We start from the raw sequence: 40,656 nt of genomic DNA on the forward strand, positions 1-40,656 counted from the left end.
TTCTTTTTCAGGTGTTATAACTTTTAAAAAAAATGTTGAGTCAAGAAAAGTGATAGAAATGATTCCTTTAGAAAGAATTTTTACAGAAACAGATGCTCCTTATTTAACTCCAGAACCTTTTCGTTCTGAAACTAATCATTCTCACTATGTAAAATATACACTCGAAACAATAAGTTTAATAAAAGGTATTTCAAAAGAAAAAATGAAACAAATTATTTTAAATAATGTTAAAAGAGTCTTTGGGGTATAAAATAATGAATAAAGAAATTAGAGCTAAAAAACAATTGGGACAAAATTTTTTAATTGACAAAAATATTATCAATAAAATTATAGAAATAGCAAATGTAGAAAATAAAGAAATCATAGAAATAGGACCAGGACAAGGTGCTTTAACTGAAATCCTTGTTTCAAAAGCAAAAAATTTAACTGCTTTTGAAATTGATAATGATATGATAGAAATTTTAAAAAACAAGATAACAAGCAAAAATTTTAATTTAATTCATAATGATTTTTTAAAAGAAGAAATTTCTTTTGATTCAAAAAAAGAAGTTGTTGCAAATTTACCTTACTATATCACAAGCAAAATTTTGTTTAAAATATTCGAAAATATAAATAGTTTTTCAAAATTAACAATAATGGTTCAAGATGAAGTTGCACAAAGAATCGTTTCAAAAAATAATAAAAGTGAATATGGAAAATTGTCAGTTAGTTGTCAATTTCTAGCAGATGTTACAAAAGAATTTATTGTTCCTCCTACTTGTTTTTTTCCAAAACCAAAAGTAAATTCTGCTATTATAACAATAAAAATTAAAGAAAATTTAGATCAAAATTATGTTAATGAATTTTTAGAATTTGTAAAACTTTGTTTTTCTATGAAAAGAAAAACCCTTTACAATAATTTAAAAAATAAATTTCCAAGTCAAGACATTTTAAATGTTTTTAAAGAAAATAATATTCTTGAAAACACAAGACCACAAGAATTAAATTGACAAACTTTTGAAAAGATTTTCAAAAGTTTTTACAGAAAGGGATAAATGCTATATTTAGATTTAGGAAATTCGCTTTTAAAAATTGGATTTTTAAACACAAACAAAGAATTAGAAATAGAAAAGATTCCAGTTGATAAAATGGATGAAAATACTTTAAATTCAAAACTAAAAGAAATCAAAAATAAAGGTTTTTCCTTTATAAATGCTTATTTTTCTTCAGTAAAGCCTGAAAAAAATATAATAATAGAAAATGTTTTAAAAGAAAATAATATTAAAATTCACCAAATAAAAAACCACGTATTTAAGTTAACAGATTTAATTATTAGTAATCAAATTAATCTTTCTGAGATTGGAACAGATATTTTACTAAATGCTTTTTATACAGCAAAACAATTTAAATCAGCAATAATTGTGTCTCTTGGAACAGCAACTGTTATTTCAAAAATATATAAAAAAGAAATTAAAGGAGTTGTGATTTTGCCAGGAATAGAAAAAGGACTAAATTCTCTTTTTAATTCAACTTCACAAATAAATAAAATCAACTTAAATGATAAAATTGATAAATCAATTGGGACAAACACAGTTGATGCTTTATCAATAGGTATAATAAACGGAAATTATTTTGCAATAAAAGGATTAATAGAGCAAATGAATAAAGAAAATCTTCCAGTATTTTTTACGGGTGGTAATATAAAATATCTAAAAAATAAAATCAAAGAAAAACAAAATATAATTGAAGAAATGGTTATTAAATCATTAAAACTACTTGCAGAAAGTTGTATAATTGAATAATGTTTAAATATTTGAATAAAGAAAAAATGCTTACTTTTTTTATTGCAATTATTGAAATGCTAATAGCTACAAAAATAACTTTTTCTTTATACATTCCTGGATTAATTAATCAGTACATCCAAGAAAATAACAGTAAAGAATTTTATTTTTGAATTACAATAGAAGGGTGTTTGTTGTTTTTTGCAACAATTCTAGCATTTGTACGATTATTTTTAAAAAATAAAATTTTTAATAAAATTCAGTTTCATCTTAGAGAAGATATTTTAAGATCAACTGTTAATGAAAATCCAATGAATTTTGAAATAAAAACAAAAGGTAAATTTATTTCACAAATTCAAGATCAAATTCCAATAATTATTGAAAGGTTGTATTCTGCTTTTTTTAACTTATTTTTCAATATCGGAAGTATTATTTGTGCCATTATTTTAGCAGTAATTTCAAGTTGAAAACTAAGTATATTTATCCTTCTTTTTTCTTTTATTACAACAGTTATTCCTTTAATTATTTCTTCATTTAATTCAAAAAAATGAAAATTATTAATGAAAACTTTTGAAGAAGGAAATGTAAAACTATCTGCTTTTTTATCCACTTATAAAATGTTTTATTTTCTAGATGTTAGACACATTTTTCAAGAACAATTAAATAATTTAAACACAAAATTTAGAATGAAATTATTGAAAATATTTTCTATATTATTTTTGGTTGATGTTGTAACTTGATATGTAATAACAATAACTGATATTGCTCTATTAATAGTAACAGCTTATTTTATTCTTTTTGAAAATGAAATGGTTGCAAACATTATAATAATTCCTGCACTTAGCTTTAAAATTAGTTTATCCTTCAGAATCTCTTCATGATTCTTTGTGCATTATAAAAGTTTAAAAGAAAAATTAGAAGAATTCAAAAGTACACCAAAAAATGAAAAATTATTTTTCAAAGGAGATAATCCTAAATTTGAAGAATTAATAATAGAAAATTTAAGCTATTCTTATAATGAAAAAAATGTAATTTTTAAAGATTTTAACTTAAAAATAGAAAAAGGAAAAAAGTATTTAATCAAAGGACCATCTGGTTCAGGGAAGTCTACTTTTTTAAATATAATTACTAAACAAATTAACGAATATAAAGGAAAAATCCTTTTAAATGGTTATGATTTAAAAGAAATTTCTCAACCTGAAGTTAATAACTTCTTTACTTATTTAGACTCAAAAGAATTTGTTTTCTTTGATACTGTTTATAATAATTTAACTCTTTGAGAACAAGGTATGAATAACGAAGCAAAAGAGGCATTGGAAAAAGTTAACTTAACAGAAATTTCTTTAGATTATGACATCAATTTAAACAATAGTTTATCAACAGGACAAAAGCAAAGAATTAATTTTGCAAGAACTTTTTTAAGAAACAAAAATCTTTTAATTTTAGATGAAGCACTTGCTAATATAGATAAAGAAAATATTGAATTAATTGAAAATTTCTTATTTCAAAATAAAGAATTAACAATTTTAAATATCAGTCACCATGCTGAAAATTATGAAATGTATGATTATATTATAGATATGGAGAAAATTAAAGATGAAATGATCGCTAAGAGCATCTAAAAAATATACAATTTTGTATATTATTGCTGAAATTATTAATGTTGTTTCAACACTTCTTTTTGGAATTTTAATGTCTTATGCTTCTTCTTTAATTTATGATGCAATTGTTCCTACAAATGATAAATATGCTTTTTTTAAAAGTTTTTTAATTGTTATTATATTTATTTTAGCAACTGATTTTTTTACTAAATTTTCCATTTGATGAAGAGTGCGACTTGAAGTTTATTTTAGAATGAAATTAATTAATAAATTAATAGAAAACGTGTTTAATAAATTTATAAATTCAACTGCTAAAAACAACTATGAATTTGATAGTGCTAAAATTTTTAGTATTATTTTCAATGATAGCAATCTTGTTTTTGATCAAGTTATTTTAACAATGGTTAGAACAATCGGTTCCACAATTGGACTAATAGCTAGTTTAATTTCAGCAGGATTGATTAGTTTTTATTTAATTCCCATTATTTTAATTATTGTGTTTTTTTCAGTTCTGCTTTCTTTATTTTTCAATAAAAAACAAACAAAAAAACAAAAAGATTATTCCAATGCAAGAACTGAATTTTTACAAGTTATTGATAATTATTTAAATGGATTTAAAATTCTATTTTATAACAACAAAACTCATTTAATTTATCAAAACTCAAGAGAAAAAAATTGACAACTTTATAAAGCATCTTTAAAAGTTAACAACGCTCAAGCTTTAAATGAAATGATTCCTGAAAGAATTTTAAGAATACTACAATTTGTTTCAATAATCACTATGGCTATTTTATTATTTTTAAAAGTTCCACATATTACTATTTTTACTCTTACTTTTATTAATTTTCTATTTCCTAAACTAATTACCACTGTTCCTTCATATATTTCAGGAATCAAAAAAATAAAAACATCTAAAAAAATAATAGAAAAAATTGAATTTAATATTGAAAAAGATTTAGGAAATACTTTAGAAAAAGAAATAGAGAAAATTGAACTAAAAAATATTAATTTTAGTTACAAAAATGGAAAAAATTTAATTTTCAATAACTTTAATTTTAGTTTTGAACAAGGAAAAAAATACTTCATCAAAGGCGCTTCAGGAACAGGAAAATCTACATTATTAAAACTAATTCTTGGTATTGAGCAAGATTATGAAGGGCAAATCTTAGTTAACAAAGCAGATTTAAAAACTATTTCAGATAGTTCCTATAAAAATAAAATAACTTATTTAAATAGTGAAAATATCATTTTTGATGAAGAGATTTACAAAAATGTTTCTTTATGAGAACAAAACAATGATGAAAAAGTAATAGAAGCACTTAAAAAAGCTAATTTATGAAATGAAGTTCAGCAAAAAATTGAACACAAAGAGTCTGCCATTGCTTTATCTGAAGGACAAAAACAAAGATTATCACTTGCTAGAGTATTTTATTTAAATAGAAAATTCCTAGTTTTTGATGAAGTTTTTTCAAATTTAGATAAAAAAAATATTGAAATAATTTTAGATAGATTAATTGAAGATAAAGAAATAACCCTTATTTTAGTTAATCACAATTTAGATCTTAAGCATTATGATAAATTTGAAAAAATAATAGATTTAAACAATTTATAAGGTTACAATGAAAAGAATAGAAAAAATAATTTCGGATAATTGCAATCTCTCTAGAACAGAAATTAAAAAGTTAATTTTAAAAGGTCAAATTCTTGTAAATAATTCTAAAATTAAAGTAGGTCAATTATTTCAAGAAAGCGATTTACAAATCACAATTAATGGGAATTATCTTTATTTAAGAGAAAAATTTATTTATATTTTATTAAATAAACCTGCCGGATATGTTTGTGCAAATAAAGATAATTTACATAAAACAGTTTTCAATTTACTTCCTGAATCTATTACTAATATAAAAAATCTACATACAATCGGAAGATTAGATTTAGATACAGAAGGACTACTGATAATTACAAATGACGGCGAAAGCACTCATAATCTTTTAGCACCTAAAAAACACATAATTAAAAAATATTATGTAGAGTTAGATAAAGAAATCAATTTTGATTTTTTAAAAGAAAAATTTGCACAAGGTTTTTACATTTCCCAAACCGAAAAAGTTAAACCTTCCTTTTTAGAATTAATAGAAAAAAATAAATGTTTTTTAAGCATTAGTGAGGGGAAATTTCATCAAGTAAAAAGAATGTTTCTTTCTTTTGATTATAAAGTTGCATATTTAAAAAGAGTTAAATTTAACAATTTAAATCTTCCTGATGATTTGGAGTTAGGTCAATATAAAATTATTAAAAAAGAAGATTTATTTTAATTATGATATATATATATATATATATATACTCTTTGTTATTCTAAAACAATAACAAATTTTAAATATTATTATTTCTTTTATAAAAAATTCTATATTTTAAAAAATATTAAAAAAAGATATTTTAATCAAAATTTACGCATAATTTCTTTTGAAATCCCTATTTGTAAGACAATTTATAAGTATTTTTATATAATTAAAATATAAGGATTAATTATGCAAAAAAAGAAATTTAAAAAATATGTAATTCCTGCTTTTTTAGGTATTGCACCTGTTTTAGCAGTTGCTTGTAATGAAAAAGTAGAAGTAGAAAAATTCGATAATAATGATAAAGAAATAGAAATTAAAAAAATAGAAAATAAAACTACAGAAAATTCAGCTACTATTAAAGTTTTTTTAGAAAAACCCATTTCTCAAAATGGTAGTTTTTCTTTAACCTATGATAATCAAAATATTAATGGATACTTATCAAGCGATAAAAAAACTATAACATTTTTCATAAATAATTTATCATCAAATAAAATATATACTTTTGACATTAAATATAATGGAAAATCACTAAAAACTAAACAACAAGAAAAACAATTCTTCTTTAAAACTAAACAACAAGAAAAACAAGAAAATCCTAACTCCGGTATAAATAAACCACCTACAAAACCTAAGCCAGTAGAAAAACCAAAACTTCCAGAAACCCCAATTACGCCAACAAATCCAAAAAATAAAGATAATGAACCGAGTCAAGAGAAAAAAGATAATTTTACAATATCAAGCGTTTTTTGAAAAGATATCAATACAAACAACGTTACTTTAACTTTAAACTTTTCTAACTACACACTTTCTGTTGCAAACAAAAATAATCTTTTAGTAACTATTTCAGATGGACAAAATCATAATCAAAATCTTTCAATAACTGAATCACCTACATTTTCTATAACTTTTAATTCTCTTCAAGCAAATACAACTTATACTTTAACTTCTGTGTTGTTAAATGGAAATTCTTTATCTTTACCAAATGATAATTTAAGCATTACAACAGCAATGAAACAAAAAGAAATAGAACCTGAAACACCACCAAAAAAAGAGAAAAAAACTTATAATTTACAAAATACCACTATTTCTAATATTCAAACTAATAAAGCACAACTTACTATTTCTTTAGATACACCATTAGATTCATCTGATGCTGCTACTTTATCTCTTCAAGACACAAGTGGACAAACTTTTGATTTTAGTAGTCCAAAATCAAACAATACAAATTTAACTTTTGATTTATATAATCTTAAAGCTAATACAACTTATTATCTTACTAATCTAGAAATAGGAACTCAAAATATTTCTTTAAATAATAAGTCTTTTACAACAACTAATAACAATGTAGAATTTAATGAAATAGACTATTCTCTTTTAGATTCATTTATAAAATATGATGAACAAGTAAGTAAATTTAATGAAAAAGATAATTTACACATTAAAGATATTTCTTTAATTGATAATAAAACTTTATGATTTGCTTTTGATCATTTACCTACTTTAAAAAATAACGATTTTACCTTTACATTTAACGGACACACTTATACAACCAAATATAATGGGACTTCCCAAAATATTTTAGTTAATGTAAATAATGCTAATTCAAATAATAGCATTTCTAATATAACTTATGGCGGAAATTCCATAGAATTTAGTAAAAATATCGTAAATATAAGCAAAACCGGAACAAGTGCTACATACTCTGTTGATTCTTTTAACATCAGCAATAATAAAGTTAATATCAATTTAAATTATTTACCTAATGTTACAAATAATAAATATCTCATTACAATAAAACCTGATGTAAATGCCTATGATGGAGACATAACAGTTGTAGGAACTTATAAAAATGGACATATCGAATCTGAAAATATTATTAAATTTAATCAAGGATACAATAAATATATTCTAAGTGATGTGGTATCTCTAAATAATAATTATTCATTTAATGTTCCTGAAGAACTTTCATGACAATCTAATCAAACATTCAATCCAACCATTTCCAAAATACAGTTTGCTGTTGCAAATACTACAAGCAATACCTTTGTAGGAGCAATTAACATCAATGCAACTGATTCAGAAATGGAACAATTTAGAACTAAATATTTAAAACTCACTTTTGTAGATTTAGTGCAAAAAAATATTCCAACCGATAGTGAAAGTGACAAAAGAAGTTATGGATATACAGGTGATGGTGGTGATTGATTTGAAAGACAATTTCGTCAAGAAAATACCAAATCAATATTTTTAAATTTTGATGAACTTAAAAAATTCTCTTTTACTGGTTTAACTGAAGGAATTACTTGAAAACTAAATCAAGTACAAATTGTTAATAAATATGACTTATCATCAGTTATAGACTATGATGACAAAGGACAAGAAGGAAAACTAAAACATCGCAAATTAAGTCTAATTCAACAAAGTGGAATAACTGAATTAAAACCAACTTTAGATGTTTCACAAAATACATACAATGATGCACTTGGAGTTAATTTTATAGCAAATAATTTAAATACAATCAATAGTTATCAATACCAAGAATCACAGTTAACTAACAACATTAATGGAGATGTTCCAGAATCAATACCATTTAATTGACATAACTATACAACTTTAAACAATGCTTATTTAAAAAATACCTTATTTTTAACACATTATAGTGGTGATGTTAATTCATATCTAGCTGGTTCATATTCACAATATAACAATCCTTTACCTGTTGTACTATTTGATAATAATCAAGAATATAACTATGGAGCAATCAAAGAACATGCTCTTGATAAAGAAATGCACGAAAACTCCGATAGAACCGAATTTTATGTAGAAAAAGATCTTAGAAACTTTAAAAATTTAGACACTAGTAAAGAAGCAATTCTTAACTTTAGTTTTGTAGCAAGTCCAAAACAAGTTAACTTTAGACAATTTTCTTTTGGTAGTTTTGATTGAGCTGTTTCTTTTAGTTGAAATAAACTTAATGCAAGTAATAACAAAACTCTTTCAAACATAAAGATTAAACTTTTAGGAAAAACTGAAGATTTATTAAAAAAAATTGGAAGAAAAATCGATTCAAATAGTAACTATCATTTAACATTAAATGACCAACAACTTGAAGACTTAATGAATAAACATCTTAAAGCACAAGTTTCAATAAATGGAGATAAATTAAAAATCTCATTAATTGCTCGGGAAGGGCACATTAATAAAGATATGTACATTCACAATCTTTCTTCAAGTTATTCAACTTTTGTTGATAAAACTTGAAATTATCTATCTATTATGTATTTAAAAAATGGAGAACCTTTTTCATATAAAAATGAGCACACTAAAGCAAAAAATCAATTAAAAATAGATGGATTTGAGTTTGATAAAGATACTAAGTTTAAAAGTGTTGGGTATAATGATGCTGATAATCCTATAAATATTGAAGTTACAACCTGATATACAAAATCTTCAGTTCAAAATACAATTCAAGAAGAAGTAATAGCTAGATCATTTGGAACTTTGTATGGAACTGCTTGAATGATAGGTAAAGTTGATCCTAGCAATCCAAATGATAATAGATATTATTTTGGAACTAATATTCACGTTCCAGTACAAACTACAGATTTTATTTCAGCACCAAAGCAACATACTTCAAAAGAAGATGTAAGTCTATTTTTAGGAGATTACTGAAATACAAATAATTCTGTTTTTTGAACTTCTCAAAATAATAACAATAAAAGTTTAGATGGAAGTTTATCAAATGTTAAAGGTAAAAATAGAACAGATTTTAAAATTCATATAATAGACATAAGCGAACTAATTAACTACTATAACCAGCATAAAAATGATGTAAATAAAGAAAATAATCCAAGATTTAAAGTTGCTGAACATATTGCTAATTGAAAAAATATAAGACACAATAAAGTATCTAAAATGGGTCGTTATATTCACCCTTATATGTACTATACAATGTATATGTCTTCCTTTCCTGGTTCAACAAAAAAACATACTAAAAAGAATATTCAAGTTCGTCAAAACTTTGTTGGTGATATCTTATTTTATCCAGGAAATTTAGTGCAAGATGCTACAACTGAAAAATCAAGTTTTATCAAAAAATTCCAAAATTCAAATGGTGAAATTATAAGAGGTAATGCAGAATACCAACTTGCCGGCGGTTCTTCAGGAACTGGTCTATATGATCATGAAGGAAACTTTTTAGGAATCCATGCTAACGAAGAAAATGGTGAAGCTTCTTCCTATTTATTATCTTCACAAAGAATTAATTTCTTTGGTGAATTAAATGATTATAATAATGGTTCATTTGCTTATAAAATACAGAGATTAAGTCGTTTATATCCTAAAAAATATAAAATGCTTGATATTTTCAATGAGTTTGAAAATCCAATTAAAAAATAAGGAGTGAGAATGAAAAAAATAAAAAAATTACTAATTCCGAGTGTTTCTATTACTATTGCTGCTTCTTTACTAACAATAGCATGTGGCAATAACGAAATAACAAAAGAACAAACTTTTGATGCTAAAGTAGAATCTATTCATGTTGACAATAATTCTGCAATTATTAAAATAAAATTAACTAAAACTTACAAAACTTCTGAAATTTCTTTATATTTAAGTAAACCTACACAATATGATAAACCACATATTAGCATTTCTTCTAATATTTTAACTATTACTTTTAAAAATATGAAAGAAAATACTGAATATCAAGTTGATAGTATTTTTGCTAATAAAACTGAATTAAAATTTTCTCAATTTGATAAAGAAAAATTGAGATTCAAAACATTAAAAAATCAAGAAGTTAAAACAGATGCAGAGATTTTGAGTGTTAATTCAGATTCAAATAGTGCTACATTTACTTTAAAATTGACTAATAAAAATTTAGATGTAAGCAAATTATCAGCAACTTTAAACCCAAACTCAAATGCTTCAATTACTTCTAAAAACGATGTAGTTACTATTAGTTTTAAAAACCTTACTCCAGATACAGATTATCATTTATCACAACTCAAAGTTGGAAACACTATTTTAAAATTATCAAATAGTGACAACAATAAATTATTCTTTCATACAGCAAATATAAGCAAAAAACCACAAATTACTCAATTATCTCTTTCTGAAGATAATAGCAAATTATATGTAAAACTTGCTAATGCAAATAAAACAATGTTTGCAAATACAGCAAAAATAAAATTTGAAAATATTGATTCCGTTTTTACTTCTTCTTTATATGATGCAAATACACAAATATTAACCTTTGATATTTCAAACATAACAAAACCAGATAATAATAAATTGGCAATTTCATATTTAGAAATTGCAAATAATCAATATCACAGTAATTTAACAATTACTTTTAACAAAACAAATAATCCTGAAATTGATTCTCCAGAACCTGAGACACCACCTAAAACTAATCCAGGAACAGGTGATAATCTTGGCGGAACAGATAATTCACAGAATCCACCTGAACAAAATAATCCAAAAGGCGAAAATCCTTCACCAACTACTCCCGATAACAGTAGTAACCCCATTAAAAAACCAAGACCAGAAAATGATCAATTTACTATCGATTCTATTTCTTTAACAGAAGTTTCTAAAACAAGTGCATCATTAAGAATTTCATTTTCTTCTAATAGCAAATTACACGATCCAAATGAACATACCTTTGATGCTATATTATCAGATTCTGTTAATTTAAAATTTACAAATTTTAGAGAAGGAAGTAATTTATATTTAAATTTTAATAATTTAACTGCTAATACAACTTATAAATTAACATCTTTAAAATTAAATAATGTAACTTTAAATTTGCCAACTAATAATCCAACTTTCACAACATTAAATACAAATTCAGAAGCTTTTGTTAGTGAAAACTTTAAAAAAGTATTTAATGAAAGTCACGTTTTCGGAACATATAGTCAAGATTTATTAAATGTAAATCAATATACAGATTCAACTGATGCAACAATTAAAGCAGATAATTCCTTAAATCAATACTTTACTTTTATAGAAAGTAGTGATTACAATCAAGTTTCAAACGAAGTTTTAAATCCACCAAAAAATACACAAATTATCAACTCAACAATAGCTGATAATACTATCAAAATTCAAATTAAAACAGTTGATTTAAGTGATAATACTTCACTTACTTTAAAATACAAAAAAGCCACTAAAGAACAACTTAATACAGTTTCTGAAACAGGTGTTAATGCTGTTGTAACTAATAATTTAGTAACTTTTACAATTAATAGTTTAGCTGCAAATGAGTTTGTAAAAATAACAGGTTTATATAATAATTCAAATAAAATAAATCATTTTAGTGGATTAAATAGTATTTTTGAAAATAAAAACTATACAACTGAATCAAATGCTTTTGAATTTAGTAGTGAAAATAATTTTAAAGCTATAAGATATCAAAATGGTCTCATTTCCCTGGAATTTATTGCAACAAAAAAATCAAATCAAAATTCAAATGTAAACTTTCCACAATATTTTATAAAATATAAACAAAACGGTTCTTTTCAATACAAAGAATTTAGTCGTAGTGCTTTAGAGGGTTCAACAAATGCTCGTAAATATAATGTATTTTTACAGAAAAATGAATCATTTATATGAGATAATTATGTAGATTTAGTTTTACAAAAAAATGGTGACAGTGGTTCTAATTACTATGATATAGAAGGCTTTCCAGGATTTAATAGTGCTTCAGGAACTCTTACTAATAATTACCAAAATCCTGTTTTAGACGTTTTATCAACAAAAGTAGAAAATAACAAAGTTATTGTTAAATATTCACAAAGTCTTAATGAAAATATTAATTCAATTAAACTTTTAGTTAAAAACTTAAATCCTTTTGATCCTTATTCAAAACTTATTGAAGCAACAGTTGATAAAACTAATAAAAACGCTTCATTCAATGTATCGCTTTTACCTAAAAACCTCTCTAAATACATTATTACAGCAGCTCAAGTAGGTGATGAACAAACAGGTTTTTCTTTTTTAGATAAATATAAATTTCAGACAAATGTATCAGCAAAAACCTTTAATTTAACTAATTTTTCTACTTATATCGATGAAAATAACAAAAAATTATATGGATCAGCAAAATTTGATTTTACTAATGAAGATTTAAAATTATTCAAAAACAAATGAATTATTTTTGAACTAAAACCTGAAGTGCAAGCTGATAAACTCGAAGCATATCAATTTGTTTTACCAACTACTTTAAAACTAATTGTGCCATTTGAAAAACTCTGAAAATTCCAAATTTCTGGTTATTTTGAAAACACTAAATATACTATTTCTAAAATATATGCAACAGAAAAACAAAGAATGGATATGTATTATGATAAATTTAATTTTTCTGCTAATGCACAAAAATCATTTAGATATCACTTTAATTATTCAACAAAAGGAAGTAGTCCTTATTTATTAACTAACAATAATCAAACTAACGCTATTACAACTTATAACAATAGCGATTTAATTACTCAAAGTAAAAACTTAACTGTTGATGATTTAACTGGATATTGATTAAACCATGAAAGCAAAAGCAAAATTCCTTACTCACTTCAAAACCATTATGCTTTAGTTGAATATGAAAGAATGTGAAAATATCGTGCACTTGAAGATGATAGCACCTTAGCTAAAAAAGATTTTATACTTGTCGATGATACGGGAAAAGAACTTGATTATTACTTTTTTACACCACGTGAAATTCTTGCTAAAACTATTTTTAACTTTGGTGAAAATCACCATTCAATTTGAATAGAAAAAGATTTAGATGAATATAAAAACTGAGAAAATTTTCAAAATAAAACATATTTTACTTTTAGATTTGAATTAGAAAACACTAAAATTATTACAACTAAAACTAATCGAAATTCTTCAGTTCCAGTTCCCCGTGGGTTGTTATCCTTTGTAAATGTTTCAGTTTCTTTTAAAGAACTTTTAGAAAGACACACAATTGAAGATGCAAGTTTTACAATTACCGCAAGAAATGAAGATGCTTTATTTAATCAAACTCTAGCTGCAATGATGAAAGATAGATATTCCTTTAAAGTTACTTATGATCAAAATAATAAAAAGTTAAAATTAGAAGTAATTCCAAAAAATTCTGATATTTATTTCACAGATATTTTATCTGAGCATATTTTAGCAAATAAATCAACAGCTTTTGTTGGAAATGTCTTTCTAACTATGAACTATGTTGATAATAAAGTTAATCCAACTAAAAATCCTTCATATCTAGCAAAAGCACTAAAAGATTCGATGTCAATTTCACTCACTGAAACTATCCAATCACGTCAGCAAGCTGAAGAAGGAAAAAGAAACAATTCTTCCTATGATAAATTTCAACAAACATCAAAATTAAAAACTGAAGAAGGAATTGTTAAACGCCTTTATTTAGAAGATAAATTTGATGTATTAAACGATGTAAGAAAAAGAACTTTCGCTTTTGATTACCATGGAAGAGGAACATGAGGTTTATTCAACAAAGTAAAACCAGATGATCCAAACGATCATCGTTACTACATTGTCTCTAACTCCCATAATATCGATTTGCTAGATGATGGTTCTAGTCCTTCATGAGTAAGAGCAGGTCAATCACTAGATGGATTAAACATTGAAAAAAGAACAAGAAGTAATATCCTATCTCCTATTTTCTTAAATAGACCTACTGCTAATACACCTAATAAAGAACCCATTTTAGAAAATCATGGTTTAGGGCACAATATGATTAATAATTTAAGTATTGAAATGGTTTCACACTTTTTTGCAAATGGTAAATCTGATGAAGATTCCTATAAAGATCCTTACTTTCAAGATTTTCGCGATAACTATGGAAATCCACTTAGCAGAGGTGAAAAATATTCAGATATCACTGTTGCAATTATAGACATCTCTTGATTTGAAAATAATTTTGCAAACAAAAATATAGATAGCACTGATTTTACCTTTGAAGGTAAAAAACTCAGTGATGATCAAAAACGAATTATTAAATTCTTTTTAAACTGAAAAACTGCTAAAGAAATTAAAATTTCTAATGAATTATTACATCAAAATGCTTACAACAATTTAAATTGACTTGTTGGTTCTATGCCAGGACAAAATTCTAAAAACCCTGATTCTCCAGTAGGCAAAAACGGACAAACTCGTTTCCGTGAATATTTATTAGGAAACTTCAGATTCCAAGGAAATATTAATAGTCTTGGTTCTTTAAATCATAAAAATGAAACCATTGTATATGGTTGAAATAGTGTTGATTTTGCAGCTGGTTCATCAGGTTCTAATGTTTTTGATAGTCAAGGTAATTTAGTTGGACTTGTAACACAAGATCAAGATGGACAAACTGCAGAACAAGGAACTGCTTCAATTATGTTACTGGATGGACAAAGAATTGGTTACATTGGTAACGGACACAATCCTCAAAATCCTTATTCATTTTATGAAAAAATTCGTTTACTTTCATACTTATTCCCAGAACGATATGGAGCAAAACATTTTTCTGAAAAACCTGCAGATTTATTATAATTTCAAAAACACCACAAAAGTATGTGGTGTTTTTAAATTCAAGGTTTGCAAAGTTGTTTAATATCATCTTTATTAATAGGTTAAATTTTACAAATTTATATCTTTTTTATTATTTTAATATTTACTAATTTAACAAGTAAAGTATAAAGAGAAAAAGGCTAAAATGCCTTAAAATAAAGTAAAATCGGTAATATAAACTTTCAACTGGGAAAGAAAATAGTATAATTTAAAATTTTTATTTTTCTTTATTTTGAAAGTCCAATAATTTAGCTGCTTGTTCATCTAAAATAATAGTTACATCTTTATGTAATCTTAAAAAACTTGCAGGTAAATTACCAGAAATTTCTTCTGTTATCATTCTTTTAATTGCTTCTGCTTTGGAATTTCCAGTCGCAATTAAAAGAATTTTTTTTGCTTCTAATATAGTTCCAATCCCCATGGAAATAGCTGTTTTAGGAACTTCATTTTCATTATTGAAATATATTTTATTAGATTGAATTGTGCTTTCTGTTAATGTTACTTCTCTTGTCCTATCATAAATTTGAGAACCCGGTTCATTGAATGCAATATGTCCATTTGTTCCTATTCCTAAAATCATTAAATCAATTCCACCACTATTTTTTATTTTTTCTTCATAGATAAGTGAATTTTTTTTAATATCACCAATTCCATTAGGTAAATTAATATTTTTTTTAACAATATCAATATGATTAAATAAATTTTGATACATAAAATAATGATAAGAACAAGGATTTTCATTAGAAACTCCAACATATTCATCTAAATTAAAAGATGTGACTTTTGCAAAGGAAATTTCTTTATTTTTATACATTTTAATAAGATTTTTGTATGTTAAAATAGGTGAATTTCCTGTAGCAAAACAAATTTTTAAATCCTCTTTTTTAAAAATTTGTTCTTTTATTAAATTAGCAGTAAATTCTGCTACTTTTTCTTCATTATTTTTAATAAATATTTTCATTATTTCACCACTTCTCCATTTATATAAACTTTTTTTATTGAATAATTTTTTGAATCTAAAATTAAAAAATCTGCTAAATAATTTTCTTCAATTTTACCTAAATTTTGAATTCCAAGATATCTAAAAGCATTATATGAAGTCATTTTTACAGCTTCATTTAAAGAATAACCTAATTTTAAAATATTTTTAAATGCATCATGTATTACTATTCCTGAACCTGCTATTGTATTTGTTGCAAGTAATTTGATAACTTTTGCCTTTTTATAAACAACAAGATCACCAGAAACACTCTCTCCATCTTTATAATAAGCAGGTTTAATAGCATCAGAAATTGCAATAATTTTATCCACTCCTTTTATATCAATTGTGAATTTTACAGTTTCTTTTTTAATATGAATAAAATCAATAATCATTTCACTATAAACATTTTTATTTGATAAAGCTGCTTGCACTATTCCGGGATTTCTTGAATCCACTCCAGACATTGCATTTCACAAATGACAAACTGAATCACACCCATTTTCAAAATATTTAGAAGCTAAAGTAAATGATGCAGATGAATGACCTATAGAAGGAAAAATTTCTTTCTTTTTCATAAATTTTAAAATATCTAAATTTGCCATTGTAGGATCAAAGGAAATTCTTTTCAATTTATTATTGGAAGCAAATAATAGTTTTTGAATTTTAAATTTAGTTGCTTTTTTTAAAAATTCAGCACTATGAGCTCCTTTTTTATCAAAATTAATAAAAGGACCTTCTAAATGAATTCCTAAATTTCTAGAAACTGTTTTTTCTACTAGGGACATTGAATTTAAGGAATCCAAAATTTTAGTTCATTGTTTAGACATTGCAGTAGGCATAAATGAAGTTGTTCCTAGTTTAGCTAATTTTTTAGAAACTTTATATAAAGATTCTTTATTATCCATAACATCATAATTTGCTATTCCATGAATATGTAAATCCACAAAACCAGGAACTATTAAATTACTTCCTTGTCCTTCTATTGGTTCTATTTTTAATATTTTATTTTTTTCTAAATAAATATTTGCATTGTCAATAGTATATTCTGGATTAATTATTTTACAGTTTTTTATTATTGTCATATTTCACCTTATTTTATTTTACAATTTATCAACAAAATAAAAAAAAGTTGCATAAATTATGCATAAGAATTTATAAATATTCATTAAATTTCAAAAAAAATGCATAAAATATTTATTTTATTTCATTAAAGTTCAAAATGTATAATAATTTAATTGTTAAAGACTTATTTAACACTAAGGAGGAAAAGTAAATGTCACTTTTCAAAAAAATTGACTTTAAAAAGATTGAAAAAATTCAATGAATATACATTTCACTATGAATTTTGTTTTCAATTTTACTAATAACTGTTGTTTTATTGCTAACTCTTTACACAAAACCAAATTTAAACAATGCTGAACTTCAAGCAGCAGCATTAAAAGTTAGAGCAGATGTAATTGCTTCTTTTGTTTTGGTTTTTGTAATTGTTTTCTTTGGATCAATTCTTTCAACTGTTATTATACATGGATTCTTTATTAAAAAAGTGAAAGGAGTAAAACAAAAAAATGAGTAGTTTAAAAACAATGAATGCTGGAAAAGCAAGTTCAGGTTTTTTCAAAAAAATGTTAGAAAGACTTGGAAAAATTGGTACTGCTTTATTATTCCCTATAGCTATTTTACCAATAGCTGCTATTTTATTAAGAATCGGAGCTGATGTTCCGCAAGATACTACATTTTCTAAACTTATTCAAAATATTGTAACTCAGTCTGGAGATCTTGTTTTTTCAAATCTTTACTTGCTATTTGCTATTGGTTTAGCATTTGGATTTACTAAATCAAGAAGGGGAGAAGCTGCTTTTTCAGGAGCTGTTGCAATGTTTATAGTTGCAAAACTCGTTCCTATTTTAACTACAGCTTTATATTCTCAAATTAATTTAGGAGAATCTTGAGCAAAAGATTCAAAAACTATAGTGCTTGGATTTGAAGCGTTATTTAGAGGTAAATACGAAGCAATTCTTGGAAACAATGTTTTAAGTGGAATTATAGTTGGTTCTTTTGTTGCTTGAATTTATAATAAAACTAATATGGTTGAATTACCAAAAGTGCTTGGATTTTTCTCAGGAAAAAGACTAATACCTTCATTAGCTGTTGTTTTTGCAGTAATTTTCTCAGTTGTTTATTCACTAATTTTCCCTTGAGTAGCATTTGTAATATTCAAACTATCTAAATTGCTTTCTGATGCAACAAGTCCAGGAGAAGCAAATACACTTTCAGTCAGATTCACAAGAGCTTCTATTGAAGGGGTTTATGGTTTCTTAAATAGACTATTAATCCCTTTTGGATTACATCATATCCCAAATAATTTATTCTGATTCCAATTAGGAAGTTTTGCTAAAGAAGGTGGAAAAGCAGATGAAGTTGTAAACGGAGATATCTTTATTTTCTTACAAGGAGTTGCTAAAAACAACCCAGGTGGATTATTCCAATCAGGATTCTTCCCAATGATGATGTTTGGATTACCTGCATTAGTTGGAGCTTTTGTATATACAGCAGAAAATAAAGAACAAAAAATCAGAGTTATAGCACTTCTTGGTTCTGCTGCACTTGTAAGTTTCCTTTCAGGAATAACAGAACCACTGGAATTTGCATTCCTTTATGCATCACCACTATTATTTGTTGTACATGCTGTTTTAACTGGTATTTTTGCCTTTATAACAGGTGCATTTGGAATTCAATTAGGATTTGGTTTTTCAGCTGGATTGATGGATTATATTTTAAGTATTCCCAAATCACTTGCTATAATTAAAGAATCAGGATTTACTGGTGCAAATAAAGTATTTGCAAACCCAGGTTGAATAATTCCTATCGGTGCTTTAACAGCAACTACATATTTCTTTGTTGGAACACTATTAATTAAAAAATTAAATCTAAATACCCCAGGTAGAGGTACAGGAAAAATTGCTGATGAAGAAATAGAAAACCAAAAATCAAGCAAAATAGAACAAACAGATTCTAAATCTAAAAGTACTTTATCTAAAAAAGCAGTAACCATCATAAAAGCATTTGGTGGTTGAGAAAATATTGTAGAATACAATAACTGTTCAACAAGATTAAGATATATTGTTAAAGATGGTTCTAAAATCGATGAAAAACTGATGAAAAGCGCTGGAACTTTTGGATTAATTAAAATTTCTGAAAATTCATTCCAAGTAATTATTGGTGTTGAAGCAGAACTTTTAAATAACCAAATAACCGCAAACATCGGTGCTCCTTTAGAATAATTAAAAAGTTCAAGTTATAAAAAGACTTGAATTTTTTAATCAAATTCTTAAGTTATGAATATAATTAAAGCAATATGAATAAAAACATTTTAATTTTTGACAAGGATTTAATTGAAGAAATTGATAAAAAGAACTTTTCTATTTCTTCTTTTAAAAAAATTTGAAATTTTATCGAGAAAGAACCTTTTAACTTTATTAAAACAAATTCAACAGATTTATCTAAAAAATTAGATATTTCTCAATCTACTGTTTCGCGTTTTGCAACAAAAATAGGGTTTGCTAGTTTTAAAGATTTACAAATTTATGTATCTCAAAGAATTCAATATAAAAAAGATTTAGAAATAGATATTAAAGATGAAAATAATTTAACTTTAACTCAAGTAATGAATAATATAAAATCACATTATCTTTTTTCTTTAGAAAGCACTTTAACTAATTTAAATCTAGAAAAAAACATTACAGATTATATTAATACCCTTTTAAAATACAGGAAAATGACAATTTTCTTTGGTGTTGGAGAATCTGCTCTTGTAGCAAAATACCTTGCAACCAATTTAAGAAAAATAGGTTTTAATACTATTTTTATCAATGATATCCATGAATTTTTTTCTTTTAGTAACTTATTAAAAGACCATATGCATATTACTTTAATTTCTAAAAGTTGCAAAACATTAGAAATTAAACAAATAAAGGAGTATTTAGACAAATTTTCCATTGCTACAAGCATATGAACTAAAAATAGCAAAATAACTGTTACTAAAAATGTGCAAAACGTAATATTTTTAGATAGTATTGAACAAAATTACAGAATTGGTTCAATTGGTTCAAAAATTTCTGCCTTTATCATTGCAGACATAATTTTTACTTATTTAAGTTCCAAAATAGATCATAAACAAACTATTTTTGCCAAAATTGAAAACAACATTGACCAGTGAAATAATTTAAATATTAAAGATAAAAAATAACTATAATAATAAAAAAGTTTTATAATATTATTAATAAAAATAAAAAATAGGAGAATAAATGAAATCAACAGTTAAAAAAACAATTGATGATCTACAATTAAAAGGTAAAAAAGTTTTAATAAGAGTAGATTTTAACGTTCCAATTAAAGATGGTAAAATTACTTCTACAAAAAGAATTGTAGCTTCTCTTCCAACAATTAAAAAAGTTATTAGTGAAGGGGGAAAAGCAATTGTCTTTTCTCACCTTGGAAGAATTAAAGAAGAAGCAGATAAAGCAAAAAAATCTCTTCAACCAGTTGCTATTGAACTTTCTAAACAATTAAATCAAGAAGTTCTTTTTATTAGCGAAACTAAAGGAAAAAAACTTGAAGATGCAATTAAAAAATTAAAAGATGGGCAAATTTTATTATTTGAAAATACAAGATTTGAAGATTTAAATGATAAAGCTGAATCAAAAAATAATCCAGAATTAGGAAAATACTGAGCTTCTTTAGGTGATGTATTTATTAATGATGCTTTTGGAACTGCTCATAGATCACACGCTTCAAACGTGGGTATTGCTTCTAACATCAAAGAATCTGCAATGGGTTACTTATTAGAAAAAGAAGTAAAAGCACTTTCTAAAATTGTTACAAATCCAGAAAAACCTTTTGTTGCAATTATAGGAGGAGCTAAAATTTCAGACAAAATTGGCGTTGTATCATCGCTTTTAGAAAAAGCTGATAAAGTTATTATTGGTGGTGGTATGGCTTATACATTCAATAAAGCTTTAGGTTTTAATATCGGAACTTCTCTTGTTGAAGAAGATAAGATTGAATTAGCAAAAGATTATTTAAATAAATACAAAAACAAAATTATTTTACCAGTTGATCACGCTATGGGTAAATCTTTTGAAGATCAACAAAGAATTTTAAATGACTCAAATCCTTTACAAATTCTCGATAATACAATGGGACTAGATATTGACAAATATTCAATAGAATTATTCAAAAAAGAACTTGAAGGTGCTAAAACAGTTCTTTGAAATGGACCAATGGGAGTAACAGAATTTTCTAACTTTAAATATGGAACAGAAGAAGTTGCAAAAGCAATTTCTAAACTAAATGGTGCTTATTCTGTAATTGGTGGGGGAGACTCTGTAGCGGCAGTTGAAAAACTTGGTTTTGAACAAGCATTTAGTCATATTTCAACAGGTGGTGGAGCTTCTATTGAGTTCTTAGAAGGGAAAGAATTGCCTGGAATTAAAGCAATTCAAAATAAATAATTAACTAAATAAAATCTATTTTTTTAGATTTTATTTTTATATTTTACAAAAATGAAAAAACAAAAATTTATTAAAAAGTTATTTATTCCACTTGCTTCTTTTACTCCATTAATGCTTTTTTCTTGCTCAAACACTAAAAATGAAATTTCTGTGAAACCAACCAATGAACATCAATATGAAAAATCCAATGACTATAAAACTCTAAAGAATGCTAAGAAAACATTCTCTGATGAAGAAAAAAATATTTCTAAATTTTTTGAAAAAAAGATTGATAAAATCTCTCATGCAAAACAATTAGAAATATTAAAAGAATTTTTACAAGAACAAAATTTAACACTTTCTAGTGATATTTCTGTTAGTTCTGTAACTCTCCAACCAACAAGAATGTATTGAGCTTTTAAAATCAAAAATATAGAAGAATCCTTTGGTTTTGGTTTCTTTTACAAACAAAAAAGTAAAGAAAACAAACCAGAAAACCCTCAAAATCCTCCTTCAAAAGAACCCAAACCAACACAGCCAGTTACAAATCCTAAAGATAATCCCCCAGAAACCGAAACACCAAAAGAAAACCCAAACAACGGAATGCCACCTTATTTTGATCCTTCCAATGTTGAAAAACAATTAAGAGAAGCTAGAGAAAAACGAGAAAGAGAAGATCAAATAAAAAGGGATGATTTAGGTCCACAAGATTCTGATTTAATTATTTCTGAAAGTGAAGCTTATAATGAAATTTTAGATAGAAGTTTTGCAATTTCCTTTAATTCTAACGGAGTTGATCCTGAAGATAATCAATCTGGTGTAATAGCAAATAATCCAAATGGTACTGCTTGATTATTGGATTATGCTTGAAAAAATAATCAAGAAAATTCTGATGAATTAGTTCTTTTCCTTGCTACTAATGCTCACGTGTATCAACGTGCATATAATGCTTTAGATCAAAAATGAAAAACTGATTTTCCTGATTATTTCTCTAAAAATTCTACAGATTCAATTGAAAGTTTTAACATCGGTTTTGCTCCTAAAAACATAGCAAATAATGCTTCAATAAATAATTTGGAACACCCTGGACAAGGTAATAAAGCAATCTATTATACTAATGCAACATCAGCACAAACTACAAAATATAATGACACAACATTAAATAGTTTTATTAAAACTTCAAATGTTTTTGATAATCCAAGAACCGTATTTGTTGCTACAAATTTCTTTGATGATCAAATAAATAAAAAATTAGTAGAAAGCGCTCAAAAACAAGAAGAAGACCAAAATAAAGATTTAGTTGTAGGAAAAGATTTTGCCGTCTTTTCATTAAAAATTTACTATAGTAATTTAAAAAATGCAACAGATGCTAATTTAACTCAATTTAAAACTAAAATAGATAATGCAATTGCTGCATTAAAAAATAGTATCACAAGATCAAAAGGTAAAAATAATATACCTAATGTTGAAAATAATTCTATTCCTTATCTTGATATTGATTATGCAAGTCAATGATTAAATAAAGAAGATGCTAAAATTAATCAATATAATTCTAAAAATCGTTCTCACGCAAATCTTAAATCAATATACATTGCTGGTTATCCATCAACAGACAATCAACAATTTTGAATGCGTAATTACTCCAAAAATATAGAAAGAGACAGTGCAGCATTTGCACAAAGAGCAAACTTTACTAATGGCCAAGATGTTAAATCTGAACTTGATAATAATAGAACAATGAAAGGGATTGGTTATCAAGGTCTTATAAGTAATTCCGGTCTCTTTTGAGGTTCTTCTGGCTCATTAGCTCTTAATGAATATGGTATTGCAGTAGGAATTTTTGCAACAACAGCCAATAAAGGAGATTGAAAAGATATTTCTGGTAAAGGTGGCGTTGTCTTTCTAACGCAATATGCAGACGATGCTTTCTACGGACCAGCTCATAATTTAATCGATGGATCAAATAAACAAAAATATCCAAAACAAACAAAATCTTATAAAGAAAATCTTACCAAAATGAAAGCAGATTATGAAGGATTTACTCATACTGCTTTATTCCCTGAAGGAGTTTAAAAAATAAAATCACAGATGAATTTTTGTGATTTTTCTTTATTTTCGTTATTTTTGCTTTGGTTCTAAAAAGTATTCATCTAGTTGTTCTTGTGTAACTTCTGAAGGTGAATCAATCATTAAGTTTATACCTTTTGAATTTACAGGGAAAGGAATAACGTCTCTAATGGATTCTGATTTTGTTAAAATCATAATTAGTCTGTCTAAACCAAAAGCAATTCCTCCATGAGGTGGAACACCGTATTCTAAAGCATTTAAAAAGAATCCAAATTGACTTTCTGCTTGTTCCTTAGACATTGAAATGGTTTCAAACATTTTTCTTTGAATTTCACTATCGTGAATTCTAATAGAACCTCCTGCAACTTCAAAACCATTTAAGACTAAATCATATGCTTTAGCTTTTGCTGATTTTAGATCACTTTGGAAAGTGTCAATTGATTGTTCTTGAAACATTGTAAAAGGATGGTGAGCAGCTGCATATCTTTTGTTTTCTTCATCGTATTCAAACATTGGTCAATTTACTATTCAAGCAAATTTATAAAGACTTTCATCAGCAAGTTTAAATAAATTATTTAATTCTACTCTTAAAGCTCCAAGTGATTGACAAACTTTTTCATATTCATCATTAACTATAAATAATGTTCCATCACTAAATTTTTGCTCTTGTATAAAATTGTTTATTTTTGAAAAATCAGCAATTTTAAAAGAAGTAGATGTTATTTGACCTTTTTCTAAAATTAAATAAAGTAATCTATTTCCTTTATTTTTACGAACTATTTCATCTAAATGTTTGAAATCTTTTTTTGAAATTGTTTCTTTTTCTAAAAAAAGAGTTTTTGTTGTAGAGTTACTAAATAAAAATTCATTTTCGTTATTTAAAATGTTTGCATTAATTAATTTATTTTGGTATCTTAAATCAGGTTTATCGCTACCATAATTATCGATTGCATAATCATAATCAATTCTTTGGAAAGGAATTTCTAAAGGAATATTTAATTTTGAAAACAGGTATTTCATCATTTTTTCTACAAGATTTTGAATATCTTTTTCATCTATAAAAGACATTTCAAGATCAAGTTGAAAGAATTCAAATTGTCTATCTTTTCTTAAATCTTCATCTCTAAAAACTTTTGCAAATTGGAAGTATCTTTCAAATCCAGAAACCATTAAAATTTGTTTAAATAATTGTGGTGATTGTGGTAAAGCAAAGAATTTTCCTTTAGTTCTTGTTGGTACTAAAAAATCTCTTGCTCCTTCTGGTGTTGATTTAGATAAAATTGGGGTTTCGATATCGATAAAATCATTTTCATCTAAGAAATCTCTTAAATATTTAAAAACTTTATTTTTAAAAATAATGGTGTCTTTTAAAATATTTCTTCTTAAGTCTAAAAATCTATATTTTAATCTTAGTTCTTCAGATACATTAATTTTATCATTAATTTCAAAAGGCAATTCTTTTGATTTAGAAAGAATAATTAATTCATCAGCAATAACTTCAATTTGTCCGGTAGCTAAATTATCATTATATTCTTTTCTTTCAAAAACTTTTCCTGTAACTTGGATTACATACTCTTTAGCAATAAACAAGTTTTTTTCTTCATTATTAAAGATAATTTGTGTAATTCCTCAACGATCTCTTAAATCAATAAAAGTGAAATTTTTAAATTTTCTTATGTTATGAACTCAACCATATAAAGTAACTGTTTGTCCTACATTTTTTATATTTAATTCGTTATTATTAATTAATTTCATTGTGTATTTCCTTTATAAAAGCTTTTATATCAACTATTTGCAAAATCTTTTTTTCATTTGTACTAAGGTTTTTTAATGTTAGTTCTGTATTTTTTTGATTCTTTTCTTTAAATAAAATATATTTTGCTTTAATGTTTTCTGCTTTTGCAAAAATTTTAGCTATTTTTTGAATTTCTTTATTGGATTCTACCTTAAAGTTGTGTTTTCTTAATTCTAGAATTAGTTTATTATTTATATTAAATTCATCTTCATTAAAACTTGCTACATAAATATCAATTCCAGAATTATAATTAAAATCATTATTAAAGTCTAAAATTTCAATAATTCTTTCAACTCCAATTCCAAGTCCAATTGCAGACATTTGTGGACCATTTAGTTCTCAAAAAAGATTATTATATCTTCCACCACCAATTAATGTACTTTTAGAACCAAGAGCTTTTGAACTTGACTCAAACTCAAAAACAAAATCATCATAATAATCAAGTCCACGAACTAAAAATTCATCTACTTCAAAATCAATATTTTGTTTTTGCATCAACTCCTGCAATTTATTAAATTCATTTTTTGATTTTTCATTAATAAAGTCTAAAATTTTTGGTGCTTGTTTGATAAATGTTTTAGTCTGTTCTATTTTATCATCTAAAATTCTTAAAGGATTTTTTTCTAATCTAATAATTGATTCTTTTTCTAATTCATCTTGATGAGTAATCAAATATTTTTTTAATTCAACTAAATATTTTTTCCTGTCTTCTCTTGAACCTAAACAGTTAATTTTTAACTTTACTTCTTTAATTTTTAAAAGTTCTAAAAATCTTGTAGCAAAACTTATAATTTCAAAATCATATAGATAATTGCTTTGGCTAATATATTCAATTCCAGCTTGATAAAATTGTCTAAAACGTCCTTTTTGTGGGCGTTCATAACGAAACATAGGTCCAAAATAAGCAAACTTATTATTATTTATATATAACTTATTTTCCAAAATAGCCCTTACTGTTGAAGCGGTTCCTTCCGGTCTAAGAGCTAACTCTCTATCGGATTTATCTTTAAATAAATACATTTCTTTATTTACTATATCCGATGTTTCTCCAGATGTTCTAATAAATAAATTTGAATATTCAAAAATTGGAGTTTCTATATATTTAAAATTTCAATTTTTTATAATATTAAAAAAAGTTTCTTGTATTTTTTGTAACAAGAACACTTCTTTATCGTATATATCTTTTGTGCCTTTTGGTTTTATATACATTTTTTTTCCTTTTTTATGCTTCAAAATCATTAATACCAACAAAAGTTTGTTCTTTTATTTTTTGAGTATTTCAGTATTTATTTGCAATTCTTTTTGCTTTTCTTTTGTTTCTTCAAGTCTCAACTAATAATCAAATATGACTTGCGATAAATAATGATGAATATGTTCCAAACACAACACCAGTTACCAATGCAATGTTAAAGTATAAATCAGTTGAATCTTTAAAAATAATTAAAATTAATACAGTTAAAATTGTTGTTAAAGAAGTAAAGATTGAACGTTTTATAGTTTCTTTAATAGTTTTATTAACTATAAATCTTAATCTATTATAGTCGTTAACTTCTTTATATGGTAATTCTTTAAAGATTTCTTTAATTCTATCAAAAACAACTATAGTATCGTTAATAGAGTAACCAATTATTGAAAGTATAGCGGCTATAAAAATTGGTGAGATTTGTAATCTGAAAATGATAAAGATTAAGAAAACTATTATAACATTATGAATTAGCGAAATAATTGCAGCTATTGCAAATGTTCATCTTAATCTTAAAATTATATAGAAGATAACAGCAAATAGTGCAACTAATACAGAAATAATAGCATTATTTACTAAACTTCTTGCTTCTTCTGAAGAAATACTATATGTAATAATATTTATATTTTGAAACTTAGTATTTAATTCTGAACTAATTTCATTAAGAATATTAGTTATATTTTGATTAGTTCTAACTATAACATTATAAATATCTGCTTGTTGATCTACTTTTTGAATAATAATTTGATGATTATCGTTTATTATTCCTTTATTTTCAAGAAAGTCTTTGATTTCATTTGCTTTATTTAAAGTTAGAAAATCAAAATCTTTATCTTTAGTTTCAACTAAAATATTTGTTCCACCACTAAACTCTAAAGAAAGGTTAAATCCTTTTATAAAATCCTTATTTATTACTGCAAATGTGGTAAATACAATAAAAGCAGCTATAAAAATAATAACTGGAATGTAGTGAGTAAATTTAACATAATTTAGGTATTCTGGTCTTTCTATTTTTGCAACATAACCTCTTGCATATAAAGGAATGTATTTTTTTCTAACCCCTAATAAAAATTTATTTTTATCAAATACACCCGTTTTTACAAGCATTGTTGTAATTCATTTTGTAAAGAACAGCATAATTAACAATGTAAATAACACAGAAAATAGTAAAGTTACTGCAAAACCTTTAATATCTTTGGTCCCAAAAAAGAAGAGAATTACAGCAACAATTAATGTCGTTATATTCGAATCCAGAATTGTAGAAAAAGAAAATTTATTTGCTTTACTATTTGCTTTAATGCTGCTAGAACCCATATAAATTTCTTTTTTAATCGATTCAAACGATATTATATTCGCATCGACAGACATACCAATTCCTATTATTAAAGCAGCAATAGTAGAAGGTGAATATTCCCCTCTTACTGTTGTGAATAATAATAAAGTTAGAAATATATATAAACTTAAAGAAATTGTAGATAAGAAACCAAGAAGTCCATAATTAACTATCATAAATAAAGCAATTATAGAAATTGAAATTATTCCTGCAATTAAAGCTCCATTAAATGCATTCTCTCCTAAATCTCTAGGTACAAATGATGAAGATAAAAGTTTTAATGAATAATTATCGGTTCCATAATTTATATTTAAAGCTAACTGTTTTGCTTCACTTGATGTGAAATTTCCTTGAATAACAAAAGATTCACCAGATAAAGCACTATTAACTTGAGCGGATGAAATTAAATATTTTTTAGCATCAAATTGTGCTTCTTTTAAAATTGGTTGAAATACGGTTGGTTGATGTGTTTGAGGATTTGTTACGGTTTTTGGTTGTGTTTCTTCATTAACATGAACAAATTTATATGGATTAAATCCAGAATTAACTCATTCATCTCTAAAGTTAGTATTAGCAAGATGGATTAAATCTTTTAAGTTTAATCAAACTAAAATTAAATTTTGGCCAGACGGTCTTTTAGAAATATAGTCAGTAGCTTTTGTTCATTCTAACTCACCAGATTTATCGGCTAAATTAATTAATACTTGATTTCTATTATTGCTGTCAATTTGCTCTTTTGCTCCACCTGATTTAAATGGTGCAACATAATCTCTTTCATTTCATTTATCTACATTTTCAAAATCTAAGGTTTGTCCTGTAGTAAATTTTCCATTGTAAAATAAAGGTTTATTATTTATGTCTGTTATTATAATTTGTTGTTTTGCAATAACTTCATTTGTAAAATCAACAATTTCTTCATTGGTGGTTATTCCACTTCGAGAAATCCTTATTCTACCTTCACCCTCAATTGCAACTTGTGTACCATTTAAACCGACTCCACCGGTTAAACGATTAAATATTGCTTGGTCTGCCCTTTTTATTGTTTCATTATCGATTGGTTTATTTTTATCTTCTGAAGTAACTTGAACAAGAACTTCAGCACCACCACCGTATTCAATAGATTTATTAATATTTTTTGAAATATAATATTTGCTTCCTAATGTAATTGAAACTATGACTGTTGAAAAAGTGAAAAAAGCAATAAATCACCTTTTTCAATTTTTAGCACTAAATATATTTCTAAAAAACTTTTTCATAATAATATTTTATATTATAAGGTATTTTTAGTTATTTTTAACTAATATAGTTATATTTTTTTAAATATTCTTCTCCTTCAATCGTAATTCTTCTCCCTCTACTAGTTTTTTCAATTAAATTTAATTCTAATAAATTGGGTTCTATATTTAACAATATGTTATCTTTATTATCTTTTAAAATTCCTGAAATTACATCCAAAGATACACTTTTTCTTTTGAAAATATTACCTAAAAGTTTTAAATAATCAACATGTAAATGAGTTAAACCATTATGATGAATTCCAATATTTTTAAGAGTTTCATCAATTAAATTTTTATCAATTTTAGATTTTTGAGAAAAAATATAAAAATCTCTGATTCTTTTTAAAATATTGTTTAAAATTCTTGGTGTACTATTAGCAAATTTAGTGATATATCTTATATCATTATCTGAAATTTCTATATTTAATTTTGATGAAGAATTTTTTGCAATGATTTTCATTTCTTCTGGAGAATATTTTTGTAATTTTGCAATGAAACCAAAACGATCTTTTAATGGTTGACTTAATCTTTCAAATTTAGTTGTAGCACCTATTAAAGTAAACTCAGGTAATTTCATTCTCATTATTTTATTTTCTCCATCTACTCCAATTTGAATATCAATTACATATTCTTCCATTGCTGTATAAAGTAATTCTTCCATATTTTTATTCATAGAATGAATTTCATCAATAAAAATTAAATCCCCTTTTTTAACAGAACCAAAAATTGAAAGAATATCTGATTTTTTCTCTATTAAAGAACCTTGTATAAACTTAATTTGACCATCTAATTCCGTTGAAATAATTTTTGCTAAAGTTGTTTTTCCAAGACCTGGTGGTCCAAAAAACAATAAATGATCAAGAGTTTTTTTACGCTTTTTTGATGAACCTATTAAAACTTTAATTGTATTAACTAGCTCTGTTTGACCAATAAATTCATCGAAATTTTTTGGTCTAATTTCTAAATTCTCTTGCATTAGAAATTAATTTAATAGCTTCTTCAACTAAGAATTCAAAATTTTCACTTGGTTCTAAAGATGAAATCGCATAATCAATTTGTCTTTTTTGGAAACCAAGGACTTTAAGTGTATCTTCTAATTCACTCATTACCTTAAAATCAAGTTTTGAATTAGACTCATTTTCAAATTCATGAGATTCATTTTCTGTGCTGTTTTCATCTACTTTTTCTTCTTTGGATTTTAAATTACTTAATATTTTTCTATATTTATTTTGAAAATCAAAAACAATTTGTCTTGCTATTTTTTGTGATATATAAGTATATTTTGAAAGTCTTTCTCAATCACCTTCTGCAATTAAATTAATTCCTTTTTCTCATCCTTCAGAAATAAAGGATAATGCTGTTTTAGGACCAACACCTGATATTGTTAATAAATCTTCAAATAAAATTCTTTCTCTAAAATTTTCAAATCCATATGTTGTTTTTTGATAATCATTTTCTCAATTGTAAATATAAACTTTTCTATTTTCTCCTTTTTCAAATTTATCGCTATTGACAACATATATAAGATGTCCTGTTGATGAACTTTCTAATATAATGTAATTTTTGTTTTTTGAAACTATTTTTCCTATTTTATAAATTTCCATTTTTTTCCTCCATCTAAAAGTTTCTTTTTTTTATAAAAAACAAATAAAAAAGAAAAAAATTAGGAAAATAAGCTCGTTTTTCCTAAAATTTTAAATATTGAAGTATTATTAAAGTCCCTATTTATAAATTAATATAAAAAAATAAATAAAAATTAATTTAAAAACATAGATTTAGAAAATTAATTAAATTTTCAATTGATTTAAACTAAAATAAGTTATGTTATGTATAATTTAATTAAAAGAAAAAGTATAATAAATCAACTATTTCTGAATTTTAAAACAATATTAAAATTTAAATATAATAAATAAAGTGTTGGATATAATAAATTCATTGAATGATATTTGAAAACAACAAACGCATAAATAGGGAGATATATGGAAAATAGTAAAATTGAATATAAAATTGATATTCCAGATAAAGCAAATAAACTAAAAGCAGAAATAGTTTCTTTTTTAAACAGCAAGGGTGGAGAAATACATCTAGGAGTTAGAGATGATGGTAGTATTGATAAAGAATTGATAGAAAATAAAAAACAAGAATGAGAACAATTGCTATCTAATTGAGTGTCAAATGCTTTTAGTCCAAATGTTATAAACTTAATTGATATTCTTCCTAATGAAATACCTTTTAAAATTAAAATAACTGAAGGTAAGGAGAAACCTTATTTTTATAAAGAAGGAGAAGGATTTAATTCTAAAGGGATTTTTATTCGAGTTGGTAGTACAAAAAGAGTTGCAAGTTTTAATGAAATTGAAAGAATGATTAGAAATCATCCATCAAATGATTTTGAATCAAATAGTATTGATAGAAATGATTTGACTTTTACATATATTGAAAATAGATTTAAAGAAAAAAATATAAAATTTGATATATATGCTTTATCGTTAAAAGGCAAAAATGATAAATATAATAATGCTGCTTTGTTGTTAAGTGATCAAAATCCAACAATAAGTAAATTCGCAGTGTTTCAAGATAAGGGAGTTATTGAATTTTTAGATAAAAAAGAATTTACTGGGTCAATTTTAAAACAGCTAGATGAGATATTGTATTTTTCTAGTTTATCCAATAGAAAAAGAGTTACCATTTCAGGTAAACCAGATAGAGAAGAGTATTTAGACATTCCTAAGAGAGCATTGAGAGAAGCTATTGTAAATTCTTATTGCCATAGAGACTATACACTAAGCGGTGATGTAAAAATTGAATTTTATATAGATAGAGTTCAAATTTTTTCACCAGGTAGTTTACCTGATGGTTTAACTCTTGAAAATATAAAAATGGGAATGGCTGCAAAAAGAAATAAAATCATTGTAAATGCATTAGATAAAATTGATATGATAGAAAACTATGCAACAGGAGTAAGAAGAATATTTGAAGATTATTCTGATTTTAAAAAACAACCTAAATACTATATTTCTGATAACGGCGTGATTGTTACATTATTCAATAGAAATTATAAAATAGAAGATGAAGCCCAAAATGAAGCCCAAAATGAAGCCCAAAATGAAGCCCAAAATTTAAAACAAAATACTAAAAAACGAATAGAGAAAATTTTAGAGTTAATGAAAGTAAATAATAATATAACAAGAAGTAATCTTAAAAATATATTAGGAGTGTCTAAAACAACAATTGAACGTGATATTGCTAAATTAAAAGAAGAAAATAAAATAGAATATATAGGAAGTTCAAAAAAGGGTTATTGAAAAATAAAAAATAATTAAATGAGAATTAATAAAAATCAAAACACAATAAAATGTAATTAAATCAGATAAATAAAAACCGTTTTGCCCCATAAAACAGGCATAAACAGTTTTTTAATACATTAAACTGAGAAAGCTTAACCAAATGTTTTTTCAATTTATGACTTTATATTAATAATCCTAAATAAAAAAAGATAACTTACTTAGAGTTATCTTTTTCTTTGATTTTAGCAAGTATTTCTTCTATTCTTTGTGCATTGTCTAATACTTCATCTAAAAAGAAATGTAATTGTGGCACTGTTCTAGAATTTACTATTTTGGATAATTGAGTTCTAATAAATCCTTTTGCATTATTTATTGCTTCTAAACCTTTTTGAGGTGATTTTATAAAACTTAAATAAATTTTTAAATGTGAACCATCGTTAGAAAGTTTTACATCATTTACAGTTGCTCCAATTATATTAGCATTTGTTATTTCTTCACTTATAATTTTAGAAACTAGTAAAAAATAGTGGGATTCTTTTTTTCTTAATGTAATTGAGTTCATATTATTCTTCAATTAAAACATCTTCAAATGCTTGAATAGTATCATCAACTTGAATTTCGTTATATTTATAAATATGACAACCAAATTCCATACCCATTGCTACTTCTTTAGCATCATTTGGACCTTTTCTTAAAGAGTCCAATTTTCCTGTATAAATAACTTTATTTTTTCTAATAACTTTAACTTTACAGTTATTTTTAAATTTACCACTAATCATAGTACATCCAGCAATAATCCCAACTTTTGAATAACTAAAAAGTTTAAGAACTAATGCTTCACCTATATTAACTTCTTCATATTTTGGTTCTTTATAACCTTTTAATAAAGTCTCTACTTCTTCGGTGATTTTATAAATTACAGAATATTCTTTTATATCTATTTTTTGCTGAGTTGCAAACTGTTTTATAGAGCTTGGGACATTTGTATTAAATACATAAATAATTGCATTTGATGCTTCTGCAAGTAAAATATCTGCTTTTGTAACATCTCCAACAGAAGCATGTACTACATTAACAAAAGCTTCATCGTTTTTTAATCTCTCTAAAGATGATTTTATAGCTTCTGAAGTTCCGTGCACATCGCTTTTGATAATTAAATTAATAACTTTTTTACCTTCTTCAAAAATTACGGAATTTCTTTCTTTTAGTTGTGTTTGTTTATCTACAAAAGCTTTTTCTTCAGCTAAATTTTTAGCAAATTTTTCTTCTGGAAAACCAAAGAATTTATCTCCTGCTAAAGGCACATAATTTAAACCAGTAACAACTACAGGAGTACCTGGAGTTGCTTTTTCAAGAATTTGTCCATGTGCATCATGCATTGTTCTAATTTTTCCGTATTTAGAACCTGCAACAATAAAATCTCTTGGATAAAGGGTACCATTTTGAACAATTAATGTTGCAGTAACTCCTTTACCTTTGTCTAATTTTGATTCAACTACAGTACCAATAGGATATCTATTTCTATTTGCTTTTAAATTTAAAACTTCTGCTTGTAAATTAATAGCCTCAAATAAATCATTTAATCCTTGACCTGTTTTTCCTGAACCATATACAAATATATTTTCTCCACCTCAATCTTCTGGAAGAATATTATGTGTTGAAAGTTCAGATTTTACCCTTTCAATATCAATTGAAGGTTTGTCAATTTTGTTAACAAAAACAATTATAGGAACTTTTGCATTTCTAGCATGATCAATTGCTTCAACAGTTTGAGGCATAACCCCATCATCGGCAGCAACTACTAAAATAACAATATCTGTAATTTTTGCTCCTCTAGCTCGCATTTCAGTAAATGCTTCATGACCTGGAGTATCTAAAAAGGTTATTTTTTTGTTTTGGTATTCTACTTGATAAGCTCCTGTATGTTGAGTGATTCCCCCAGCTTCTCCACTTGCTACATTACTTTTTCTTATAGTATCTAATAATGTTGTTTTCCCATGATCAACATGCCCCATAATTGTAATAATAGGTACTCTATTTTCAAGTTCACTTTCATGATCACTTATTTCAACTTCATCCATAAAGTTGGAAGCATTTATTTCTACTTCTTTTTGAAAATCAAAACCATATTCAATACACAATTCAGCTATTTCATCTTCAGAAAGTGTATGATTTAAAGTATACATTTTTCCTTTTTTAAAAAGGTTTGTAATGATTTCATTAGCAGGTTTATTAATTTTTTTTGTAAATTCTGCAATTGTCATTGCTCCTGTAAAAATAAAAATACCATCTTTTAATTCAGTTTTTACACTAACTAACTGGGATTTAATTTCTTCTGTATTAGATTTTCTAATGTGTTTCTTTGCCATAAATTAGTTCTATTTCCTTTCTTAATTGATCGTAATTTTCTTTTGTTATATTCATTTTAAAAGACTTATTAAGAAGTTTTTTCTCAAAAGCTTTTAAAATGCTCTCTTTGACATTTTCTATATAAGCTCCACGCCCTTGTAGATTTTTATTTTTGTCTATAATTACTGTATTTTCCTTTGTTTTAGTAAAACGCATTAATTTTGTTATAGGGATGATATTGTTTGAAAAAATGCATTTTCTTGAATAGTCATTATTCATTTTCTTCATCATCTCAATCAGCATCATTTATATCAAAATCAAAATCATTTAAACCAGCAAATTCAGCTAAATCATTATCCATTTTGTAATTCTTAATTTCTTCACTAATTTGTTTTAAATCTTCTTTTGTATAAAGTTCTTCTGTTTTTGGTTTGTTGTTATCAATATTATCTTGAAAATCAGAAAATGCATTGTCAAAAATGCTATCACCATCAAATTTATTTACATTTGCTTTTCTATTATTTTTAACTACAGAATCTTTTTCAACTTTAGTTGATGATTTTGAAGTTGAATCATTTTTTTCTACTTTTTGTTCGCTATTTGCTGTTTCTTCAGAAATATTTAAACCAAAATCTTCGTTATATTTTTGAATATCTTTATCAAATTCATCAAGTAAATAATTAGGATTAATTTTAGATTTACTATTTCTTGTTTTATTAGTAGTATAAGGTGCTTTTTTGATTTTAGCATTTGCTGAAGTTCTATTTTTAAATTCGTTTTCGATTGTTTCTAATTCACTTTCAGAACTAATATTTCCATTTCAGTTTAATTTAAAACCATCATTTAAAGCTTTTGAATAAGAATAAATATCAATTCTTGATCTTGTTAATTCAGAAGCTAAAGTAACATTAATTCCTTTTTTACCAATAGCAAGCGAATGTTGTGAATCAGGAACAACAACAACAATTTTATTAAGTTTTTTAGATTTAAATGGTAAAACAGAAACTATTCTTGTTGGTGCTAAAGCATTTACTATAAATTGGTTTAAATCTTCTGAATATTCAATAATATCCACTTTTTCTTCTCCGAGTTCATTTACTATTAATTCAATTCTGCTTCCGGATTTTCCAACTAATGCTCCAACATTATTAATCACTGTTCCAGATGTAGATTTAATAGCAACTTTTGATCTTTCACCTGCGTGTCTTGCGATTCTAAAGATTTCTATTTCTCCTGCTGCAATTTCAGGAATTTCTTTTTCAATTAAGTCTTTTAAGATGTTATTTGATGAGTTAGAAATAATTATTTGTGTATCTTTTACTTCTTCAAGCACATCTTCAATATAAACATCTTCGCTTAAACCAAGCTCATTCTTCTTTTTAGAATTTGTAGCTAAGTGTTTAGGCATAAATGCATGAACTTGATCGTCTTCAATTTCATATAAGTATCCTGCTCTTAATTTAGAAATTAATTTTGCTTTTACTACTTTTCCTTTTAAAGTTGAATATTTTTGATAAACAGCTTCTCTTACAAGTTCGGCAATTTTTTGTTTAAATTGTTGCTGAACTGGTGAAAATATATTTTTTGGCAAAGTTTCAAAATCAATATCAATAGAAACTTTTTCATCTTCTTGAACTTTGTGTGCAAATAATTGTTTTGCTTGTGAAATGGAAATTTCACAAGTTTTTAAACCTTCATCTGCTGCAATATCTTCATTATAAGTTTCGTCAGAAACTACTAAAGCTGTTTTGTTTACTAATCTAATATTTTCATTTTCATAATCAACAATTAGTTCTATTTCAGCGTCAGGATCTAAGTTTTTAGTAATTGTTTTTATAAAAGAATCTTCAAGAATTTTCATAATTGTTTGTATATCTATTTTTCTAAATTCTGAAATTTCTTTTAATTGATTAAAAAATATTTTGTTCTTTGAAATATTTTTAGAATTTACAGATTTTCTTGCCATTTTTCTCCTAAATATTTATATATAAATTAATTTTTTCTATTTTTTCTTTGTTTATTTCTTCTTTTTTCATTCTGCCTTTTAAATTAATTTCTAGTAATAAAGTATTTTCATTGTTTTGGATTAATTTTCCTATAATAAAATCTTTTTCATTAAATCAAATTTGAATTTTTTTGTTGATAAATTCTTCTATATTTTCTATATTTATATCAATATCAGACCCTTTAGAAAATACATCTAAATAATATTCTTCTTTTATAGAATCTTCTTTATCTAAAAAGTCAGATATTTTTCTTGAAATTTTTTCAATATCATTCAAATCAGTAAAATTTGTTTTTATTCTTAAAAAATTAAGACTTCCTTCTTTTTCAAAATAAGCTTCTAAAATTGAACTAAAATTCTCTTTTAATTTTTCTAAAATATCCATTTTTCTCCTTAAAAATATATGAAAAGGTTGCTAACAGCAACCATTTTTTTATTACTATTAATATAATTATAAACCAATAATATTTTTTTATAAATAAATTATGCAAATTATTAATTTCTTCTTTTTTCGTTTTTCCCTTCAGTAGATATGATTTTAAGTGGTCTAGAAAGTATAAAATGAATAGAATCTTTTTTAATATATTCTTTTTTTTCATCTGCTTTTACATCATAATCTTGTACTTTTCTTTCTCTAGAAAAAGTTAAATCATAATCATAGAAGTTTTCTGAGTCTTGATTTGCAATTATTTGAGCATTTTCCCTTGCACTTAAATCATTTTCAATGTTATATCAGTCGTTTAAATAATTTCGAGATGTGAAACCTAAATTTTCTGTTGTAAATACATTTATTATAGGCGAAGATGAGTGAAACTTATCAATTTCTTTTTGCAAAATACCTGGAAATATTTTTTCTATTTTAGGTTTTGGAGTAGAAAATCATTTATAATTTTCATTTGCTTTATACTGAAAAATACCAAAATTAGACAATAAATTTATTTTAGAAAAATAGTTATTATTATAATCTTCAGGTAAATATAAAGCTTTATTAAAAGCAAAGCGTCCTTCTAAATGTAAATTTGGAATTGATAATAAGTATTCCATTATTGTTGTATTAATGGAAAAAATTTCATTATAATCTTTATCACTTTGAGAAAAATTAAATTTAAATTTATAATTACTCTCTTTTACTAAATAAATTTCATTTCCGTTTTTGTATTTTATTTTTTTATTTGGAGCTAATTTATCAATAACATCTTTATAAACCTTGAATTTAAATTGAAAGTCTAATAATCACTTAAAGAAAATTTCCGTTTTTTCTTGCTTAAAATATATAAAAATGTTTTCATTATTAAAATTTTCTAATTTTATGCTTTCATAAGTAGGTCTTAATTCTATTAATTTATTAACATTTATTATTTCGTAATAATCTCTGTTATTAAAATCAAATTCTTCAAAGTCATCAAACACATAATTGTCAGTTCCTACGTATTTTTCTTTATATTTGTTAAAAAGTTCATCATATTTTTGTTCTTCAGGTGTTTTTGGAAAATCCGGTTCTTTAGACTTTTCTTCATAATTACAACTTGCTACCAAATTTACAGAAGCAAAAGTTAAGGTTGCTGCACTATTTAATAATATTTTCTTTTTCATTATTTTGTTCCTTCTATTTTTTTAGCTCTATATTTTATGTAATCTTTTAAATATGACATCATCCCTTCTTGTGAATCGAAGAAAAGTTCTTGATTATTTAAATCTATTGTTCACAAGTTGTAGTAATTAGATTTTATTTCGATAGATTTGTTAGTTTCTACATAAAATCTTCTTTCTGCAACAGGCAGAATTAATTTACCGAGAATTAATCTATAATTTAATTGGAAAATTTTAGGATCATTAAATTCAAATAATTCTTCTCTAAAAGGTTGTCCACGAGAGATAAGGGTACTTTTTAGTCCTGGTATGTAATATCTTTCTTTAGGTTTCATTCTTTTTAAAAGATATTCTTCTAAATTAGATTCTTCAGTTTGGTTTGCTAATTCTGTAATATTTGTATATCTTGAATTGTAATTATAGATTTTTTCTCTGCATCATCTACAGAAATAAAGTTTTTTAAAATTCCTATTTTGGTATTTTCTAAGAATAAAAATTCTTTGTTTTTTCAAAAAAAGAATTAACGTCTTCTTTTTTCGTTTTCCCCTTCAGTTGATATAATTCTTAAAGGTCTTGACAATATAAAATGAATAGAATCTTTTTCTATGTGTTTTCTATAATCTTTTATTTCACTATCATATTCTTTTTCCAATCTTTCTCTAGAAAAAGTTAAATCATAATCATAAAAATTTTCTGAATCTTGATTTGCAATTATTTGAGCATTTTCCCTTGCGTTTCAATCATTTTCAATATTATATCAATCATTAAAATAACTTTCTGATGTATTACTAATATCTAAAATAGAAGAGAAATTTATTTTAGGATTACTTGTATTGAATTTAACCATATCTTCTTTAGATATATCTTCTGAAAATTTGTTTAATTTAGGTTTTTGAGTTGAAAATAATTTGTATTTTGAATTAATTAAATTTGGAAAATTTATATTAGAAAATATAGACAATTCAGAAAAGTAATTATTTTTCATTTCTTCTTGAAATATTAAATTTGAATTAAAATAAAAATAACCCTTTATCTTGACATTTGGTATTAATAAAAGTTTTTCCATAATGAATGGATACATTGCAACTACAATTAAATAATCATCTTGTTTTTTAGAAAAAGTGAAATCAAAATTACTTTCTTTTACTAAATATATATCTTCTTTATTATTATTTTGTTTAATTTTTTTATTTGGAGCAAATTTATCAATTACATCCTTGTATACTTTAAATTTAAAATTGTAATCTTTTATTCAATCGTAAAGTTTCTGAAATTCTTCTTTCTTAAAATATCAAAAAATATTATTATTGTTATTGTTGATATTTTTATTTTCTTCAGAAAGGTAAGTATCTTGAAAATACTCATCTATTTCAATTAATTTTTTCATATTTACAATTTCATAGTGTTCATGATTATTAAAATCAAATTCCTCAAAATCATCAAACACATAATTATCAGTTCCTACGTATTTTTCTTTATATTTGTTAAAAAGTTCTTCATATTTTTGCTCTTCAGGTGTTTTTGGAATATCTGGTTCTTTAGTTTTCTCTTCATTACAACTTGCTACCAAATTTACAGAAGCAAGGGTCAAAACTGTTGCACTGGTTAATAATATTTTCTTTTTCATTATTTTGTTCCTTCTATTTTTTTAGTTCTATATTTTATGTAATCTTTTAGATATGACATCATTCCTTCTTGAGAATCAAAGAATAACTCTTGATTATTTAAGTCTATTGTTCACAAATTGTAATAGTTAGATTTTATTTCAATCGATTTGTTATTTTCTACGTAAAATCTTCTTTCTGCTACAGGCAGAATTAATTTTCCTAGAATTAATCTATAGTTTAATTGGAAAATTTTAGGATCATTAAATTCGAATAATTCTTCTCTAAAAGGTTGTCCACGAGAAATTAATGTACTTTTTAATCCTGGTATGTAATATCTTTCTTTAGGTTTCATTCTTTTTAAAAGATATTCTTCT

The 40,656-nt window shown here is 24.8% G+C and carries 30 protein-coding genes (1 of these 30 cut by a window edge); 14 read left to right on the forward strand and 16 right to left on the reverse strand.

Annotated features, from left to right (window positions below):
- The 8 genes from ACXX85_RS00295 to ACXX85_RS00330 all read left to right on the forward strand — a co-directional run.
- Positions 1–250, forward strand: partial view of a TatD family hydrolase gene (locus ACXX85_RS00295; RefSeq protein ID WP_436358518.1) — the final stretch only. The gene continues 1,037 nt to the left of window position 1, outside the view; the window shows 250 of its 1,287 coding nt (coding positions 1,038–1,287); its start codon lies off the left edge, out of view; its stop codon occupies positions 248–250.
- 4 nt (positions 251–254) lie between these two features.
- Positions 255–1,034: a 16S rRNA (adenine(1518)-N(6)/adenine(1519)-N(6))-dimethyltransferase RsmA gene (rsmA, locus tag ACXX85_RS00300; protein WP_458560335.1), complete on the forward strand. Its 780-nt coding sequence runs from the start codon at positions 255–257 to the stop codon at positions 1,032–1,034.
- Positions 1,035–1,781 (forward strand): type III pantothenate kinase, encoded by a 747-nt coding sequence (locus ACXX85_RS00305; protein ID WP_458559325.1) that lies wholly within the window; start codon positions 1,035–1,037, stop codon positions 1,779–1,781.
- Positions 1,781–3,382, forward strand: coding sequence for an ATP-binding cassette domain-containing protein (locus tag ACXX85_RS00310; protein ID WP_458560336.1), 1,602 nt, complete (start codon positions 1,781–1,783; stop codon positions 3,380–3,382). Before ACXX85_RS00305 ends, ACXX85_RS00310 begins: the two co-directional genes overlap by 1 nt.
- On the forward strand, positions 3,357–4,973 hold the full coding sequence (locus ACXX85_RS00315; RefSeq protein WP_458560337.1) for an ATP-binding cassette domain-containing protein: 1,617 nt from the start codon (positions 3,357–3,359) through the stop codon (positions 4,971–4,973). The genes ACXX85_RS00310 and ACXX85_RS00315 overlap by 26 nt, the downstream gene beginning before the upstream one ends.
- A 7-nt stretch (positions 4,974–4,980) precedes the next feature.
- Positions 4,981–5,676, forward strand: a complete 696-nt coding sequence (locus ACXX85_RS00320; protein WP_458559322.1) for a pseudouridine synthase — start codon at positions 4,981–4,983, stop codon at positions 5,674–5,676.
- Positions 5,677–5,889: 213 nt separating this feature from the next.
- Positions 5,890–10,101: a hypothetical protein gene (locus tag ACXX85_RS00325; RefSeq protein ID WP_458560338.1), complete on the forward strand. Its 4,212-nt coding sequence runs from the start codon at positions 5,890–5,892 to the stop codon at positions 10,099–10,101.
- Between the two features lie 9 nt (positions 10,102–10,110).
- On the forward strand, positions 10,111–15,240 hold the full coding sequence (locus ACXX85_RS00330; protein WP_458560339.1) for a hypothetical protein: 5,130 nt from the start codon (positions 10,111–10,113) through the stop codon (positions 15,238–15,240).
- Between the two features lie 235 nt (positions 15,241–15,475).
- On the opposite strand, the gene nagB is transcribed toward ACXX85_RS00330, so the two are convergent.
- A complete protein-coding gene (gene nagB / locus ACXX85_RS00335) occupies positions 15,476–16,219 on the reverse strand; it encodes a glucosamine-6-phosphate deaminase (RefSeq protein ID WP_436358530.1) in 744 nt (247 codons plus the stop codon).
- Complete coding sequence (gene nagA, locus ACXX85_RS00340; RefSeq protein ID WP_458560340.1) at positions 16,219–17,322, reverse strand: N-acetylglucosamine-6-phosphate deacetylase; 1,104 nt, start codon at positions 17,320–17,322, stop codon at positions 16,219–16,221. The genes nagB and nagA overlap by 1 nt, the downstream gene beginning before the upstream one ends.
- 191 nt (positions 17,323–17,513) lie before the next feature.
- Here nagA and ACXX85_RS00345 point away from each other — a divergent pair, with 191 nt between their 5' ends.
- From ACXX85_RS00345 to ACXX85_RS00365, 5 genes are all read left to right on the forward strand, one after another.
- Entirely contained in the window at positions 17,514–17,813 is a 300-nt protein-coding gene (locus ACXX85_RS00345) for a hypothetical protein (protein WP_458557239.1), read from the forward strand.
- Positions 17,806–19,521 (forward strand): PTS transporter subunit EIIC, encoded by a 1,716-nt coding sequence (locus tag ACXX85_RS00350; protein WP_458560341.1) that lies wholly within the window; start codon positions 17,806–17,808, stop codon positions 19,519–19,521. The genes ACXX85_RS00345 and ACXX85_RS00350 overlap by 8 nt, the downstream gene beginning before the upstream one ends.
- Positions 19,522–19,595: 74 nt before the next feature.
- Positions 19,596–20,486 carry a MurR/RpiR family transcriptional regulator gene (locus ACXX85_RS00355; RefSeq protein ID WP_436358534.1) on the forward strand — a complete coding sequence of 297 codons (891 nt, stop codon included), beginning with the start codon at positions 19,596–19,598 and terminating at the stop codon, positions 20,484–20,486.
- 58 nt (positions 20,487–20,544) lie between these two features.
- Entirely contained in the window at positions 20,545–21,750 is a 1,206-nt protein-coding gene (locus ACXX85_RS00360; RefSeq protein WP_458557243.1) for a phosphoglycerate kinase, read from the forward strand.
- 51 nt (positions 21,751–21,801) lie between these two features.
- Entirely contained in the window at positions 21,802–23,802 is a 2,001-nt protein-coding gene (locus ACXX85_RS00365; protein WP_458560342.1) for an MIP family Ig-specific serine endopeptidase, read from the forward strand.
- Between the two features lie 45 nt (positions 23,803–23,847).
- On the opposite strand, the gene aspS is transcribed toward ACXX85_RS00365, so the two are convergent.
- The 5 genes from aspS to ruvA are packed head-to-tail and all read right to left on the reverse strand — an operon-like array spanning position 23,848 to position 31,048.
- Complete coding sequence (gene aspS, locus ACXX85_RS00370; protein ID WP_458559315.1) at positions 23,848–25,551, reverse strand: aspartate--tRNA ligase; 1,704 nt, start codon at positions 25,549–25,551, stop codon at positions 23,848–23,850.
- Positions 25,538–26,800, reverse strand: a complete 1,263-nt coding sequence (gene hisS, locus ACXX85_RS00375; protein WP_436358538.1) for a histidine--tRNA ligase — start codon at positions 26,798–26,800, stop codon at positions 25,538–25,540. Before hisS ends, aspS begins: the two co-directional genes overlap by 14 nt.
- A gap of 13 nt (positions 26,801–26,813) precedes the next feature.
- Positions 26,814–29,423 carry a protein translocase subunit SecDF gene (secDF, locus tag ACXX85_RS00380; RefSeq protein WP_458560343.1) on the reverse strand — a complete coding sequence of 870 codons (2,610 nt, stop codon included), beginning with the start codon at positions 29,421–29,423 and terminating at the stop codon, positions 26,814–26,816.
- 37 nt (positions 29,424–29,460) lie between these two features.
- Positions 29,461–30,420 carry a Holliday junction branch migration DNA helicase RuvB gene (gene ruvB, locus ACXX85_RS00385; protein ID WP_458557246.1) on the reverse strand — a complete coding sequence of 320 codons (960 nt, stop codon included), beginning with the start codon at positions 30,418–30,420 and terminating at the stop codon, positions 29,461–29,463.
- A complete protein-coding gene (gene ruvA / locus ACXX85_RS00390; RefSeq protein WP_436358541.1) occupies positions 30,398–31,048 on the reverse strand; it encodes a Holliday junction branch migration protein RuvA in 651 nt (216 codons plus the stop codon). Before ruvA ends, ruvB begins: the two co-directional genes overlap by 23 nt.
- Before the next feature lie 375 nt (positions 31,049–31,423).
- Between ruvA and ACXX85_RS00395 the strand changes: the two genes are divergently transcribed.
- Complete coding sequence (locus tag ACXX85_RS00395) at positions 31,424–32,767, forward strand: ATP-binding protein (protein ID WP_458560344.1); 1,344 nt, start codon at positions 31,424–31,426, stop codon at positions 32,765–32,767.
- A 178-nt stretch (positions 32,768–32,945) separates the two neighbouring features.
- Here ACXX85_RS00395 and rbfA read toward each other — a convergent pair whose 3' ends face one another.
- The 9 genes from rbfA to ACXX85_RS00440 all read right to left on the reverse strand — a co-directional run.
- Entirely contained in the window at positions 32,946–33,293 is a 348-nt protein-coding gene (gene rbfA / locus ACXX85_RS00400) for a 30S ribosome-binding factor RbfA (protein ID WP_436358544.1), read from the reverse strand.
- A gap of 1 nt (position 33,294) precedes the next feature.
- On the reverse strand, positions 33,295–35,100 hold the full coding sequence (infB, locus tag ACXX85_RS00405; RefSeq protein ID WP_458560345.1) for a translation initiation factor IF-2: 1,806 nt from the start codon (positions 35,098–35,100) through the stop codon (positions 33,295–33,297).
- The gene (locus ACXX85_RS00410; RefSeq protein WP_436358547.1) at positions 35,081–35,359 is read right to left on the reverse strand and encodes a YlxR family protein; all 279 of its coding nucleotides are present in this window, start codon (positions 35,357–35,359) and stop codon (positions 35,081–35,083) included. Before ACXX85_RS00410 ends, infB begins: the two co-directional genes overlap by 20 nt.
- A complete protein-coding gene (gene nusA / locus ACXX85_RS00415; protein ID WP_436358549.1) occupies positions 35,352–37,046 on the reverse strand; it encodes a transcription termination factor NusA in 1,695 nt (564 codons plus the stop codon). Before nusA ends, ACXX85_RS00410 begins: the two co-directional genes overlap by 8 nt.
- Positions 37,047–37,053: 7 nt before the next feature.
- Positions 37,054–37,470, reverse strand: coding sequence for an LSm family protein (locus ACXX85_RS00420; protein WP_436358550.1), 417 nt, complete (start codon positions 37,468–37,470; stop codon positions 37,054–37,056).
- 110 nt (positions 37,471–37,580) lie between these two features.
- Entirely contained in the window at positions 37,581–38,678 is a 1,098-nt protein-coding gene (locus tag ACXX85_RS00425; RefSeq protein ID WP_458560346.1) for a hypothetical protein, read from the reverse strand.
- Positions 38,678–39,187, reverse strand: coding sequence for a hypothetical protein (locus ACXX85_RS00430; RefSeq protein ID WP_458560347.1), 510 nt, complete (start codon positions 39,185–39,187; stop codon positions 38,678–38,680). The genes ACXX85_RS00425 and ACXX85_RS00430 overlap by 1 nt, the downstream gene beginning before the upstream one ends.
- 8 nt (positions 39,188–39,195) lie before the next feature.
- Positions 39,196–40,302: a hypothetical protein gene (locus tag ACXX85_RS00435; protein ID WP_458560348.1), complete on the reverse strand. Its 1,107-nt coding sequence runs from the start codon at positions 40,300–40,302 to the stop codon at positions 39,196–39,198.
- Positions 40,302–40,656: hypothetical protein (locus ACXX85_RS00440; RefSeq protein ID WP_458560349.1), on the reverse strand; the 355-nt coding region annotated here is incomplete at its 5' end. The genes ACXX85_RS00435 and ACXX85_RS00440, both read right to left, overlap by 1 nt.

This window comes from Mycoplasma sp. Z386, assembly GCF_054343375.1.